This window comes from Cryobacterium sp. TMT1-19 (assembly GCF_004403055.1).
GTDB classification, from domain to species: Bacteria; Actinomycetota; Actinomycetes; order Actinomycetales; family Microbacteriaceae; genus Cryobacterium; species Cryobacterium sandaracinum.
Genome location: NZ_SOHB01000048.1, coordinates 1 through 47,483, shown reverse-complemented (window position 1 = coordinate 47,483; position 47,483 = coordinate 1). Strand labels below are relative to the sequence as shown.

Here is a 47,483-nt window from a genome sequence, read left to right as displayed (position 1 = left end):
GGCCTGCGCGCCGGGGCGGTCATCGTCGACCACGCCCTGCAGGCCGGCTCGGCCGGCGTCGCGGCGGCCGCGGCCGGGCAGGCGCGGGAACTCGGCCTCGACCCGGTTCTCGTTCTTCGGGTCACGGTCGACCACGGCACGGATGCCGGCGGTCCGGAGGCCTCCGCCCGCACCGCTCGGTACGCGGCCTTCGACCAGGCGCGGCGGGAGACCGGCGCGAGCCACATCCTCCTCGGGCACACACTCGACGATCAGGCCGAGACCGTGCTACTCGGCCTTGCCCGGGGATCGGGCCCCACAAGCCTGCAGGGAATGAAGCCGGTCGGCGGGCCGATTCTGCGGCCGCTGCTGGGCATCCGTCGCGCCCGGACCCGGCAATTCTGCGTGGATGCCGGCCTGCACCCCTGGCAGGACCCGCACAACGACGACCCCCGCTTCCAGCGGGTGCGGGTACGCCAGACCGTGCTGCCCGTACTCGAGCGGGAGCTGGGGCCCGGCGTGGCCGAAGCACTCGTGCGCACGGCCGGGCAGCTGCGCGAGGACTCGAGCGCGCTCGACGACCTGGCCCGTGGTCTTAGCGAGCAGCTGAGTGAACCGCTCAGCGACTCTGCCGACGGCGCCGGAATCCGGCTGGACGCGAGCCGGCTCGAGACGAATCCGCCCGCGGTGCGCCAGCGGATCATCCGATTCTCGGTCGAACGGGAGTTCGGGGTGTCCCTGGAACGCGTGCACACGCTGGCCGTGCTGCGCCTGGTCACCGACTGGCACGGGCAGAAGCCGCTTGACCTGCCAGGCGTTAGGGTTATACGGCAGGACGGCTGGCTGATATTCACCGCGCCTGGACACGCCCCGAGCAAAGGACCCTCCCGCTCCCATGGAACCCCGCGACATTGAAGGCGACCTCACCGAGATTCTGATCGAGGAGGAGCAGATCCGCACCCGGCTCGCAGAGCTGTGCCGCCTGATCGAGGCGGACTATGCCGGCAAGGACCTGTTGCTGGTCGGCGTGCTCAAAGGAGCGGTCATGGTCATGGCCGATCTGGCGCGCGAACTCGTGCACCCGATCACGATGGACTGGATGGCGGTCAGCTCCTACGGGTCCGGCACGCAGTCCAGCGGCGTCGTGCGCATCCTGAAGGACCTCGACACCGACCTGCACGGCCGCAACGTGCTCATCGTCGAGGACATCATCGACTCCGGTCTGACGCTCTCGTGGCTGCTGTCCAACCTGAAGTCTCGCGGACCGGAATCCGTTGAAATCTGCGCCCTGCTGCGCAAGCCGGATGCCGCTCGCGTCGACATCGACGTGAAATACCTCGGTTTCGACATCCCGAACCAGTTTGTCGTGGGCTACGGTCTCGACTTCGACGAACGCTACCGCAATCTGCGCTCGGTGGGTGTTCTCGCCCCGCACATCTACAGCTGAGCCTGGTAGCGCTTTGGGCGAACACACGGTCTTCGTCCAGCGCGGTCACGGTAGCCTGACACCACGATGAACGTCAAGAAGCTACTGCGCGGGCCGCTCCTCTACATTCTCCTGGCGATTGTTGCTGTGTGGGTAGGGTCGAGTCTCATTACCATGTCGGGATTCAAAGAGATTCCGACCCAACAGGGACTGGAGTTCCTGAAAGACGGGAAGGTCTCCGAGGCCACGATCGTCGACGGCGAGCAGCGCGTCGACCTCACCCTGACCAAGGCGGATAAAGACCTCGGTAGCGAGGTCCAGTTCTACTACGTCGCCCCGCGCGGCGAAGAGGTCATCACGGCCGTCACCACTGCCAATCCGGCCGACGGCTTCACCGACGAGGTGCCGAAGTCCAGCTGGATCCTGTCGCTGCTCGGCATCATGCTGCCCCTGCTCCTGATCGGCGCGTTCTTCTGGTTCATGCTCGCCGGCATGCAGGGCGGCGGCAACAAGGTGATGCAGTTTGGCAAGTCGAAGGCCAAGCTGGTATCCAAGGAGAGCCCCCAGGTGACATTCGCGGATGTCGCGGGCGCCGACGAGGCCATCGAGGAGCTCGAGGAGATCAAGGATTTCCTCAAGGAGCCGGCGAAGTTCCAGGCCGTCGGGGCACGCATCCCCAAGGGCGTTCTGCTCTACGGCCCTCCCGGAACCGGAAAGACCCTCCTCGCCCGGGCCGTCGCCGGCGAGGCCAACGTGCCGTTCTACGCGATCTCGGGCTCCGACTTCGTGGAAATGTTCGTCGGCGTCGGCGCGAGCCGCGTGCGCGACCTGTTCCAGCAGGCCAAGGAAAACGCCCCGGCCATCATCTTCATCGATGAGATCGACGCCGTTGGCCGTCACCGCGGCGCCGGCATGGGCGGCGGGCACGACGAGCGCGAGCAGACCCTCAACCAGCTGCTGGTCGAGATGGACGGCTTCGACGTCAAGGCGAACGTCATTCTCATCGCGGCCACCAACCGGCCCGACATCCTCGACCCGGCGCTGCTGCGCCCCGGTCGCTTCGACCGTCAGATCGGCGTGGACGCGCCCGACATGCTCGGTCGCAAGCGCATCTTGGAGGTGCACTCCAAGGGCAAGCCGATGGCTCCCGGCGTCGACCTCGAGGTGCTGGCGCGCAAGACGCCCGGCTTCACCGGCGCCGATTTGGCCAACGTTCTCAACGAGGCCGCGCTGCTCACCGCGCGTTCCAACGCGCAGCTGATCGACAACCGCGCCCTCGACGAGGCAGTCGACCGCGTGATGGCCGGTCCGCAGCGCCGCAGCCGTGTTATGCGCGACAAAGAGAAGCTGATCACCGCGTACCACGAGGGCGGCCACGCGCTCGTGGCGACCGCGATGCGCAACACCGACCCGGTCACCAAGATCACGATCCTGCCCCGCGGCCGCGCCCTCGGCTACACGATGGTTATGCCGGTCGAAGACCGCTACTCCGTCACCCGCAACGAACTACTCGACCAGCTCGCCTACGCAATGGGCGGTCGGGTGGCCGAGGAGATCATCTTCCACGACCCGACCACCGGCGCCTCGAACGACATCGAGAAGGCCACCTCCACCGCGCGCAAGATGGTCACCGAGTTCGGCATGAGCTCGGCCGTCGGCCCGCTCAAGCTCGGGCAGGGTTCCGGTGAGGTCTTCCTCGGCCGCGACATGGGCCACCAGCGGGACTACTCCGAGCGGGTCGCCGAAAGCGTCGACGCCGAAGTGCGCCAGCTGCTTGAAGACGCGCACGACGAGGCATACCAGGTGCTGATCACGAACCGGGCCATCCTCGACGACCTGGCCGCCGAGCTGCTCGAGCACGAGACGCTCGACCAGCACGCGCTGGCCGGGCTCTTCACGGGCGTCGTCAAGCTGCCCCCGCGGCCGCAGTGGCTGTCCAGTGACAAGCGTCCGGTCTCCGACCTGCCGCCCATCGCGATGCCGACCTCCAAGGCCCTCATCGAGAGCGGAGTCGCCGATGGCAGTACCGCTGGCGAGACCGCCGCGCGCACTCCGGCCCGCACGCCGGCCCGTACCCCTCGCCCCGCCACCGCGTAGGCCCCCGGGTGGCAGTGGACAGGGTGCGGATCGAAGCCGCGGTCGCCGAGATCCTCGCCGCAATCGGCGAAGATCCCGCCCGTCCGGGCCTCAGGGCGACCCCTCGCCGGGTGGCCGAATCATACGGTGAGTTCTTCGCCGGGCTTGCGGTGGACCCGGTCGACCACCTGCGCGACACGATCCCGGTGGGCCCGCACACGGGTGAACTGGTGCTCCTGCGCGACATCGCCTTCCGCTCCGTCTGCGAACATCACCTGCTGCCCTTCCTCGGCATCGCCCACCTTGCCTACGTGCCGAACGAACGGGTCGTGGGTCTGGGCAAGCTGCCGGCCGTCGTCGACACGATCGCCGCCCGGCCCCAGATGCAGGAACGCCTGACCGAGGAGATCGCCGAGGCGCTCCAAATCGGGCTCGCACCGCTCGGCGTACTGGTCGTGCTCGACGCCGTGCACGGCTGCGTGACCGCCCGCGGTTCGCGCCAGACCGGCAGCTCGACCGTCACGATGGCCAGCCGCGGGTCCCTCGCCGATCCCGTGAAGCGCGCCGAGATCATGGCCCTGATCGGCTCCGGCCGGTGACCCGGCCGCGCACCCTGATCATGGGGGTGCTCAACGTCACACCGGATTCCTTCAGCGACGGCGGCCGGTGGGCGTCGACGGATGCCGCGATCATTCACGCCCTCGACCTGCAGTCCCAGGGAGCCGACCTGATCGACGTGGGCGGCGAGTCCACGCGCCCCGGCGCCGGCCGGGTCGCGCCCGCCGAGGAGCAGTCCCGGGTGATCCCGGTGATCAGCGAACTCGCCCGGCAGGGGCTTTCGATCAGTGTCGACACCCTCAATTCGAGCACCGCGGCCGCCGCGGCCGCCGCCGGGGCGCAGATCATCAACGACGTCTCCGGCGGCCTGGCGGACCCGCAGATGGCATCCATCGCCGCACGCAGCGGGCTGACCTACGTCGCCATGCACTGGCGGGCGCACGCCCCGAAGATGGACGACCTCGCTGTCTATGGCGACGTCGTCGCCGAGGTGCGGGCCGAGCTGGTTGCGCGGGTCGACATGCTCACCGCGGCTGGCCTGCCGCCGGAGAAGATCGTGCTTGACCCGGGGCTCGGCTTCTCAAAGCTGCCCGAGCACAACTGGCGTTTGCTGTCCCACCTGGACGCCTTCGCCGACCTGGGGTTCCCGGTCATGGTCGGTGCCTCTCGCAAGCGGTTCCTCGCCGGGGTGCTCCCGGCCGACGCGGGCGTGCTGGAACGCGATCTGCCGACCGCCGTGGTCAGCGTGCTGGCCGCGCAGGCCGGCGCCTGGGCGGTGCGCGTGCACGACGTCGCGGCGACGCGAACGGCGCTGAATGTGCTGGCACTGGCGGATTCCGCCAGAATGGGACCATGAGAAGCGACTCCATCACGCTCACCGGCCTGCGGGTCAACGCGCACCACGGCGTCTACGACTTCGAGCGGGAAAACGGACAGGACTTCGTCATCGACGTGACGGTTTGGCTCGACCTGCGGCATGCCGCCGCGAGCGACGATGTGACGCAGACCATCCACTACGGCGAGCTCGCCGTGGAGGTGACGGATGCTGCCCGGCACAACCCGGTCGACCTGATCGAAACCGTCGCCGAGCGCATCGCCGCCGCGGTGCTGGCGCACGACGCCGCCGACACGGTTCAGGTGACGGTGCACAAACCACAGGCACCGATCTCCGTACCGTTCACGGATGTCGCGGTGCAGATCGTGCGGACGCGCGCATGACCGACGCGACCCCGGCGCTGCTCGCCCTGGGCAGCAATCTCGGCGACCGCATGGCCACCCTCACCGCGGCGATCGACGCCCTGAAGCAGGTGCCCGGGCTCGAGCTGACCGGCGTCTCCCCGGTCTACGAGTCCGCCGCGGTGAAGGTCGGCGGCGTCGACGACGAGGCACCGCGCTATCTGAACCTGGTGGTCGGCATCCGTTACACCGGGCACCCGCACACCCTGCTCGACGCGGTGAACGCCATCGAGAACGACCACGGTCGGGTGCGGGTCGAACGCTGGGGCGACCGCACCCTCGACATCGACATCATCGTCTTCGGAACGGCCTCGCTGCACGACGAGCGCCTGACTATCCCGCACCAGCGGGCCGCCGAGCGCGACTTCGTGCTGGCCCCGTGGTTGGACCTCGACCCGGCCGCCGTGCTGCCGGGCCGCGGCCCGGTGCGCGCGCTGCTCGGCGCGATCAACACCACCGTGCAGCGGCACCCCGCCCTGCCGTCCGCGGGCGGCAGCCGGTGAAACGTACGCAGCCGTCGGCGCTGATCGCCCTGGGTCTGGCCGGCCTGGTCGTCGTGTTCCTGCTCGAGCTGGCCGCCGCGGCCGGCGGCTCGGCGATGTTCCTGCCCCCGGCCACCCTGCCGATCGCGCTGATCGCGATCGGGATCGGCGTCCTGGCGCTGGCCTGGCCGATCCGTCAGGCCATTCGCGGCACGGTGCGGAAACACGTCAACCCGTTCCTGGCCATCCGGGTGGCACTACTGGCGAAGGCGTCGGCGCTGAGCGGGGCGCTGCTTCTCGGCGGCGGACTGGGAATCGTGCTCTACATCCTGACCCGCTCGGTCATGCCGGCGGTAACATCGTTATGGCCTGCAATCGGGACGGCGGTAGGCGCCGGGATCCTCCTGACGCTGGGGCTGGTGGCCGAGCACTTTTGCACGCTTCCCCCCGATGACGACGATCAAGAGCAGGGAGAAGTGCGTGCCTGAGGCGGCTGTACGACTGGACCTCCCCGACGTGGAGGAGTGGAAGCGCGTCTCCCCGCGTTATGTGGTGGTGGAGACGGTCGGCACGATCGTCTTCGGACTGGTGTTCACGGCCATGGCCGCGGCGGTGTGGCTGCTCCTCGACGTGCAGTGGGCGCTCTACGTGATCGGCGCGATCGTGTTGATCACCGGGGCCAGTGTCGCCTTCGAACCGCGCCGGGTGCGGGCCATCGGCTATCAGCTGCGACGCGACGACCTGCTCTTCCGCCGGGGCATCATGTTCACCCGGTTCGTGTCCGTCCCTTACGGGCGGATGCAGCTGGTCGATATCACGCGCGGCCCGATCGCGCGCTGGCTGGGTCTGGCCGACCTCAAATTCGTGACCGCGGCGGCCTCGTCGGGGGTGCTCATCCCGGGGCTCGCCGAGGCCGACGCGGAGAGCCTGCGCGACCGGCTCGTGGAGCTGGCCGAGAGTCGCCGGGCCGGGCTGTGACCACGCTCGCCGACGGGGAATGGCACCGGCTGCATCCGGCCAGCCCACTGCTGCGCGGCGGCATCTTCATCGTCGCCGTGCTCGGCTTCATCATCGCCAACCTTCGCGAGCGGCTGATCGACGTCTTCTTCGGGGTGCCGAGATACGGCGGGGACCCGATCGACGCGATCCTCGAGCGCGGCGTCTTCGGCTGGGCGCTGCTCGCGGTCGCGGTCGTGCTTGTGCTGATCCTGGCGGTCTTCTACCTGTCCTGGCGCATGCACACCTTCCGGGTCACCGGGGAGGTCGTCGAGGTGCGTAGCGGAATGCTCTTCCGCAGCAACCGCCGGGCCCGCCTCGACCGCATCCAGGGCGTCAACATCGTGCGCCCGTTCATCCCTCGCCTGATCGGCGCCGCGAAGCTCGAAGTCAGCGTGGCCGGTCAGGACGCCAATGTGCAACTGGCCTACCTGGGTTCGACCCTGGCCGACCAGCTGCGACGGGACATCCTTCGCCTCGCGTCCGGACTGCGGCAGCAGGCCGTTCCCGCCCCGGATGCCGCGCTGGCCCCGACCTCCCGTCTCGGTCTCGCTCCCGCGTCACCCCACTCTCCCGCGACCGCCGCCGCCGACCGGGCCCGGGATCTCTTCGCGCCCGAGCTGGACCCCGACGCCGCCCCGCCGGAATCGGTGGTGCGGATTCCACCCGGGAGGCTGATCGGATCCGTCGTGTTCAGCGGCTTCACGGTCTTCGTCGTGCTCGCCGGAATCGCCCTGATCGTCAGCGTGACCGCCGGCGGCAGCGACTGGCTGCTCGTAGCCTTCATCCCCACCCTGATCGCCAGCGTCAGCTTCTATTTCACCCGGGTCACCAAGTCGCTGCGCTACAGCATCGCCGGCACCCCCGACGGCGTGCGGGTCGGCTTCGGGCTGCTCACCACGAGCAACGAGACCCTGCCGCCGGGCCGGATCCACGCGATCGGCGTCTCGCAGCCGTTGCTCTGGCGCCCGTTCGGCTGGTGGCAGGTGCGCATCAACACGGCCGGCCACTCCAGCGCCCAGGGTGCCGCCGGCGAGGCCAACACCACAACCCTCCCGGTGGGCACGCTCGCCGACGTCGCCCGGGTGCTCGAATTGATCCTGCCCGGGTTCGACTCGGCGGAGCAGCAGGCCCTGATCGAACGGGGCCTCCGCTCGAAGGGCGGCGACGACGGCTTCACGAACGCGCCGCGCCGGGCGGCCTGGCTGCATCCGTTCTCGTGGCGCCGCACCGGCTACACCGTCGTGGGCGGCATCGCTCTGCTCCGGCGCGGCGTGATCTCGCGGGAGCTGGTGCTGGTGCCGCTGGCCCGGTTGCAGAGCGTCGCCATCTCGCAGGGCCCCGTGACCCGGATGCTGCGCCTCGCCTCCGCCCGGCTGCACACCGTCGCCGGGCCGGTGTCCGCCTACCTCGGGGTGGTGGCCGCCGCAGAGGCCCTGGTTTTCTTCGACCGGATCGCCTCCGGGGCCATCTCGTCGGCCCAGTCCGACACCAGCCACCACTGGAACCAGCCGATCCAGGACCAGCCGACCGCGGCCCAACCCACCTGGAAGCAACCGAACGGAGTCATCGAATGACGCCGCGTCCCGGACGCCTCGGGATCGGCATCATCGGTGCCGGCCGGGTCGGCCCCATCCTCGGCGCCGCCCTCGCCGGCGCGGGCCACGCGATCGTCGGGATCTCCGCCATCTCGCAGTCCAGCCGCGACCGGGCCGAGGCGATTCTTCCGGGCGCGCCCATCCTCACCGTTCCCGAGATCGTCGAGCGCAGCGAACTGGTCATCATCGCCGTGCCCGACGCCCAGCTCGAGAGCCTCGTCAGCGGGCTCGCGGCCGCCGGAACCTGGCAGGCCGGCCAGCTTGTGTTGCACACCTCGGCCCGGTACGGCACCGCGGTGCTGGCCCCGGCGCTGGCCGGTGGCGCGATCCCGCTGGCCATCCACCCGGCCATGAGCTTCACCGGAACCAGCATCGACCTGGCCCGCCTCGCCGACAGCTACTTCGCGGTGACGGCGCCCACGCCAGTGCTGCCGATCGGGCAGGCGCTGGTCGTGGAGATGGGCGGCGAGCCCGTGATCGTCGCGGAGGCCGACCGGGCTGCCTATGCCGAGGCCGTTGACACCGCCACGGCGTTCTCCACCTCGATCGTGGAGCAGGCCACCGGGCTGCTGGCCGGCATCGGCATCGAGCACCCCGGGGCGGTGATCGCGCCGCTGATGCGCTCCGCCATGGAGAACGCGCTGGCCCGCACCGGCCCCGACCGTCTCGACCTCTCCCAGCTCGACGCGCTGGACGCGCTCGACACCCGCGACCAGGACGGTTTCGACGAATGACACAACCGCAACACACCGGAGGACGAGTGAACGTGCTCACCAAACCAGCAGTCATCGGCAGCATCGAGGAACTGCGGAGCCGCCTGACCGACGCGCAGAGCCGCATCGAGAACGCGCGCGCCGAGCGCGGCGAGGCCGGCGGCACCCCCCGCGTCGTGTTGGTCCCGACCATGGGGGCCCTGCACGCCGGGCACCTGGCCCTGGTGCGCCGGGCCCGCAGCCTCGGCGACATCGTCGTGGTGTCGATCTTCGTCAACCCGCTGCAATTCGGGGTCGGGGAAGATCTCGGCAGCTACCCGCGCATGCTCGAGGCCGATGTCGCGGCTCTGGCCGCGGAGGGCGTGCCGTTCGTATTCGCGCCAACCAGCCAGCTGATGTACCCGGACGGCGCCGCTTCCACCCGGGTTGTCGCCGGCGCGGTCGGCAGCCTCTTCGAGGGCGCTGCGCGCCCCGGGCATTTCGACGGCATGCTGACGGTGGTCGCGAAGCTGTTCAACATCGTCGGCCCCGACGTGGCCGTATTCGGCCAGAAAGACGCGCAGCAGGTCTTCCTGGTCGAACGGATGCTGGCCGACCTCAACTTCCGCACCCGCATCGAGGTCGTCCCGATCGTGCGCGAAGACGGCGGCCTCGCCCTCTCCAGCCGCAACCGCGCGCTCGAACCGGCGCAGCGCGCCGCCGCCCGGGCGCTGTCCGCGGGGCTCGAGGCCGCAGCATCCGTCGCCGCCCAGGGGGTCGGCGCCGCACTGCAGGCCGCCCAGGCGCGGATCGACGTGCAGCCGCTGGTTAAACTGGACTATCTCGTTGTCGTCGACCCGCGGACCTTCCTTCCGGTCGGGGGCGAGCATCACGGCCCGGCCCGCATGCTGGTCGCCGCGCTGGTCGGTCACACCCGGCTGATCGACAACGTGGCCCTGGACCTTTCCTAGGCCGCACCACCCGCACGACCGTCACCAGCCAGACCCTCACCAGCCCGACCTTTCATCAACACGTCGTCACATTTATGAGCACGCGCGGGAGCGCCGGGCATCGCCCGGCCGCCACCTGCCACGGAGAACCGCATGAGCGAGCAGAACCCAGCACCGACCGAGGCCGAGATCGTGGCCGCCGCAGCGGCGGAGGCCGAGACCAACGAGCAGAAGGTCGTGCGCCTGGCCAAACGTGACCGGTTGAACGCCGCCGCGACCAGTCCCGCCGGCGGCGCCTATCCGGTGTCCGTGCCCGTCACCGACACGATTCCCGCCGTGCGCGCGCAGTTCGGCGACCTCGAAGCGGATGCCGTCACCGGCGTCATCGTCGGCCTCGCCGGCCGCGTCGTGCACCTGCGCAATACCGGCAAGCTCTGTTTCGCGAGCCTGCAGTCCGGGGACGGCAGCCGCATCCAGGCAATGATCTCCCTGGGGGCGGTGGGGGAGGAATCCCTCGCCGATTGGAAAGACCTCGTCGACCTCGGCGACCACCTCTTCGTCTCCGGCGAGGTCATCTCCTCCCGCCGCGGCGAGCTCTCGATCATGGCGTCGGAGTGGCAGGTCGCCGCCAAGGCGCTGCTGCCGCTGCCGAACCTGCACACCGCGCTCAGCGAGGAGACCCGCGTGCGCAGTCGGTACCTCGACCTGATCATTCGCGAGCAGGCCCGCCGCAGCGTGATCCAGCGCTCGCAGACCGTCGCTAGCATGCGCCGCACCTTCACGGAGCTGGGCTTCATCGAGATTGAGACGCCGATGCTGCAGGTCATGCACGGTGGCGCATCCGCTCGCCCGTTCACGACCCACAGCAACGCGTTCGACACCGACCTCTTCCTGCGGATCGCGCCGGAGCTGTTCCTCAAGCGCGCCGTCGTCGGCGGCATCGACCGGGTTTACGAGATCAACCGCAACTTCCGCAACGAGGGCGCCGACTCCACCCACTCGCCGGAGTTCGCGATGCTGGAGGCCTACGAGGCTTACGGCGACTACAACTCGATCGCCGACCTCACCCAGAAACTGATTCAGGATGCCGCGTTCGCCATCGCCGGTTCGCACGTGGTTACCTGGGCCGACGGCACCGAATTCGACCTGGGCGGCGACTGGGACCGCATCGGCATGTACGACAGCCTGTCCGCGGCCGTCGGCTACGCGATCTCGCCGGCCACCCCGCTCGCCGACTTGAAGGTGCTCGCCGACACGGAGGGGCTCGATATCGACCACCCCATCCACGGCAAGTACGTCGAGGAGCTGTGGGAGCACTTCGTGAAGGGCGGCCTGACCCGCCCCACGTTCGTGCTGGACTTCCCGATCGACACCAGCCCGCTCGTGCGCGGCCACCGCAGTGTGGCCGGGGTGGTCGAGAAGTGGGACCTGTACGTGCGCGGCTTCGAGCTGGCCACCGGCTACTCCGAGCTCGTCGACCCGGTCGTGCAGCGTGAGCGCTTCGTCGAACAGGCGCGCCTCGCCGCCGGCGGCGACCCCGAGGCCATGCGCCTCGACGAGGAATTCCTGCGGGCCCTCGAGCACGGGATGCCGCCCACCGGCGGCATGGGCATGGGCATCGACCGTTTGCTGATGGCGCTGTCCGGGCTGGGAATCCGGGAGACCATTCTATTCCCGCTGGTGAAATGATCATCCGATGAGGTCGAAGCCGCCTCGCGAGCCTGTGCCCGGCGAGCCTGTGCCCGGCGAGCCTGTGCCCGGCCAACCGATCCCGCGCGTCCGTCGTCGTCCGTCCCTGCTCGAAATCTCGATCTGGGTCGGCGTCGCGGGAACCGGGATCTACGCAATCGGCACCGGTATCGCAGGGCTGCTGAACACGTAAACGTCGCGCGCCTGCCCGCCGTTTTCCCGTATCGTTGGAGACATCATGGATAACTTCTGGGTCAGCGCTTTCTGGGCGCTCCTGCCCACCGTCGCCGTCGGGCTGATCTTTTGGATCGTGATGCGTTCCATCGTGCGGGCAGACCGCACGGAGCGTAAGGTCTACGCCCGGATCGAGGCGGAAGAGCGCGCCAAGCTCGGGCTCGATAAACCGGTTACGTAGCACCGAATGTTCGGCATCGACATCTCGACCATCATCCTCGTGATCGCCCTGGTGGTCGATTTCTCCATTCGCGTGGTGGCAATCGTCGTCGTTCCTCGCAACCGTCGGCCGACATCGGGCATGGCGTGGCTGCTAACGATCTTCTTCCTGCCCTTCATCGGCGCCTTACTCTTCCTACTCATCGGCTACCGAACCCTGCCGAAAAAGCGGCTGGAAATGCAGGAGGAGATCAACCAGTTCATCCTCGACAGCACCGAGGGCATCGATCAGGTGCGTCGCGATCATCCGTGGCCGCTCTGGCTCGACTCGGTCGTTGAACTCAACCGCAATCTGGGGGCGATGCCGCTGGTCGGCGGCAACGAGGCCCGCCTGCTCGGCGACTATGAGGGCACGTTCGCCGAGATGGTCACGGACATCGATCGGGCCCTCAATTTCGTGCACGTCGAGTTCTACATTCTTTCCCTGGATCCGACCACGGCGTCATTCTTCGACGCCCTCGAAAACGCCGTCAAGCGCGGCGTGACCGTGCGCGTGTTGATGGATCATATCCAGTCGATGCGCAAGCTCGGCTACCGCGAGACGCTGCGCCGGCTCACCGACTCCGGCGTGAAGTGGGAGCTCCTGCTGCCGTTGCAGCCGCTCAAGGGAAAGTGGCAGCGGCCGGATCTGCGCAACCACCGTAAGGTGCTGATCATCGACGGCACGGTCGGTTACATGGGGTCGCAGAACGTCATCGACCGCACGTACAACATGCCGGGGAACATCCGTCGCGGCCTGAAGTGGAAAGACCTGATGACGAGGGTCGAGGGACCGATCGTGTCGGGTCTCAACGCGATTTTCATCACCGACTGGTATAGCGAGACCAACGACCTTCTGACCCGGGACATCCAGCCGGTGTCAACCGAGGTTGTGCCGCACTCCCTGGACTGCCAGGTCGTGCCCAGCGGACCCGGCTTCGAGGGCGAGAACAACCTGCGCCTGTTCCTCGCTCTGCTCTACTATGCACAGGAGCGCATCATCATCACGAGCCCGTACTTCGTGCCAGACGAGTCGATCATGTACGCCATCACGACGGCCACTCAGCGCGGGCTGCGGGTGGAGCTGTTCGTTTCCGAGGTCGGCGACCAGGCCCTCGTCTACCACGCGCAGCGCTCCTACTATGAGGAGCTGCTTCGGGCGGGCGTGAAGATCTACCTGTACAAGGCTCCCTACGTGCTGCACGCCAAGCATTTCACGATCGACGACGAGGTGGCCGTGATCGGGTCGAGCAACATGGACATGCGCTCGTTCAGCCTCAACTTCGAGGTATCGATGATGGTGCGCGGACGCTCCTTCGTGCAGCAGTTGCGGGCGGTGGAAGACGGCTACCGGGAGGACAGCCGTGAACTCACCCTGGCGGAATGGATGAAGCAGCCGCTGCGCTCCACGGTGCTCGACAATCTTGCCCGGCTGACTTCCGCGGTGCAGTAGCGGCGTCCGGCTCGGCTCCGAGCCCCGGTACCTTGACCCACCCAGGTCGGCGGTGGTCGAGGAGGCACTCCCTCGACGATGCGCGCCGTGCCCAACAGGCGTTCACGAGCCGGAGTCCGCACGACTATGAGCCCGGTTCGGTGGTGAACCAATTCGACGGAGATTTTGGGAAAGAGGAAGGTTTTTCGAGCTAATCTGGCTGTTTTTGCCAAAATCTCCGTCGAATTCGTTCGGGGGCGCGGGTGAAACGTGTTTTTGGCCGGTGCCCGTGCAGAGGCATGTGTGCATAGTGCGCTTGGGCTCTTTCTCGCCACGTTCATGTTCTTGCTCACGGTGCTGCGGAGCATCCGTTCTGGCGAGCGTGATCGCTCTGGTTTTCTTCCTGGCTCACCTGGCGACGCAGATCCGGGTCGAGGTGATCGCACAAATCTTTCTCCCGCACAGGGGCTACATGCCGGTCGACTTGGCTGGTTCCGAACCCGGGGCGCGCGGTTCGAAAGCGCCGTCTCCGGGTTCCTGCTGGACATCGTCGCCACGGCTGCCTGTGCGGCCGTCGTCGGACTCGCTGAAGCTCGAGCAGAGGCACAACTCCACGCCCGATCTCAATACCTGCGTGCACTCACTGAGACCGAGTGCGTGGAGCCGGTCGTAGTCGTCCTCAGCCGGTGGCTGAGTGCAGGCTCGACGCAGCGACCCCCGCCACCCGGGGAAGGGGCGCGTTCTCCCCGGATACGATGCTGCGAATGACGGCGATCGGCAGTTTGGGCTTCCGGTTCGCGTCGGTCAGCCCGTTGGTCTCCTGCATTGTGTCCGTCAGCTGGGTGTAACAAAAGCCCGAGAGGATCGGGTTGTCCCGAAGGCTTCCCACGAGACCTGATACACGATTTTCGAAGTCCTCATAGCTTGTCGCTGTCGTGTAGCCCCACGAGTCATCGGCAGCATCGGGCGCGAAGCTGACCCCGCCGAATTCAGTGACCATGATCGACTGGCCATCGACCTCGCGGGGGATGAGCTGCAGGCGACGGCCTGCCGGACCCATACCCGCAACGAGGGATCGGATGGCGTCGATGTCCTTGTAATTGGCGTCGAGCTGCTCGGCCGTGCCGGCATAGTCGTGGATTGTGAGGATGTCAGATATGGCGTGTTCCCAGCCGTCATTGGAGATGACGGGGCGGCTCGGATCGAGCGCTCGAGTCAGGTGGTAGAGCGACTGGGCGAAGCTCAACTGGGCGTCGTCGTGTGCGATCTGTTGAACACCCCAACTCTCGTTGAGGGGAACCCAGGTGACGATTGACGGATGCGATCGGTCGCGGCGCACTACTTCGGTCCATTCGCGGGTGACTCGCGATACTGCCTCCGAAGAGAACTCGTAGGTGCTGCCCATTTCACCCCAAATGAGCAAGCCGAGCCGGTCCGCCCAATAGAGGAATCGAGGGTCCTCGACCTTTTCATGGATTCTCGCGGCGTTGAACCCGAGGGCCTTGATGAGTTCCACTTCGGCTCGCAGAGCTTCGGCCGAGGGCGCAGCGAGGTGCGACTGCGGCCAGTAGCCCTGCTCCAGCACCGATCGTACGAAGTACGGCCGGTCATTGAGCAGGAACCTGCCGCCCGCGACGCCGACGCTGCGAAGCCCGAAATAGGAGAAAGACTCGTCGAGAATGCTTCCGTCGTCAGCAATGATCGAGACATGCGCGTCAATCAGTCGTGGGTTTTCCGGTGACCAGAGGAGAGCTTCACAGGCCTGACCGTTCGCCTGCCGAGAAATCTGAATGGTTGCCTGTGATCGCGGCTCAACGGCCAAGAAAGACTGCCGGGCGAGAATTTCGCCCGCGATGGACAGTTCCACCTGAACAGTAACGCTCGGCGCCGGTCGCCGCGTCAGCTCCACCTCGATCGCGACGTCCCCAGCCGGCACGTTTGGAATCCAACGCAGTGCCGTGATGCGCTGATCCGGCACAGACTCGAGCCAGACCGGTTGCCAAATCCCCGTAGTGCGGTGGTACCAAATGACGTGCGCATCCTCAAGCCAATCCTGTTTGCCCCGCGGCTGAGCTACGTCGTGGGGGTCATCCTCGGCACGAACCACGAGCACGCAGTCCTCTTGAAGCGACAGAGCTTCGGTGATGTCAAAGGAGAATGGCGTCTGGCCGCCCTCGTGAGACCCGATGAACTGGCCATCGATCCACACAGATGCGCGGTAGTCGACCGCCCCAAAATGCAACACCACTCGGTCACGCCCGCGGGACAGTCCGCTCGCGGCCACGTCTTTGGGGCTGATGATGCGGGAATACCAGACAACGGGATGGAAGCCCGGCTCGGCGATTCCTGACATCTCCGACTCAGGCGGAAACGGAACAGTGATGACCCGGCCAAGGTGTGCAGGGTTTGCGAACCACTTCTCGCTTCTGCCGATGTCGTGATCGTCGTGTTCGAATGCCCACTCGCCGGCGAGATCGTGCCAATTCGGGCGGACAAGTTGCGGACGGGGATACACGCCACCCTGGGCACTGGCAGAAATCGGGAGAGAACGCGACATACCGCAATCATGCCGCCAAATTACAGCGCTGTAAAGTCTGAGTGTCGGTCGAGGCGTCAAGGAGCAAATGGAGCGCTCTCGCGCACCTCGAGTGAATGCCCCACGATCCTGTGGCGGCCAACCCCCCGGTATCCAGCGATTCGTTCCTCGAGGAGATCGAAAGCAGCCGCGGCGATAGCGGTCTTCCTCGGCGCCACGGAGGTGAGTGTCGGGGACGTGTACGCGGCCAGGAAGGTGTTGTCCCAACCGACCACGGCCACATCTGCGGGTACCGATCGCGCGGAATCATGGAGGGCTTTCAATGCTCCGATCGCAAACCGGTCGTCGCGGCAGACCACGCCGTCAAAACACACCCCGCGCTCAATCGCCTCGGCAACCGAACGAAGGCCTGCTTCAGCCGTGAATTCCAAGGCCGTGAATACCAGCTCAGGATCCAGCTGGACCCCGGCCTCCAGGAGACCCTGTTGGTAGCCGAGAAGGCGCTGATTCGTCGAACCAGTGATGTCCGCCGCTATGACACCGAGAAAAGCGATGCGTCGACATCCTCTCGCTAAGAGGTGCCGCGTGGCGTCGAGAGCGGCCGAGATGTTGTCGATCATCACATGGTCTGTCATGACAGGCATGGCCGCCTCGCCGAGCAAGACCAGCGGAGTGCCAGGATCGAGCTTCGCAATGTCGAGCGATTCCATGCGAACGGGGTGAAAGATCACGCCGTCGACCAGCCCAGCCTCCCGATCGCTGAGTACCGCCCGTTCCGCGACGGGATCGCTCAAGGTCTGCTCGATGATGACTCGGTATCCTCGTCGAGTTGCTTCTTCGGCAATGTGACGGGAGAGTTCCGAAAAGTACGGGTGGTCGATTTCGGGGATTGCCAGGGCGATCATTCCGGTTCTTCCGGTAGCCAGACGCCGCGCCGTGAGGTTGGGTCGGTAGCCGAGCTGGTCAATTGCCGCTTGCACCTTCTCGCGGAGCGCCGGGGCCACGTGAGGATAGTTGTGAACGACGTTTGAGACGGTCTTCATGGATACGCCCGCGAGCTCCGCGACGTCTATTAGTCGAACCCTTGCCATGTTTGTCCCGTCCCGTCCGGTCCATCCTAAGGCGACTGTGGCCAGGCGCTGGAAACGGCGTTTGTCGCGGATCCTCGCAGACTAGACAAACATCTTTCCAGCGCTGTACATTGACGGAAGGCGCTCGTCTGCCGCTCCGATTGGTGCGGGAAATGGGCGGTCCGCTTCGCGCATGGGTCGCGGAGCGATGTTTTCGATGAGGAGGACGAACGATCATGAAGCAGAAAGACTTCCTGGGGCGGCGAGTGATTGGGGCCACAGCTCTCGGTGCCGCACTCATGCTGGTACTGGCCGGATGCTCTGCGGGCGGAACCGGGCAGGCGGAGAGTGAGCCCTTCACCGGTGAATACACCGGACCTGAAGTGGAGCTGTCCTTCTGGAACGGCTTCACCGGCGGGGACGGTCCGTTCATGGAGAAGATGGTGTCCGACTTCAATGCTGAGCATGACAACATCACGGTTGTCTCGAACACGATGCAGTGGACCGACTTCTACCAGCGACTGCCCGCAGCGGTGACCGCCGGCGAGGGTCCCGACGTCGGCGTGATGCACCTGGACCAGCTCGCGTCGAATGCCGCGCGAAACGTCATCGTACCGATCGACGATCTCGCCGAGGACTTGGGTCTCACGTCAGATGACTTCACCGACGAAGTCTGGAATGCCGGCGTCTATAAGGACGCCCGATACGGCATTCCGCTCGATGTGCATTCACTGGCCATGTACTACAACACCGAACATTTCGCCGCCGCTGGGATCGAAGAGGCCCCGACCGACGCGGCTTCCTTTCAGGATGCGCTCGACAAGCTCAAAGCAGCTGGGTACGAAACTCCATTTTGGATGCCGACGCGGTGGCCGAGCCACCTGATGAACCTCTCCGTGCTGTGGCAGAACGACGGTGAACCATATGGTGACGACGGGGCAACGTTTGATTCAGCAGCCGGGGTAGAGGCACTTGAGTGGCAGCGCTCCATCGTGGACGACGGTTACAGCCCGAGTGACGTCGCCATCGACTCTCAGTACGTCGCCTTCAAGAATGGTGAGACCTCGATCACCTGGGACGGCATCTGGCAGATCAACGATCTCGCCGAGTCCGGTCTGCCTTACGCGGTCGCCCCGGTCCCCACAATTGGTGACACGGATGCCGTATGGGCCAACTCCCATAACTTCTTCCTCCCCCGCCAGGCAAACGCGGACCAGAACAAGGTCAACGCGTCGAAGGTGTTCATTGCCTGGATGAGCGAGCAGTCCGCCGAGTGGGCAGGCTCGGGCATGATCCCCGCTCGCCAGTCGGTGCGCGATGCGGGTGCCCTCGACGGCCTGCCGCAAGAAGCAATCGCGGCGACGATCGATTCGATGCGTTTCTTGCCGCCCATTCCCGGGATCGGTGGGGTTCAGGCCGAGACCCTCGAAATCGCAGTCGCCGATGGGGTTCAGGGAACGACGACGCCGAGTGACGCGCTCAAAAAAGCCGCCGGCACGGCGACGAAACTCATGGCCGACAACAAAGCCTCGTTCGGGGACTGACCAGTGTCGACGAAGGTCGGTGAGCGCGTCCTCCCGATGGGGAGGACGCGCCGCCCCTCGGCTTCCGACCCGGAGTCGCAGAAGAATCGTGGAGTGCGAGCGGGCACTCGGCGGCAGGGGATAGCCACACCCTGGATATTTCTTGCCCCCTACCTGCTTCTGTTTGGCAGCTTCGTCATCCTCCCGGCAGTTTTAGGGGTGTGGATCAGTCTTCATTCCTGGGACTACACGTTGCCGAACAAACCCTTTGTCGGCCTCGACAACTACGTCGCCTTGTTCTCACCCGGATCGACGGTTTTTGGCCCGTTCTGGGGGTCCATGCGGGCCACCGGCATCTTCACGGTACTCAGCGTGCCATTGCTCCTGATCGTCCCGCTCGCCGTCGCCCTACTCATGAGCAGGAAGTTTCCCGGACGGGACTTTCTCCGAGCAATCTACTTCGCCCCCTACGTACTCGGCGTCGCCGTCATCTCGGTGCTGTGGCGATACCTGCTCGACAACAACATCGGGCTGGTGAACCACTATCTGGGACTCCTAGGACTTCCGGATGACACCGCTTGGACAACAACGACGCCCGCGGCCTGGGTCGCGCTCGTGGGAGTGACCGTCTGGTGGACGCTCGGATTCAACGCCGTCATCTACCTTGCCGGCCTTCAGGACATCCCGATCGAACTCTACGAAGCCGCACGTGTGGATGGGGCCGGACCGTGGATGCAGTTCCTGCACGTGACGATCCCCGGGCTCAAGCCCATCCTCTCGTTCATCACGATCATCACCCTTCTTGCATCCGCCAACATGTTTGGCCAGTCCTATCTCATGACCCAGGGCGGCCCCGGACGTGAAACGCGCACGGCCATATATCAGATCGCCGACGCGGGTCTGCGCAACTTTCAGATGGGCAGCGCCGCAGCGATGAGTTATGTACTGACCGTATTCCTCATGGCGATCAGTGCTTTTGTCTTCTACATCTTTCGCGAGAAACAGCCCAAGAAGCTCAAGAAGGAGGTGCGCTCGTGAACGCTCTCACGACCAGGATCAGTGCCGGTTCCCGTGCACGCAGTGCACGTCGACGAAGTGGCACAATCACTCGGGTCGTCGTTCTCGGCGCGATCGCAATCGCGTTCATCAGCCCGATCATCTTCATGATCGTGACCAGCTTCAAGACCCGGGCTGACGCAACGGCTATTCCACCGGCGTGGATTCCCAATCCGATTTCCGTGCAAGCTTTCGCGTCTATCCTCGCTCCCGGGACTGCGACTCCGGTGCTGCAATGGTTCGCAAACAGCATGGTCGCAGCCGCCCTCAATGCCACGCTCGTCGTCGTCACGGCGTCACTGGCGGCGTATCCGCTCGCACGAATGCAGTTTCGCGGCAAGAATTTCGTCTTCGTCATCATCGTCGCGACATTGCTGGTGCCGCCGGTAATCCTGGTGATTCCCAACTACCTCATCGTGAGCGAACTGGGGTGGCTCAACTCGCTCGTCGCGATCATCATTCCCACGGCGGCGTCCGCATTCGGAGTGTTCTTCATGCGACAGTTCTTCGTCGGCCTGCCGATCGAGTTAGAGGAGGCCGCCCGGCTCGATGGGGCGAACCGATTCGTCATCTTCATGCAAGTGGTTCTGCCGCTCGCCAAACCCGCACTTGCAACACTCGCGCTGCTCGCCTTCCTCGGCAACTGGAATGACTTCCTCTGGCCCGTCTACGTCTTGTTCAGCCCGGAGATACAAACACTGCCAGCTGGACTGTCCACGCTTCAGTCCGCAAATGCGGTGCGCTACGACCTTTTGATGGCCGGCGCGGTTGTCGCGAGCGTGCCCGTGCTGGCGCTGTTCATCTTCCTCCAGCGCTTTATCATCGAGGGCGTTTCTCGCTCCGGAGTGAAGGGATAGCACGTGTTGACCTCTGCTCGCCGCGCAGCGGTAGCGTGTGTGGCTGGAGCCATCATGACCGCCTTCGCGGTGAGTGGCTGCACGGCGGCTCCGGAGCACTCGGCACCTCCGGCGTCTGCCGCAGCAGGCGCTGCGGTACTCAACACGAATTTCGCAGACCCCGACGTGGTGGAGGTCGACGGCACGTACTTCGCGTATGCCACCAACGACAACAACCGCAACGTGCAGGTCGCCTCCTCCACCGATCTCCTCGATTGGGAGGTGTTACCGGACGCGTTGCCGGATCTCCCAAGCTGGATTATTCCGGGAAAGACCTGGGCGCCTGAGGTGACGAGACTCACCGATGATTCATTCGTCATGTACTTCACGGCGACGAATTTTGCGCCAACGCTGCAGTGCATTGGTGTAGCCACTGCCAGCGACCCGGCCGGACCGTTCATCGTTCAGAGCGACGCCATGATCATCTGTCCAGAAGACGAAGGCGGCGCGATCGATGCAAGCACCGTGCCCATCGACGACGCCTTGTACCTCGTCTGGAAAAATGACGGTAACTGTTGCGACCTCGACACCTGGATTCAGGCGGCCACGCTCTCTCCCGACGGGCTCAGCATCACGGGCGATCCCATCAGGATCCTGAAGCAAACCGAGGATTGGGAGGGCAACCTTATCGAGGCTCCCACCATTGTGGTCCGAGGTACAGGACTCCTGATGCTCTACTCCGCTAACTCTTACGGAGACGACCGATATGCGGTCGGTGCTGCAACGGCTGCCTCAATCGATGGCCCGTGGACGAAGGAAACGGGTCCGATCCTCTCGACCGAAGGGTCGGGGGGCTTATATCGCGGCCCTGGTGGCCAAGACCTGGTCTTTGGTCTGAATGGCAAGGACTATCTCGTCTTCCACGGGTGGGACACGGACTACACGTACCGCGCACTTCACGTTGCCGAGACCGAATGGGACGCCGACATTCCTCGGGTCCTGACCCCCGAGTAACCCAATTGGGCGTGAAATTCCCTGTATCTCCACTGAATGGTGTCCCCATGTCACTCACTCCGCTGTCGGGAACCCAATTCGTTCTCGAGGCTCACGGCTACACCGCCGCGATCGCGAGTATCGGCGCAAGCGTTCGATCGCTCCGATATCACGGACGGAACCTCATCGTGCCGTTCGATGCCAACCAGGTGCGACCTTTCTTTCGCGGCGCCATCCTGGCGCCGTGGCCGAACCGAGTCGTGGATGGAAAGTACACATTCGGTGGTGTCGAGCAACAGCTCAGCATCACCGAGCCGTCGAGGGGCCACGCTCTCCATGGACTCGTGTCCTGGTTGAACTTTGCAGTGGTCAGGCAGGCGGCCGATCGGCTCGTCCTCGCGGCAACCGTCGAAGCGCAGCCTGGATACCCCCACCGGGTGACGCTGGAGGTGGATTTTGCGCTTGACGCCGGTGGCCTTCGAACGGCAGTTACGGCAGTGAATGCCGGTCTAAATGCCGCCCCTTTTGGCGTCGCTCCGCACCCGTACCTTGTTGCCGGCGATGGCCGCGTCAACGACTGGACGCTGGAGCTCGCAGCCCAGCGAATCCTGACCGTGACTCATGACCGCCTCATTCCCCTTCACCTCTGTGATCTCGATGCTGGTGATCTTGCCGTGTTTGACTTCCGCACGCCGCGGACTATCGATGACACCTTCATCGACCATGCATTCACTGGCTTCGACCGGGACGATGAAGGCATGGCGACACTTCGATTGATGACGACCGCGGGCAGTGGAGTGGAAATGATCTGGGGTCCCGAATGCCCGTGGGTTCAGGTGCATACGGCTGATCAATTAGTACCCTCGATCGACAGAATTGGACTCGCCGTCGAACCAATGACCTGTCCGCCGGATGCGTTCAACTCTGGAATGAACCTGAACGTCCTTGAGCCATCCGGCTCAACGCGCGCCTCCTGGACGGTTCGTGCAATCGACCAGCTATGCAGACCGCTCCGGAATTGACGCGACTCGCGTCGCCGAATGACCAAACCGGCACACTAGCGCTTGACCGACGATTTCACATACGTTCTGACGCCGGGGTCGCTGAACGCCCGATAGCCGAACGGCTAGCGGCCGTTCCGTCGTAAGAGAGAATGCCTCGGTGCCCACCTCGGTGCCCACCTCGGTGCCCACCTCGGTGCCCACCTCGTGGTGTCGACGAGGCACCCCTGGCGCTGGCAGGGGGCAACGCGCAACCCGAATTCGGTCGCATCCTCGCAGTGGCGGGTCATGCGCGATCGTGATAGATCTGGGATATGCACATTTTCCGCGCAGCCTGAGACTCTGCCCGGACATTCACCGTAAATGCACCTCCGAAAGTGAGGGCGGAACTTCCGTCTTTCATGGTCAAAATTTAGGGAGTGGAAGAAATGAAAGCAGTCGTCTATAAAGGCCCCAACGCGGTCAACGTTGAAGACGTTCCGGATGCCAAGATCGAACGCCCCACTGACGTTCTTGTTCGCATCACAGCGACAAATATTTGCGGTTCCGATTTGCACATGTACGAGGGACGCACCGATTTCGAGGTCGGGCGCACCTTTGGTCACGAGAACATGGGTGAGGTCATCGAGATCGGAAACGGCGTCGACGCCGTCAAGGTCGGCGATCGGGTCGTGCTGCCATTCAATATTTCCTGCGGGTTTTGCAAGAATTGCGAACGCGGTTTCACGAACTACTGCATGACCACTCAACCAAACCCGGTCGGCGCGGGCGCCGCCTACGGCTTCGCTGGCATGGGTCCGTATCCCGGCGGGCAGGCCCAAATGCTGCGTGTGCCCTACGGCGATAACAACTGCTTGCGCCTGGGTGAAGACGCGGTAGAAAAGCAAAACGATTACGTGATGCTGTCGGACATTTTCCCTACCGGTTACCACGCTACCGAGATGGCCGGAGTGATCCCCGGTGACACGGTCGTGATTTACGGTGCGGGTCCAGTCGGACTGATGGCCGCCCTGTCCGCCACGATCAAGGGCGCGAGTAAAGTTTGGGTTGTGGATCGACGCCCTGACCGGCTGGCCCTCGCCGAGCAGATCGGTGCGATCGCCATTGATGACTCGAAGACGGACCCGGTTGAGTTCGTTTTGGACCAGACCAAGGGTATCGGCGCGGACCGGGGATGTGAATGCGTGGGTTATCAGGCCCACGACCCCCAGGGCACCGAAGATCCCGCCATGACTCTGAATCGGCTTATCCAGTCCGTGCGCATCACCGGGGGAATCGGCGTTGTCGGAGTCTTCCTTCCGGCAGATCCCGGCGGCTTCGACGATAACGCCAAGCAGGGCAAACTTGCCATTGACTATGGCCTGCAGTGGCTTAAGGGTCAAAGCATGGGCAGCGGACAATGCCCGGTGAAGAAGTACAATCGGCAGTTGCGCGAGCTGATCGCCGCGGGCAAGGCCAAGCCATCCTGGATCGTTTCCCACGAGATCCCCCTCAGCAAAGCCGCGGATGCCTACAAGAACTTTGGCGAACGCACCAACGGTTGGACCAAAGTCATCCTCAAGCCCGAGTAGGCCAACCGATCCTTCGTTGGGTATCCGCGCGTGCGCCGTCGCACGGATACCCGGGGTGAGGCAGCAGCGCGTTCCGCGATGGCGACGACGGCGGCATCCGTGTTGCCGGACATTGCCGCGGGCATAATCGAGGCGTCTGCGACACGCAGTCCGACGATTCCGTGCACCCGCAATTCCGGGGGGCAGCGGCCCGACCGTCATCGGACCGTCGGTGCCCCGGATCACGGCCCTCCGTCGTCTCACCGCGCCGACAGTGCTTCCATGCTCAGCAACATGGTGCCGATTTGCCCGGCGGTGGACCGGCCGCGGTCATCGACCACGCGACCATCGGCCAGGAGGATGATGCGCTCGGCATAGCTGGCGGCCTGCAGCGCGGCGATGACCTGCGTCTGGCTGAGCCGCAGCGCCTCTTCCCAGACGGTGGCGAACGCATCCGAGGTCACCACCTGTTCGGCCGACGAGGTCGCCACGTGCGGTCGAGATCGCCCGCCACACCTTCCGAAATCGGCCGAAGGTGACGAGGTCGGAGCCGGTGCGCGACGACATCCGTCACGCCTGCGGCGAACAGAGGCACTCATTTCAGGGTTCGCTCGTTACTCTCGATGTATCGGCGCCACAACTGCCCTGGCGCCAAGGGAGCGATCACATGTTTGAGAGATTTACCGACCGAGCTCGTCGCGTCGTTGTTTTGGCCCAGGAAGAGGCCAAAATGCTCAACCACAACTACATCGGTACTGAGCACATCCTGCTCGGCCTGATCCACGAAGGCGAGGGAGTTGCGGCCAAGGCCCTCGAGAGCCTGGGTATTTCCCTCGACGCCGTGCGTGAGCAGGTGCAGGACATCATCGGTCAGGGCCAGCAGCAGCCGACGGGGCACATCCCGTTCACGCCGCGCGCCAAGAAGGTTCTCGAACTGAGCCTGCGCGAAGCACTGCAGCTCGGCCACAACTACATCGGCACCGAGCACATTCTGCTCGGCCTCATCCGCGAGGGTGAAGGCGTTGCCGCCCAGGTGCTCGTCAAGCTCGGCGCCGACCTCAACCGGGTGCGCCAGCAGGTCATCCAGCTCCTCTCTGGTTACCAGGGCAAGGAGCAGGTGCAGGTCGGCGCGAACGAGCAGGCGAGCGGTCCGGCGGGCAGCCAGATTCTCGACCAGTTCGGGCGCAACCTCACGCAGGCCGCCCGCGACAACAAGCTCGACCCGGTCATCGGGCGCGAGAAGGAGATCGAGCGGGTCATGCAGATCCTGTCCCGCCGGTCCAAGAACAACCCGGTTCTGATCGGTGAGCCCGGAGTCGGCAAGACCGCCGTCGTCGAGGGTCTCGCCCAGGCCATCGTCAAGGGCGATGTACCCGAGACGCTGAAAGACAAACAGCTCTACTCGCTCGACCTCGGCTCGCTCATCGCCGGAAGCCGCTACCGCGGTGACTTCGAGGAGCGGCTGAAGAAGGTCACCAAGGAGATCCGCACCCGCGGCGACATCATCATCTTCATCGACGAGATCCACACCCTCGTCGGTGCCGGTGCCGCTGAGGGCGCCATCGACGCGGCCAGCATCCTGAAGCCTCTCCTTGCCCGAGGCGAGCTGCAGACCATCGGCGCCACCACGATCGATGAGTACCGCAAGCACTTCGAGAAGGATGCCGCGCTCGAGCGCCGCTTCCAGCCGATCCAGGTGGCCGAGCCGTCTCTGCCCCACACCATCAATATCCTCAAGGGGCTGCGCGACCGGTACGAGGCGCACCACAAGGTCTCGATCACCGACGGCGCTCTCGTGGCCGCGGCGAACCTGGCCGACCGCTACGTCTCCGACCGGTTCCTGCCGGACAAGGCCATCGACCTGATCGACGAGGCCGGCGCCCGCCTGCGCCTGTCGATCCTGTCCAGCCCGCCCGAGCTGCGCGAATTCGATGAGAAGATCGCCGTGGTGCGCGCCGCCAAGGAGACCGCCATCGAGGAGCAGGACTTCGAGAAGGCCGCCGGCCTGCGCGACGAGGAGAAGAACCTCCTCGGCGAGCGTCTGCGCCTCGAGAAGAAATGGAAGTCCGGCGACGTCAAGACGACCGCCGTCGTCGACGAGGGCCTGATCGCCGAGGTTCTGGCCCAGGCCACCGGCATCCCCGTCTTCAAACTCACCGAGGAGGAGTCCTCGCGGCTCGTCTTCATGGAGAAGGCGCTGCACCAGCGCGTCATCGGTCAGGAAGAGGCCATCTCGGCGCTCGCCAAGACCATCCGTCGCACCCGTGCCGGACTGAAGGACCCGAAGCGCCCGAGCGGTTCGTTCATCTTCGCGGGCCCCACCGGCGTCGGAAAGACCGAGTTGGCCAAGGCGCTCGCCGAGTTCCTCTTCGACGACGAGGCCGCCATGATCTCCCTCGACATGAGTGAGTACGGCGAGAAGCACACCGTGTCCCGACTGTTCGGCGCCCCTCCCGGGTTCGTCGGCTTCGAAGAGGGCGGCCAGCTCACCGAGAAGGTGCGCCGCAAGCCGTTCTCCGTGGTGCTGTTCGACGAGATCGAGAAGGCCCACCCTGACATCTTCAACTCGCTCCTGCAGATTCTTGAAGAGGGCCGGTTGACGGATGGCCAGGGTCGCGTCGTCGACTTCAAGAACACCGTGATCATCATGACCACGAACCTCGGCACCAAGGACATCAGCGGCGCGCCCGTCGGTTTCCAACTCGAGGGTGACACGTCCACCGGGTACGACCGGATGAGCGGCAAGGTGAAGGAGGAGCTGAAGAAGCACTTCAAGCCCGAGTTCCTCAACCGCGTGGACGAGATCATCGTCTTCCCGCAGCTGACCAAGCCGGAACTGCTCCAGATCGTGGACCTGTTCATCAAGCGCTTGAGCGAGCGCCTGCTCGACCGCGACATGACGGTGGACCTGACCCTCGCCGTGAAGGAGCACTTGATCGAGGTCGGCTTCGACCCCGCACTCGGTGCCCGTCCGTTGCGCCGTGCGATCCAGCGCGAGGTGGAGGACCGCCTGTCGGAAAAGATCCTGCAGGGCGAGCTCAACGCCGGCGACCACGTGCACGTGGATTACGTGGGTGGGGAGTACATCTTCACCACGACGGTGCGCGCCTCCGCCGTAGCCGTCGGCGTCAACACCACGGCCGCAATCGGCACGGGGCCGGGCTCACCCGACCTCGCGGTGACCAGCGAGTAGCGGTAACCCGTTGGACAGGGCCCGGCGGAAAAATCCGCCGGGCCCTGTCTCGTGCTCGTCCGGCCCCGACTCCCTGACGAATTCGACGGAGATTTTGCTCCTGCGGGCCTGTTTCGGGCTCAAAACGGGCAGATTCGGCAAAATCTCCGTCGAATTCGCTCCCCCCACAGCTGCCTAAACTGGATTGGTTGGTTCGCGTGAGTGAACCGAGAGAGATCGGTGGGCAGCGAATGCAGGAGTTTTTGGTGCGCCGGGCACGCACCACCGATGTGCCTCGAATCCAGGCGCTCGTGGCGCCGCTGGTGCAGGAGCGCATTCTGCTCGGCAAGGAAAGCGTCGTCTTCTATGAGGCGGTGCAGGAATTCCGGGTGGTCGAGGATGCCGACGGCACTCTGATCGGCTGCGGCGCCCTGCACGTGATGTGGGAGGACCTGGGCGAGGTGCGCACCCTCGCCGTGACCGCCGACCGGCTCGGCCATGGCGTCGGCCACGCGCTGATGGACCGGCTCGAAGCGGATGCTCGCGAGCTCGGCCTCAGCCGCCTTTTCTGCCTGACCTTCGAGGTGCCATTTTTCGCCCGGCACGGCTTCACCGACATGGGCTCCGAAACGGTCGACCCGCAGGTGTACACCGAGCTCGTGCGCTCGCACGATGAGGGTGTCGCCGAGTTCCTCGACCTGGCCCGGGTCAAGCCGAACACGCTCGGCAACACCCGGATGGTCAAGCGGCTCGACTGACCGTCTGGAAGCTGGCCGCAGTGGGCAGAAGACAGCGAGAGACTACCCGTTCAGGTGCCGCTCAGGTGAGGGACGTTCTGGAGATTTCTGCTCATCCGAGCGAAACGCCCAAATTCACTGATTGTTACTTCGCAGGTAGCGCACTGGCAACACCGCCTCCGTAGCATGGCGATCACTGTCGATCGTTAATAGCTGAGGAAAACTATGTCGCCTGCACCGAACAGCCGTCTGAAACTGGCTTTTTCTGCTCTACTCGGAGTGGGGCTGGTCGCCAGCCCCCTGGTGGCCCTGCCCGCCTTCGCCGACGTCGGCGGCACCGGGGTCGTGATCAACGAGGCCTACCTGAACGGCGGCAGCACGGGAGCGACCTACCTCAACAAGTTCGTCGAGCTCTACAACCCCACGGACGCTGCCGTCTCCCTCGATGGCACCTCGCTGCAGTATCGGTCGGCCACAGGCGCGGCGAACCCGTCCGGCACGCTTGCACTGAGCGGCTCGATCCCCGCCAAGGGGTACTACCTGGTGCAGGGAACGGCCAACTCGACCAGCGGCGCGGCGCTGCCCACCACCAACGCCACCCTCGGCTTCTCTTTCGGCGGCGGAGGCGGAACCCTCTTCCTCGCCAGCCAGGCCACGCAGCTGACGGCCCCGGCCACGGGATCCCTCCTCAACGCCCCGGGCGTCATCGACCTACTCGGCTACGGCACGTCGCTCACGTTCGAGACCACGGTGGCGTCCGCCGCATCCGTCACCACCGCGCTCACCCGCGCCACGGGCCTCGACACCGACGTCAACTCGGCCGACTTCATCGTCGCGGCTCCCACCCCGACGAACGCCGCAGGCGAGACCGCGGCGACCCCGGTCGACCCGACCGCGACGCCCACCCCGACGCCCACCGCGACGACTCCGCCCGTGCCTGCCGCCGCCCTTGCGATCAACGAGATCCAGGGCTCCACGGATGCCGGCGCCCAGACCGGCAAGGTCGTCACGACGACCGGCGTCGTCACCGCCACATATCCCACGGGCGGTTTCAAAGGCTTTTACCTGCAGACCCCCGGCACCGGCGGCGCGGTCGACCTGACCACGCACACCGCGTCCGACGGCCTCTTCGTCTACACGAACGCACTGGCCGCCCCGGTCACGGCCGGCGACTACGTCTCCGTCACCGGCACCGCGAGCGAGTTCTTCGGCCTCACCCAGATCACGATCACCGCGCTTAGCGATGTGACCGCGTTGGACAAGGCCGGGATCGTCGGCCCGGTGCCGGCCACGGTCGGCCTCCCGTCAACGGATGCCGCACGTGAGTCTCTCGAGGGCATGCTCGTCTCCCCGCAGGGCGACTTCACCGTCACCAACAACTACGCGACCAACCAGTACGGCGAGATCGGCCTCGCGGCCGGAACCACCCCGCTCGTCGGCCCGACCGTCACCGCCCGCCCGGGAACGGACGCGTACACCGCGGCCGTCGCCGGCAATAAGGCGCGCGCGGTCACCCTCGACGACGGCGCCACCACCAACTTCTTGTCCAGCATCAACAAGGACAAGCCCGTCCCCTACCTTTCGACGACCAGCCCGGTGCGCATCGGTGCGGCCGTCACGTTCGCGACGCCGGTCATCTTCGACTTCCGCAACAGTGCCTGGAAGTTCCAGCCGACCACCGAACTGGTGCCTGCGACCGCCGCAGCCGTGCAGCCCGCAACCTTCGCCGACACCCGCACCGCGGCACCTCGATCGGTGGGCGGCGACATCCGTCTGGCCACCTTCAACGTGCTCAACTACTTCGCCACCACCGGGGACTCGATCACCGGCTGCAGCTACTACACCGACCGGGCCGGCACGCCGATCTCGGTCAACAGCGGATGCGACGCCCGCGGCGCGGCCACCCAGGTCAGTTTCGAGCGCCAGCAGGCAAAGATCGTCTCGGCGATCAACGCCCTCGACGCCCACGTCATCACGCTGGAAGAGATCGAGAACTCGGCCCGCTTCGGCAAGGACCGCGACTTCGCCCTCGCCAACCTCGTCACCGCCCTGAACACCTCCGCGGGCAACCCGGTTTGGGCGTTCGTACCCTCACCGGCCGCCCTCCCGGCCAGCGAAGATGTCATCCGCACCGCATTCATCTACAAGACCGCCGCGGTCGAAACCGTCGGCGGATCGACCATCTTCGACGACGCCGCGTTCGTGAACGCCCGCCAGCCGCTCGCCCAGGCGTTCCAGTTGGTCGGCGACGCCGGCAGCAGCTTCCTCGCGATCGTCAACCACTTCAAGTCGAAGGGTTCCGGAACCGGCGCCGACTCCAACACCGGCGACGGCCAGGGAGCCTCGAACCTGTCCCGCGTGAACCAGGCGACCGCGCTCGTCAAGTTCGCCGACACGCTGAAGACCAGTACCGGCATCGCGCGCGTCTTCCTCACCGGCGACTTCAACGCCTACGACCAGGAAGACCCGATCAAGGTCATCACCGACGCGGGCTACCTCAGCCAGGAGGCCAAGACCGGCGAGTACACCTACGCGTTCGGTGGCACCGTCGGCTCGCTCGACCACGTGTTCGCGTCGCCCGAGGCGAATGCCGCGGTCACCGATGTGGACGTCTGGAACATCAACTCGGTCGAGTCCGTTGCGCTCGAGTACAGCCGCTACAACAACAACGTGACCGACTTCTACGTGGCCGACGCGTTCCGCTCGTCGGACCACGACCCGGCGATCGTCGGGTTGGACCTCGCCAGCCCCACCGACGTCGACATCAACCTGCTCAACATCAACGACTTCCACGGGCGCATCGACGGCAACACGGTGAAGTTCGCCGGAACGATCGAGCAGCTCCGCGCGGAATACGGAGACGCGTCCACTTTGTTCCTCTCCGACGGTGACAACATCGGCGCCTCCCTGTTCGCCTCGGCGTCGCAGGGCGACAAGCCCACCGTAGACGTGCTGAACGCGCTCGGCCTCAAGGCCTCGGCCGTGGGCAACCACGAGTTCGACCAGGGCTTCGCCGACCTCACCGGGCGCGTCGCCGACGCCGCCGACTTCGAGTACCTCGGCGCGAACGTCTACCTGCTCGGAACGACGACCCCGGCGATGCAGGAATATGCGATCTTCGACGTCGACGGCGTCTCGGTCGGTGTGATCGGCGCCGTCACCAAGGAGACCCCGGCGCTGGTGTCGCCGAACGGGATCGCCAGCCTGAGCTTCGGTGACCCGGTAGCCGCGGTCAACCGGGTCTCAGCCCAGCTCACCGACGGTGACCCGGCCAACGGCGAAGCCGACGTGCTGATCGCCGAGTACCACGAGGGTGCCAGCGCCGGAACGCCGGACAACGCGACCCTCGAGCAGGAACTCGCCCTCACCGACAGTGCGTTCGCAGTGATCGTCACGCAGACCTCAGCCGAAGTCGACGCGATCTTCACCGGCCACACGCACAAGCAATACGCGTGGAACGCACAGCTGCCCGGTGCGCCCGCCGGCGTCACCCGCCCGGTGCTTCAGACCGGTAACTACGGTGAGAACATCGGCCAGGTCGTGCTGAACTACGACATTGCCTCCGGTGACACCACGACCGTGAAGAACCAGAACGTCAAGCGCTCGGTCACCGCCGACGCCACCCTGGTCGCCGCCTACCCGCGGGTCGCCTTGGTGAAGACAATCACGGATGCCGCGCTCGCCCAGGCGGCCGTCATCGGCAACCAGCCGATCGGCTCCATCACCGCCGACATCACCCGCGCCTGCCTCGGTGGCACCGCACCGTGCGCGGAGAACCGGGCCGCACCATCGGCGATGGGCACCCTGGTGGCCAACTCGCTGCGCGAATCGCTGGCTGACCCGCTCAAGGGCGGCGCCGAAATCGGCGTGGTCAACCCCGGCGGCATGCGCGCCGAGCTGCTACTCGCACCGGACGGCGTCGTCACCTACGCCGAGGCCAACGCGGTGCTGCCGTTCCTGAACAACCTGTGGACGACCAGCCTCACCGGGGCCCAGTTCAAGACGGTTCTGGAGCAGCAGTGGCAACGTGACGCGGCCGGCAACATTCCGAGCCGTCCGTACCTGCAGCTGGGCCTCTCCGACAACGTCAACTACACGTTCGACGCGAGCCGGACCGAGGGTGACCGCATTACGGGCATCTGGATCGACGGCTCGGCAATCGACCCGGCGCGCTCCTACCGGGTCGGTTCGTTCAACTTCTTGCTCACCGGAGGCGACAACTTTCGGGAGTTCAAGAACGGAACGGGCACGCGCGACTCCGGTCTCGTCGACCGGGACGCGTGGATCTCCTACATCACGGCCAAGAGCCCGCTGACACCGTCGTTCGCCACCCGCCAGGCCAGTGTCACCGGTGTCCCGACCGTGGCGGTCGAACGCGGCGCTTCGGTCACGTTCACCGTGGGCAACCTGAACTTGAGCTCGCTTGGCGCCCCGAAGAACACGGCGCTGTCGTTGGTCTGGGCCGGCAGCAATGCCGGCCTGGGCACGGCATCCGTTGACGCAACGGGTGCGGCGACGGTCACCGTCACGGTTCCGCAGGATGCCGCGGCGAACAGCGTGGTCGAACTCACCACCACGGAGTCCGGCACGATCGTGCGGGTGCCGATCACGGTCGTTGTGCCGGTTCCGCCGACGACTGAACCGGTCGCCGCCAGTCCGAAGGCGCTGACCAAGGCGCTCAAGAACGCGATCGTCACGGACGCGGCCACGTATGCCGTGGGTGCTCCGGTCACGGTCGACGTCGGAGCGGCGCGTGCCGGTGAGTTCGTCTCCGTGTCGCTGCAGTCCAAGCCGGTGGAGAACCTGGGCGGTTGGCTGCTGGTGAACGCGCAGGGTGAGGTCAGCACGACTCTGCCGGCCGACACCCGTGCGGGCAAGTACAAGCTGGTCGTGCAGGACGAGACCGGTATCGTGCTCGGCTGGACCGAGATCAGGGTCGACAAGGCGCCGCGCGGCCGGTAGGACCGCCCGGAGCAAACCGGACCGGCGCGGAACCGAGCCTCTCGAGGCCGGCCGCGCCGGTTCGGCGTTTCCTGCCCGACACGCGCTCGACACGCACAGCATTGCCGGGGGCGCCGGTATACCTCGTTAGCCTTGGGTAATGTCGACGATCAAACATCCGGTCGGCCCCCAGTCCAGCAAGGTGTACTGGCGCCGTCGTCTCGTGGTGGGCCTCGGCCTGCTCATCGTGCTCGCCCTCCTCATCCTGGTCATCTCGTCCATCGTGCGCCCGGCCGCCGGCCCCGGTGTGCCCGGCAGCACTCCGACGCCCGCGGCCGAGGCTGCCGGGGCGGGGGTCTCCGCCTCCGACCCGGCGGCCGACCCGGCCGCGTGCGACCCCGCATCCGTGCAGATCGAAGCGACCACCGACGCGGTCAGCTACGAACCGGGGGCGCAGCCGATGCTCTCGCTCAGCGTCACCAACATCGGCGACGGGCCGTGCGTGCTGAACGCGGGCACGGCGACGCAGGTGTTCACGGTGTCGAGCGGCACGGATGTCTACTGGACGTCGACCGATTGCCAGCAGGAGGCAGGCGACGCCGACGTCACCCTGCAGCCGGACGAACCCGTGAGTTCCGGCGAAGCGATCGCCTGGGACCGCACCCGTTCGAACCCGGAGACCTGCGGCGAAGCCAGCCGCGATGCCGCGCCGGCCGGGGGAGCGGCCTACAACCTGACCGTGAGCGTCGACGGCATCGAGTCGGCGAATCCGAAGCAGTTCTTCCTCTCCTGAACCGGCCCGGCCGCCGTTCGCTCGTGGCGTGCCCGCCAAGGATCGGATTCGTCGTGACACCACCGCGCCAACTGGTTAAATGGAATCCGTGACTGACGTTTCTCCACCGACGAATTCCCCTGCCCTCGCTGCCGCTCTGGCCGCTCAGGATGTGGTCGCCGTGGCCTATGCCCTGCGCAACGACGTGATGATCGTGCCGCAGCTGGTCGTCAATGGGCAGGCGGAACAGGTGCGGGTCTTCGGCCGTGAAGGCACCGACCGACGGATGCTGCTGCTCTTCTCCTCCGCCGAGAACTACGCCCGCATGGTTCCCGACGAGATCGATCCGCAGATCATGGTCGGCGACGCGCAGTGGCTTCGCGAATTCCTCACCGTGCACCAGCAGGTGCTCGAGATGGTGTTCTTCGACGTCGCCGGTCCCCATGTCATGCAGGCCGCACCGGCGGACCTGATGCGCGCCCTCGGCCCACTGCCCGGCGAGGAAGAACTCGGCGCGAGCAAAACCGGCCGGTAGCGCCCGACTGACCCCCTCAGGCTGGGGGTCCCCAGACACCCGGCCACGTAGTCGGCCCGCGCTAGGCTGGCGCTAGACAGTGTTCGGCCCGCTCCCGAAGCGGAATCCGACGGACTTTTCACGGTCAGCATTCGGCCTGTCAGGGAGCAGGTCAGAGTGGTGGGGACCGAACAGGATCCGACCGACGCCCGCCTCGCGGGCATCGAGCGACAGTACTGGATCGATCGCAATGTCGCCCTCCAGGACGCCGAGGTCTGGCTCGCCGATCTCGGCGACGGGGAGCACGGAGCGACCGCACGACGGCTGCAGGTTGTCGTCGCGGCCGTGCGCATCCGTCGCGGCGACCCGAGTCAAAGCGCCGTTGACGTGCAACAGATCTTGAGCTGGGCGGAGCAGCACGGCGAGCTCGCCCTGCAGTCGCGCTGTCACGACGTGCTCGGTTCCGTGTTCGAGATGGTGGGCGACCGCGCCCTGGCCCTGGAACACGCCGTCGCCGCGAACGACCTGCTCGAGGAGTCGGAGGTTCCACTCATGCGTGCAGCCGCCCGCAAGTGCCTGGCGGACGCGCTGGGCTCGGCCGGGTCCCTCGACGAGGCGCGCCGCCGCTACGACGATGCCCTCCGCCTCGTGATCGATGACCCCGAGACCATCATCCGCTACAACATCCTGAACAATCTCGCCTACACCGAGTACCTGGCCCATAACCAGGTCGAGGCCCTCGCGGCCGTGGAACAGCTGATCGGCCTGTCCGAGGTGGGCGACCGGCAGATCGGCATGTACGCCCTCGACACGGTCGCGCGCGTCTATCTGACGGCGGGGCGGCTGGACGAGGCGGAAGCGAAGCTGCTGCCGGCTATGGACCCGGCCGTGGGCAACTTGCATCCCGACGGGTCCGCGGTGGCCCTGGTCACGCTGGCCGAGATCTATCGCACGCAGGGCAAGCTGGTCCGAGCGCAGACCGTCATCGACCGGTGCCGCGAGCTGTCCCAGCGGTTCGGGCTCACCCGCTGGTCGACGGAAGCGGCCAGGGAGCAGGCCGAGATCCATGCGGCCAACGGCGATTTTCGCGCCGCGTTCGAGGCGTACCGGCACTTCCACGAACAGTCCGAGGCGCTCGGTGCGAGCGAGAACGAGTCGCGCGGGCGCATCCTCGAGGCCATGTTCCAGACCGCGGAGTCCCGCCGAGAGAGCGAGCGGTACCGAGAGCTGGCTGAGCGCGATCCGCTCACCGGGCTGCACAACCGCCGGTTCGTCGACGAGCACCTCAGCGCCGCGTTGACGCGCCTGCGCGAGGGTGGGCCGAGCGTGGCCATCGCCATGGTCGACCTCGATCACTTCAAGCGCATCAACGACACCCTGTCGCACGAGGTCGGCGACACTGTGCTCCGTGAGGTGGGCAGCATCCTGATCGCGGCTGCGGCATCCGCGGCCGACGGCATCGCCGCACGCCTGGGCGGCGAGGAATTTTTACTGATCATGCCGGGGATTGACGCCATCGAGGCGCACCGGCGTTTCGAGGCGGTCTGCCGCTCGATCGCTGATCACGACTGGTCGCCGATCACCGGCGCCCTGCCGGTGACCGCGAGTCTCGGGATTGCCCTGGCGCCTGCCGACGGCCAGCAGAGCTCTGACCTGCTGCGCGCCGCTGATGTGCGCCTGTACGTGGCCAAACGCGACGGTCGCAACCGGGTCGTTCACGCCGCCATCGTCTCCACCTCGACCCCGGAGGCGGAACTGCTCGAGGCCCGATGACCGCGGTGGGTCGGGCTTCCCTGGGGTCGAGCGCCCGGTGGTTGAGCTCGGCGAGACCCCGGTGACCCGAACCTGCCGCTCGCCCGGGACATCCGTGGCGGCCCGCGCCGGATGCTCCCTGCTAGAACGCGCGGTCGAGCTCGGCGTCCCGTGCGGACTGGCCGGTCGCGATCGCCGCGGCGACCGCGGTGCCGATCGCGCCGGCCTCGGCATCGAGTCGGATGGTGAAGCCGAGCCGGGCGGCCTCGGCTGCGCGCAGCTTGGCCGCTGACACCGGTCGCACCTCGCCGGCGAGGCTGATCTCGCCGAACGCCACGGCCCCTTGAGCGATCGGCTTGTCCTTGAACGCGGACGCGATGGCGAGGGCGATGGCGAGGTCGGCGGCCGGTTCGGTAAGACGGATGCCGCCTACGGTCGACACGTAGACATCCATGCTGCCCAGCCCCGACAGGCTCGCCCGGCGCTCGAGCACCGCGAGGAGCATCGCCACCCGTGAGGAGTCCACCCCGTTGGTGACGCGGCGGGGGTTCGGGGCCTGGGTCTTGATCACCAGAGCCTGCACTTCGACCGGCATCGCCCGGCGGCCCTCGAGCGCCACCGTAACGCAGGTGCCGGACACGGGGGTGGAGCCGCGGCTGAGGAACAGCGCGCTCGGGTCGGGCACCTCGGCGATGCCGTCGCCGGTCATCTCGAAGCAGCCCACCTCGTCGGTCGAGCCGAACCGATTCTTGAGCGCCCGCACGAAGCGCAGCGCGCTCTGTTGGTCACCCTCGAACTGGCACACTACGTCGACAAGGTGTTCGAGCAGGCGGGGGCCGGCGATCGAGCCGTCTTTGGTGACGTGCCCGACGAGCAGGATGGGCAGGTTGCGGTCTTTGGCCACCCGGATCAGCGTGGAGGCCACCTCCCTCACCTGGCTGGGCATGCCCGCAAGGCCGTCGGAGAGCGAGCTGGCCACCGTCTGCACCGAGTCGACGATGACGAGGTTGGGTTGAATGGCGTCGATCTGGCCGAGGATGGTGGCCAGGTCGGTCTCGGCGGCGATGTACAGCTCGGGTTGCAGCGCCCCGGTGCGCTCGGCGCGCAACCGCACCTGGCTGACCGATTCCTCGGCGCTGACGTAGAGCACGCGGGACTTGGCAGCCGCTGCCTTGGAGGCCACCTCGAGCAGCAGTGTCGACTTGCCGACGCCGGGCTCGCCGCTGAGTAGGATGACCGAGCCCGGCACGATGCCGCCACCCAGCACCCGGTCGAACTCGGCGATGCCGGTGGGCCAGTGCGAGACGGCCGTGGTGTCGACGTGGGTGATCGGGCGGGCGACGCCCGCGCCGGTGACGCTGGCCGGCTTGAGCGCGCGGGCCAGGCTCGCCTTCTCGGTGGTGTCCACCACGGTGCCCCACTGCTGGCATTCGCCGCAGCGGCCTGCCCACTTCAGGGTGGTCCAGCCACACTCGGTGCAACGGAAGGAGGAAACGGGTCTGGCCATTCTGCGAGCCTAGCTCGGGCCGCTGACACCACCCGATTCCGAAGTGTTCGCCACCGGAGTCGACGCGGGTTCCGGCGTGGGGGAGGGCCGGGCGGCCGGCACGGCCGAGGGCAGGCCGGCAGCCGCGTGTGCCGATGAGGGCAGGCCGGCAGGCGCGTTGGGGGCATCCGGCCCGGCCAGGTCGGCAGGCCGGATGCCCCGCACCAGATGAGCGCTCAGCGCCGGAACGAACGCCTCGGCCCAGGCCCGGTAGCCGCGGTTATTGGGGTGGAACAGGTCGCCCGCGACGTGCGTGGCGACGCTGCGCAGCCCGAGCCGCTTCGTCGTGGCGTGGAGCGGTACCACGCGTAGCTGGTGCTCCGCGGCCACCTGGCGGATGATGCGGTTGGCGACGGCGACCATCCGTTCGTTGCGGGGCAGGTGGAAGCAGGGCAGGTCGGCGACCAGGGCGTGCGGGGGCAGCGCCGCGCAGACCTGCCGGATGCCGGCCTCGAAGACGGCGGCGTCCCAGAGGGCGATGTCGTTGGCGCCGATCGCGACCGTGACGATGTCAGGGGTGAGCTTCACGAACGTGGGCAGCTGGTCGCGCACAGCCATTTCGACGGTGGCGCCCGACACGCTCAGGTTCACCACGCGCACCGAGCGGCCGGTGGAGAGACGGATGTGGTCGGTCAGGATTCCGACATAGCCGCGGTGCGGGGAACTCGCCCCGATCCCCTGCGCGGCACTGTCTCCGATGACGGCGTAGATCAGCTCGCCCTTGTCTTTCGCGCGGGCGCGCCACCAGAGAGAGTGCACCGGCAGGGTCTCATTGAGAATCACCGAGCTCTCGGCGATGCGACGCTGGAAGCCCCGGTAGTTGACCACGGCGGCGGCGCCGAGGCCGGCCGCTGTGGCCAGGGTTCCGGCAGTGAGGGCAAGGGAACGGAGCCTGTGGTTCGCGGTGATCACCCGGTGAGAATACCGCTTCGTGCTGGGTTCTCGTCGTTCAGGGCCGTTCGGGGCCGTTCAGACACGGATGTTCGCCGCCGCGATTCGCGCAAGGCCCCCGATTTCAACTAAACTCTTCCTCGGTACCGTGTCCGAGCGGCCGAAGGTGCAACTCTCGAAAAGTTGTGTGGGGGAGACTCCACCGTGGGTTCAAATCCCACCGGTACCGCCACAGAAAACCCCCTGCAGCCCAGTGTTTCATTGGGAAGCAGGGGGTTTTTTCTTGCCTGGATTTGCCCAGCGGTAACGCAGCGGTAACGGAACATCTGTGCGCGGGTGTGAGCAAGTGCGAGTTGAGGCATGTGGTGAGTGGTGAACCACATAACTGCGTAGCCCGTACCCTTCCTGGCGACGACCTCCATGGTGGACTGCGGCGGCTCGAGAGCGGCCGATTCAAGGTCCTCGCATCGGTCACGGCGAGGGGTGCGCTGCCGGTGAGCGCATGGAGAGACGCGGTCTCGACGCGCCCAATGTGTCGGGGCATGTGTTGTTCGGCCGATGTCTCCCAAATACACACCCCTACACATTTACCCTTGTCGGAATGTGTAGGTGTCCAGAAGTTGTGCGACCCATACGAGACAAGGGAAGCGGGCATACCCAGCTTCAAGGGTCGTACACATTCTCTCGACGACAACTCAAGTTCAGGAACCCCCCGGGCGCGCACAAATTCAAGGGTGTTGGGAGGAGTGTGCACATCTGTACACATACTTATCGTGGATGCGAGCAGAGTCGGAAAGGTTGAGAAGGAGAATCCAGCGGTATAAACGGTACACGCGGTCCATCCATCCAAAGCGGCACATCGCCGGTGCTTTTCCGGAGTGCTCGTGCCTGTCACGCGACGTCCGCCACGTCTGGACGCTTGAGTTTGCTATCGAACTGCCGAATGAGGCCGGGAGCCGTAGCCACCGGTGAAGCGGGGCGGCGCTTCTAGGGCCGGCTAATCGTGGTGTCGCGGGTTCAATTCCCGCTCCCGCTACACATAAAAGCCTTTTGACCAAGAACTCTATCGGTCACGGGGCCTTTCTTTTTGCCCGGATGCTGACCGACTCCGCTTTAGACTCCGCTCTAGATTTTTGTTCCGAGCACCGCTTCGTAGCACGCCTCATCGCCTCCGGCGGATTGCTTGTGCCCTAGTGCTCGCGCGACGCGGAGAGGTGTGCGTTGGGGGCCAGATTGGCAAGGCGGGGCCTCCCTCAGGCAAGCAGCGAATGTGCAATAGGGTTTGGGCATGCTGAAACTCGTTGCCGACACTTGGTTTGGGTTGTCATCAACCGCGTGGGACGGTATCGCCGCAATGGCTACCGCGGCCGCGTTCGCTGCCGCCGTTGTCGGTGCCCTCCTGGTGCTCCGCCAGCTCAAGCAAGCGCGCGATCTCGCTGAAGAACAGGCCCGACCGTATCTCGTGGCGATGATCGAAGAGTCAGCGGCGGACTGGACCCTCGCTGACTTCCGCCCGTGACATAACGATTGCATTAGATCCGCCGTACGTCCGGGTGCATGACCTCGGCGAGGGGAATCAGTTCATGGGCGCCGCGTTCATTTCTGGGCGGACGAGCGTCTTGCCACCCGGAGGTGAGATTCGCACATACTTCGATTCAGCACGCGAATTGAGCGCGGCTATGAAGAGTGAAATCGAGACTACCCAGCCGTTCACGACGACCCTGCGCTATCGAGATCGGCTCGGTAAGGAGATCACCGAATCGTTTGAGATCGACCCCTATGCACGACTGGGGACTATGCGAACAGATGTCCACGGCTTGCACCACATTGCCAAGACCTTGCGAGCTTGGACCAAAAGTCTGGACGTCAACAACTACTAAGTGCACCCGTAGGGTGAGCGTATGAATATTGAACACACGCCTCGCTACGTCACGTCTGTGCTCATGGAAGAAACAGAAGACAGCGTGGTGGTGACTTGGGGTCTCGGTGATGTGGTGCCAGGCAGCGTGGACTACTTCGGGTTTGAGGTGTACTACTACGGCGTTGATGGCAACGGCGGGAAGAGGTTTGGCGTCCGGTTTCACGAAAAGACGACGGCGCACGTGTGGGACAACGCGAGTAGCACCCAAGCAAACTACGAGGGAGACAACGTCATTGTGTCCCAGGATTCGATCGTCGTTCGCTACCGCGACGCTGACCTCGGGCTGCAAGAGGTGGGTACCATCGCAGCATTCAGCCACATCAACGGGAATGACCTTGAGGTCAGGATCCCGGTGACTCTGCTTCGGTGATCATCACCAGTCGGGGCTTTTCCGATGTACCGACAAGTCCTCCCATTGGGAATTCAGGTACGTACTTTGGGGACTAGCAACGAGCGCGTCTGCTGTTGCGCCAGGCCGCGACCGGATTTCACCGAATGGCCCTCGCCGCTGACGGTCAGGTTAGAACGAGTGCAGCAATTGTCGCTGTCCAGGGGTACGCCTCGATTGATTCCTCAAAAGTAGGAGACACGAGCCGCTCGGCAAGGAGCTCCTTTGTGCGGAGATCAAACAGGAGCACCGCACGCAAATTGCTCGCAGGATTGACCGCGAAATCCAGCCGAACCGGATAGCCCTTGATCGACCCGAACACCGACGTGCCGAAAGGGCCCAAAGCTGTTTCCTTGGCCGGCACAAACTCAGTGCCGTTGTTGGTCAGCTGGACGTTGACCAACTTGATTAGTGCCCCTGTGTTCAGTGTTCCCGTTGCCATTTGACCACCGTAGGTCAGGCGCTGCCGTGACAGGCCGCCAACGACTCACCCAGTAAGGGGAAGCCCTAGGGGAGATGCCCCACCGAACGAGATCGCGGCAGTGCGGACGCGCTGCCGATGGCAGTTGCCCAAAGAGCTTTGTAAAGGGGCTGCGTGTGGGATTGGGGTCGCGGTCCACTTCCGTGTGGAGTGTGGCGCCTGTGCTTCTGCGCTGGTGCGTTATTCGCGTTCACCTGTTCGCAATTCCTCCAGATCGGCTCGCAGTAGGGCGATCTGCTGCTCGTAGGCGGCGCGCACGTCGGTGACGCGCTGCTCGACATAGGCACGCTCCCTCGCGGTCTCGGCCGTGGCGCTGTCGCGTTCGCTGGTTACCGTTGCCAGCTGCCCGGCGAGCACGAGTGCTTCGGCCCGTACGCTTTCGCGCTCGGTCCGGACCTGGTCCAGGTGGCCGCGAGTGCTCGCAGCCTCTGCCGCGGCTCGCTCGGCGCGCGCCGTGGCGGCGTCCGCCCGCACGGTAGCGTCGCGCGCTGCCGCCGTAGCCTCGTCCTTGGCCGCTGCGGTCGTTGTGAGCGCCTCACGTGCGTCGACGAGCTGTGCCGTCGTGGCGGTGTTCTCGGCGCAATTGCACCCGGGAGCTTCTCGGTCTTTCGGGTGGCTGTCGTCGTGACCGTCACGTTCGTCGGCGCGATGTAGATCACTGTCTCGTCGGGGGTTAGCCTCTCTTCAAGCTTATTGATGATGCCGCCCCTCCCGAAGGTGCTGACGTCGAACTGCTTCAGCGCTGCCTCGGTGTCTTGACGCATCTTGTCTCCCGTCGTGATTCTGACCTAAAACTAGGCTACGGGTGACCCGCGCGCCAATGGCAGTCTCGTAGAACTGGCCCACCGGGCGGCCTCTCCGCTCCAGTCAGAGCTTAACCACGCCAATGGACATCCAGCCTGCGCGGTGCTCAGCAGGTCGCCAATCGCCTCAACGCTATGTGGCCCGCCGGGGAGCCTGTGGTTTACATCGGGTGGTCGACGTGGATTGGCGCGCTTATCGAAGGAACATGCCTCGAGTGTTGCAGTCATTGAGCGTGGCGTCCAACCTATGGTGGAGTTATGCCTGTGAAAGACGACTTCTCCGTTGTCACCGACCTGAGCCGCATCGATCTGCTCACGGTTCACCGTTGGCTTTCTACGGATGCGTTCTGGGCGGTCGGGCGGTCCTTGGAAACCGTTCAGCGCGCGGCCGAGGGCTCGTTGAATTTTGGCCTCTTCAGCGGCACGGGTGTCCTGTGCGGGTACGCCCGGGTTGTCACCGACCATGCGACGTTTGCTTGGCTATGCGACGTGTACGTTGACCGTGAGTTCCGAGGCCGCGGTCTCGGCCGGTTGCTCGCTCAAGCGGTGGTGGACAGGTTGACGCCGATGCAACTCAAACGAGTGCTTCTTTCGACGCTCGACGCTCACAGCCTCTACGAACAAGTGGGATTCATGCCGGCCCCAGACCCGCACAAGCTGATGGTCTTGAATAGCGCAGGATAAGCGGTGGGCTGTCGCGGGGAGCAAATCAATGTCGGGTGAACCCTCGGTGGAACAAGTTGGTGATGTCTGGTCCAGCATTTCCGGCTCGTTCTATCGCGCCGTAGATCCCTCACACCAGGACACGGCGCTGCTGGGTTCGCGCCTTGCAGGTAGGTACTCGGAACCGTCTCAACCGACTCTGTACCTGAGCTCATCTCCTCAGGGAGTCGACGCGGCGATGATCGCTCATACCCAGGGTCGTGTCGCCGAGCTCGTCTTGCTGGAATTCCACGTGGAGGCCCAGAACATCGTCGATCTGCGCGACCCGGCTGTCCTCCTTGCAGCCGGTATCGACCTTGCGGACGCAGTCGCGCCCTGGCAGGACATCGTGAAGACCGGAGGCGAGCCCTCTTCGTGGCATGTCCGCCGGCGGTTGGAAGCCCTTGGAGCGAATGGCCTCGTCGATCCTTCGCGCAAACGCCCCGGGCTGTGGCATCTGACCCTGTTCAGGTGGAATTCTCCGAGTGCGCCACGTGTCACTCTCCAATGACCTGCCGAGGTCGCTCATTACCGCCGAGCGGTAGCCGAACGTCGACAGGCAATCACTGCCCGGCGGCATGAGCCTGTGCGAGGCTGTCACTCATCCACCTTGCCAGCACGATTCGGGAGCTAGCTCATGCGTGAAACAGTGGTCGTCCAGGGAGTTCTGGCGGTCACCCCTCCTCACTAACCCTAACAAGCAGGGGACGACGTAACTCGTCCCGCGTCCGTCAGGACACCCCGACCCGGCAGAGAATCCACCCGACGGGGCGACCAATCCAGAGGCCAACTGAGCAGACAAGACCTCGTCAGGCAATCACCGAACCGGTTGTGCAGGCGTGTACTGATATCTGTGCAATCGTGAATGGAAAATGACAGCCCGAAGCCGCGCTACGCGTTGCGCATCGCCCGGGGCAGGTTCTGAATTGCGGCGGCCTCCGCGGCCACTTGCGCTTCAATCATTCCTCGCACAAATTTCATCACGCCTTGTGGCTCAAGCTCGATCTTAAATAGGACCCGGCATGAGGCAGATGAGACAGTGGTGATCGTGAACGACCCTCGAGGCCGGGCCGGTCCGGCGGTGACCTCGAACTCAAGCAGGGTCGGTTCCTTCGACGTGACCACGCGGTAGTTCGCACGCATTGTTCTTCCACCCGGACCGGTGAGAAGCTGCTCGAACTCAGCGCCCACTCCCTTTCCACTAACGTGACGGATCGCGTGCACGCCGCTTCGCCACTTGACGTTATTGGTGCCGTCTGCCAGAAAAGCGAAGACATCCTCTGCCGAACGCGGCACCTCAACGCTGGACTCTGATCGAATCATCGAGTTCCTTCCTCAAGCTGATCGCACGAGCCGCGGCCATAGTGACGCGAGTCGCGGAAACGGACTGGGCACTCTCGAGCCGGGCATCCTCAGCTCCCGGCTGTTTTCTTCTTCGACCAAGCGGCCCTTACAAAATTACGCCTCTCGGGCAAGCCACTCGCTTTTTGAGACGCTCCCGGACCCGGCTGAACGGTACAGTACGCCGGCACCGTCGCGGAGGTCCGGCCGTGGCTATGGCCCACCGAAGCTCATTCCGGTTTACTCGCTTCCCGTGGAGATCCATAACAGAGATTTCTGATGAACCTCCGACTTCGTGAGGTCCCAGCTCACCCTGATCTTGGAGACGCTGGTCGCACGCAGCCAACCCACGTGTGATCGGGGCAAATGCTCAGCACCGCGAGCTAATGTCACCTAGGAAGTCACGGTCGGTATGGCTCCGTTGTATTTCCCCGGGAAGGCCTCCTCATGTCAGACGACACCCTCAAGGGTCGCCGAATTTCTGCCTCCGTGCTCGTCATCGGCACCGGCGGTTCGGGCCTGCGGGCCGCGATCGAGCTGTCAGAGCGCGGAGTTGACGTTCTCGCCGTCGGTAAACGCCCCAAAAACGACGCGCACACCTCGCTGGCGGCCGGCGGAATCAACGCGGCCCTGGCAACAATGGATTCCGAGGACAGCTGGCAGCAGCACGCAGCAGACACCATCCAGGAGAGCTACTTTCTAGCCAATCCGTACACGGCCGAGATAGTGACGAAGAACGCGGGCCGCGGCATCCAGGACCTCGAGCGATGGGGAATGCCCTTTGCGCGGGAGAGTGACGGGCGTATCAGTCAGCGTTACTTCGGCGCCCATAAATACCGTCGCACCGCCTTCGCAGGAGACTATACCGGGCTTGAAATCCAACGGACCCTGGTGGCCCGTGCCTCCCAGCTTGAGGTACCCATCCTGGATTCGGTGTACATCACCCGCATCCTCGTGCGTGACAACGTGGTGTTCGGCGCCTATGGCTTCGACCTGCGCGACGGCAGCCGGGTGACGGTCATCGCCGACGCAGTCATCATTGCTGCCGGCGGACACAACCGCATCTGGCGCCGCACATCCAGCCGCCGGGACGAGAACACGGGCGATTCCTTCAAATTGGCAGTGGATGCCGGCGGTCGGCTGCGTGACGCCGAGCTGGTTCAGTTCCACCCAAGTGGCATCCTCGAACCAGAGAATGCCGCCGGCACCCTGATCAGCGAGGCCGCCAGAGGCGAGGGCGGGGTTCTGCGGAACGCACTCGGCGAGCGGTTCATGGCCAACTACGACCCCGAGCGCATGGAACTGTCCACCCGCGACAGGGTCGCCCTCGCCGCGTACACCGAGATCAAGGAGGGACGCGGCACCGCGAAGGGCGGCGTGCTGCTCGACATTTCCCACCTGCCCCGCGAGACAATCATGACGCGCCTGCCCCGCGTCTACCAGACCATGCTCGAATTGCAGGTACTCGACGTCACTACCACCGCCATCGAGATCGCTCCGACCGCGCACTACTCCATGGGCGGAGTATGGGTGCGACCGGATGACCACTCCACCGATGTCGTCGGAATGTACGCTATCGGCGAGGCGTCCAGCGGGCTGCACGGAGCCAATCGGCTCGGCGGCAACTCGCTCATTGAGCTGCTCGTGTTCGGCAGGATTGTCGGCCAGGCTGCGGCCGAGTACAGCGCAGGTCTCACCTCCCAGAATCGATCACAGGACGCGGTCCAGGCAGCCGAGCGGGAGGTGACTGACACTCTTGCCTCGGACGGACAGGAGAATGTGCGCGCCTTGCAGCGCGACATCCGCAACACCATGACGGATTTCGGCGGAGTGGTGCGCCACGAAGCGGGGCTACTGGAAGGACTGCGCCAGTTGGACGACCTCGACGATCGCCAGAGCCGAATCGGAGTGCATCCGGATGTCGCGGGCTTCTCTGGCCTTGCACACGCATTCGACCTGCGTGCCTCCCTCATGGCCGCGCGCGCAACCCTCGCCTGTGCTCTGGAACGTCGGGAAAGTCGCGGCGCCCACAACCGAAGTGACTACCCGCACATGGATTCCGCCCTGCAGGTGAACCTGGTGTGGTCAGCCGACGGCTCGATCGCGCACGAGCAGATCCCGCCGGTGCGAGCCGAGATCGCGGCCCTCATGGGAGACGTCACCCAGGTCGGCAAGTTGCTCGAATAGAGGGAAGGTCACCGCACTGTGGTGGGGCATTGCCGTGAAGCTCACTCATGCCCAGACTGCTAACATTTCGAATATCTTCATCTCAACCGCGGCTTTGTCAATGCTGCCGCCGTCTTTTTTGTAGGTTTTGTGGCCTTCGGCATCCCAGATCAACTTGGATGAACCGCAGACATAGTCATGCTTTGCGCAGGACAGGCCCGTCGTCGAAGTGAAACTTTCCGGCAAGTATGGTTGACGCGCGCCGAGGGAACCACTCTTCACGAAACAGTCGGGGACATCGAAGCGCCACTCGGAATCGGAGTCATTGCCAAGGCAAGCCGGAGCGTAACCAGTTTGGCTTCCGCCTGGAGTTATAAGACCTTCCGGCAGACTCAATCTCGGGTCGCCGAACAGAGCCTGATATACGACTCTATTGCGGAGTGCCGGAGTGAGTTTCTCGACGTAGGTCTCACCGACAACCTGTGCGCCCTGGGAAAAACCGCCCAGCACAAATGCAGCTTCGGGACATGTCGCGGCACGGGAAGTCAGGTAGCTTCTGAGCTCTTCGACGCCGCTATCGACGCTTGCCCCGTAGGTCCACCCTCCTCCAGCGGAAAAGAAGGCCCCCGCAGTATTCCAGAATGAGTCCCACGTATCACCGCCGACGGGCACGGCCGGGTACTGGCTACCATCAATGCTCGCGTCACCGAGCTCATAAGGGTTGATCGTCAGTGTTGTGCCAATTCTTGCCTGCAACTGGGCAAAGAAACGCTCAGATTCAGGATCACCTACTGCCTGACCGGATCCCCGAGCAAAAACGGTTTCGACGTCCCCGCAAGGATTTGACAACGGGTCGACAGCCAAGGCGGCCGGCACGATGACGATAGATGCGATCAGCGTCGTTATGGCCGTTGCCACTGAAAGAAAGAGCGTTGTTCTTCGGCTCACAGAAATACCCCCAGATTGTGGCTGAAGCCGGTCGTCTAAGAAAGACGAATAGGCTGATCTGGCCTAATTTTTGCGCCAAATCCGTCTCAGGCTACAGGTCACTGCCCGCGCGAGTAACCCCACTTGTGGGATGCGGGAAACATTACGAAAGTGGGGAGATTCCGCACGAGATCGAGCAGCAGCGATCTCGGACCAGAGGGTCAAGTCCAAATGTGTGGTGTAACGCGTCTGCCGCGTGATTCTTGGATTTCTAGGCGCTGAGGGCGCCGAGTTCGGTTGCGGGTTCCTCCTTCTCGG

The 47,483-nt window shown here is 65.2% G+C and carries 42 protein-coding genes, 1 tRNA gene and 1 pseudogene; 34 read left to right on the top strand and 10 right to left on the bottom strand.

Annotation, left to right across the window (positions count from 1 at the left end; translation table 11 throughout):
- The 15 genes from tilS to cls all read left to right on the top strand — a co-directional run.
- Positions 1 to 894 (top strand): tRNA lysidine(34) synthetase TilS (tilS, locus tag E3T40_RS12570; protein WP_134543895.1); only part of this gene is annotated, 894 nt, incomplete at its 5' end.
- Positions 875 to 1,426, top strand: a complete 552-nt coding sequence (gene hpt, locus E3T40_RS12565; RefSeq protein ID WP_104169606.1) for a hypoxanthine phosphoribosyltransferase — start codon at positions 875 to 877, stop codon at positions 1,424 to 1,426. The genes tilS and hpt, both read left to right, overlap by 20 nt.
- 66 nt (positions 1,427 to 1,492) lie before the next feature.
- A complete protein-coding gene (gene ftsH, locus E3T40_RS12560; RefSeq protein ID WP_104169605.1) occupies positions 1,493 to 3,502 on the top strand; it encodes an ATP-dependent zinc metalloprotease FtsH in 2,010 nt (669 codons plus the stop codon).
- Between the two features lie 8 nt (positions 3,503 to 3,510).
- Positions 3,511 to 4,080: a GTP cyclohydrolase I FolE gene (folE, locus tag E3T40_RS12555; protein ID WP_104169604.1), complete on the top strand. Its 570-nt coding sequence runs from the start codon at positions 3,511 to 3,513 to the stop codon at positions 4,078 to 4,080.
- Positions 4,077 to 4,895, top strand: a complete 819-nt coding sequence (gene folP, locus E3T40_RS12550) for a dihydropteroate synthase (protein ID WP_370287922.1) — start codon at positions 4,077 to 4,079, stop codon at positions 4,893 to 4,895. The genes folE and folP overlap by 4 nt, the downstream gene beginning before the upstream one ends.
- A complete protein-coding gene (folB, locus tag E3T40_RS12545) occupies positions 4,892 to 5,257 on the top strand; it encodes a dihydroneopterin aldolase (protein WP_104169603.1) in 366 nt (121 codons plus the stop codon). The genes folP and folB overlap by 4 nt, the downstream gene beginning before the upstream one ends.
- A complete protein-coding gene (folK, locus tag E3T40_RS12540) occupies positions 5,254 to 5,778 on the top strand; it encodes a 2-amino-4-hydroxy-6-hydroxymethyldihydropteridine diphosphokinase (protein WP_104169602.1) in 525 nt (174 codons plus the stop codon). Before folB ends, folK begins: the two co-directional genes overlap by 4 nt.
- Positions 5,775 to 6,245, top strand: coding sequence for a DUF3180 domain-containing protein (locus E3T40_RS12535; RefSeq protein ID WP_104169601.1), 471 nt, complete (start codon positions 5,775 to 5,777; stop codon positions 6,243 to 6,245). The genes folK and E3T40_RS12535 overlap by 4 nt, the downstream gene beginning before the upstream one ends.
- On the top strand, positions 6,238 to 6,735 hold the full coding sequence (locus E3T40_RS12530; protein ID WP_241981776.1) for a PH domain-containing protein: 498 nt from the start codon (positions 6,238 to 6,240) through the stop codon (positions 6,733 to 6,735). The genes E3T40_RS12535 and E3T40_RS12530 overlap by 8 nt, the downstream gene beginning before the upstream one ends.
- Positions 6,732 to 8,330 (top strand): PH domain-containing protein, encoded by a 1,599-nt coding sequence (locus E3T40_RS12525; RefSeq protein ID WP_134543889.1) that lies wholly within the window; start codon positions 6,732 to 6,734, stop codon positions 8,328 to 8,330. Before E3T40_RS12530 ends, E3T40_RS12525 begins: the two co-directional genes overlap by 4 nt.
- The gene (locus E3T40_RS12520; protein ID WP_104169598.1) at positions 8,327 to 9,085 is read left to right on the top strand and encodes a Rossmann-like and DUF2520 domain-containing protein; all 759 of its coding nucleotides are present in this window, start codon (positions 8,327 to 8,329) and stop codon (positions 9,083 to 9,085) included. Before E3T40_RS12525 ends, E3T40_RS12520 begins: the two co-directional genes overlap by 4 nt.
- Positions 9,082 to 10,014, top strand: a complete 933-nt coding sequence (panC, locus tag E3T40_RS12515) for a pantoate--beta-alanine ligase (protein WP_134543886.1) — start codon at positions 9,082 to 9,084, stop codon at positions 10,012 to 10,014. Before E3T40_RS12520 ends, panC begins: the two co-directional genes overlap by 4 nt.
- A gap of 132 nt (positions 10,015 to 10,146) precedes the next feature.
- The gene (lysS, locus tag E3T40_RS12510; RefSeq protein ID WP_104195079.1) at positions 10,147 to 11,682 is read left to right on the top strand and encodes a lysine--tRNA ligase; all 1,536 of its coding nucleotides are present in this window, start codon (positions 10,147 to 10,149) and stop codon (positions 11,680 to 11,682) included.
- Positions 11,683 to 11,920: 238 nt separating this feature from the next.
- Positions 11,921 to 12,097 carry a hypothetical protein gene (locus tag E3T40_RS16385; RefSeq protein ID WP_166784554.1) on the top strand — a complete coding sequence of 59 codons (177 nt, stop codon included), beginning with the start codon at positions 11,921 to 11,923 and terminating at the stop codon, positions 12,095 to 12,097.
- Between the two features lie 6 nt (positions 12,098 to 12,103).
- A complete protein-coding gene (gene cls / locus E3T40_RS12500; protein WP_104169595.1) occupies positions 12,104 to 13,567 on the top strand; it encodes a cardiolipin synthase in 1,464 nt (487 codons plus the stop codon).
- A 658-nt stretch (positions 13,568 to 14,225) separates the two neighbouring features.
- On the opposite strand, the gene E3T40_RS12495 is transcribed toward cls, so the two are convergent.
- Both E3T40_RS12495 and E3T40_RS12490 read right to left on the bottom strand, forming a co-directional pair.
- Positions 14,226 to 16,103, bottom strand: a complete 1,878-nt coding sequence (locus tag E3T40_RS12495; protein ID WP_134543881.1) for a glycoside hydrolase family 2 protein — start codon at positions 16,101 to 16,103, stop codon at positions 14,226 to 14,228.
- Between the two features lie 56 nt (positions 16,104 to 16,159).
- Complete coding sequence (locus E3T40_RS12490) at positions 16,160 to 17,173, bottom strand: LacI family DNA-binding transcriptional regulator (protein WP_134543878.1); 1,014 nt, start codon at positions 17,171 to 17,173, stop codon at positions 16,160 to 16,162.
- A 215-nt stretch (positions 17,174 to 17,388) separates the two neighbouring features.
- Here E3T40_RS12490 and E3T40_RS12485 point away from each other — a divergent pair, with 215 nt between their 5' ends.
- The 6 genes from E3T40_RS12485 to E3T40_RS12460 all read left to right on the top strand — a co-directional run bounded on the left by E3T40_RS12485 (position 17,389) and on the right by E3T40_RS12460 (position 24,132).
- The gene (locus E3T40_RS12485) at positions 17,389 to 18,696 is read left to right on the top strand and encodes an ABC transporter substrate-binding protein (protein WP_134543876.1); all 1,308 of its coding nucleotides are present in this window, start codon (positions 17,389 to 17,391) and stop codon (positions 18,694 to 18,696) included.
- 93 nt (positions 18,697 to 18,789) lie between these two features.
- A complete protein-coding gene (locus tag E3T40_RS12480; RefSeq protein WP_241981773.1) occupies positions 18,790 to 19,713 on the top strand; it encodes a carbohydrate ABC transporter permease in 924 nt (307 codons plus the stop codon).
- Positions 19,710 to 20,588, top strand: a complete 879-nt coding sequence (locus E3T40_RS12475; RefSeq protein WP_233191484.1) for a carbohydrate ABC transporter permease — start codon at positions 19,710 to 19,712, stop codon at positions 20,586 to 20,588. Before E3T40_RS12480 ends, E3T40_RS12475 begins: the two co-directional genes overlap by 4 nt.
- Before the next feature lie 54 nt (positions 20,589 to 20,642).
- A complete protein-coding gene (locus E3T40_RS12470; RefSeq protein WP_104195074.1) occupies positions 20,643 to 21,581 on the top strand; it encodes a glycoside hydrolase family 43 protein in 939 nt (312 codons plus the stop codon).
- Positions 21,582 to 21,628: 47 nt separating this feature from the next.
- Positions 21,629 to 22,582: an aldose 1-epimerase family protein gene (locus E3T40_RS12465; protein WP_134543873.1), complete on the top strand. Its 954-nt coding sequence runs from the start codon at positions 21,629 to 21,631 to the stop codon at positions 22,580 to 22,582.
- A gap of 407 nt (positions 22,583 to 22,989) precedes the next feature.
- A complete protein-coding gene (locus E3T40_RS12460) occupies positions 22,990 to 24,132 on the top strand; it encodes a glutathione-independent formaldehyde dehydrogenase (RefSeq protein ID WP_104169590.1) in 1,143 nt (380 codons plus the stop codon).
- On the opposite strand, the pseudogene E3T40_RS12455 reads toward E3T40_RS12460, so the two are convergent.
- Positions 24,072 to 24,311: pseudogene (locus tag E3T40_RS12455) on the bottom strand (GMC oxidoreductase); the annotation flags it as partial. The gene E3T40_RS12460 and the pseudogene E3T40_RS12455 sit on opposite strands and share 61 nt — an antisense overlap.
- Before the next feature lie 60 nt (positions 24,312 to 24,371).
- Positions 24,372 to 24,602, bottom strand: a complete 231-nt coding sequence (locus E3T40_RS12450) for a hypothetical protein (protein WP_104195071.1) — start codon at positions 24,600 to 24,602, stop codon at positions 24,372 to 24,374.
- 176 nt (positions 24,603 to 24,778) lie between these two features.
- On the opposite strand from E3T40_RS12450, the gene E3T40_RS12445 reads away from it, so the two are divergent.
- The 6 genes from E3T40_RS12445 to E3T40_RS12420 all read left to right on the top strand — a co-directional run bounded on the left by E3T40_RS12445 (position 24,779) and on the right by E3T40_RS12420 (position 36,020).
- Positions 24,779 to 27,304: an ATP-dependent Clp protease ATP-binding subunit gene (locus E3T40_RS12445; RefSeq protein ID WP_104102410.1), complete on the top strand. Its 2,526-nt coding sequence runs from the start codon at positions 24,779 to 24,781 to the stop codon at positions 27,302 to 27,304.
- A gap of 230 nt (positions 27,305 to 27,534) precedes the next feature.
- A complete protein-coding gene (locus E3T40_RS12440) occupies positions 27,535 to 28,041 on the top strand; it encodes an amino-acid N-acetyltransferase (RefSeq protein WP_134543900.1) in 507 nt (168 codons plus the stop codon).
- A gap of 204 nt (positions 28,042 to 28,245) precedes the next feature.
- Positions 28,246 to 32,982: an ExeM/NucH family extracellular endonuclease gene (locus E3T40_RS12435; protein ID WP_134543867.1), complete on the top strand. Its 4,737-nt coding sequence runs from the start codon at positions 28,246 to 28,248 to the stop codon at positions 32,980 to 32,982.
- Between the two features lie 139 nt (positions 32,983 to 33,121).
- Positions 33,122 to 33,754: a hypothetical protein gene (locus E3T40_RS12430; RefSeq protein ID WP_134543864.1), complete on the top strand. Its 633-nt coding sequence runs from the start codon at positions 33,122 to 33,124 to the stop codon at positions 33,752 to 33,754.
- A gap of 88 nt (positions 33,755 to 33,842) precedes the next feature.
- Positions 33,843 to 34,268, top strand: a complete 426-nt coding sequence (locus E3T40_RS12425; RefSeq protein WP_233194158.1) for a dehydrogenase — start codon at positions 33,843 to 33,845, stop codon at positions 34,266 to 34,268.
- A gap of 156 nt (positions 34,269 to 34,424) precedes the next feature.
- Complete coding sequence (locus E3T40_RS12420; protein WP_134543862.1) at positions 34,425 to 36,020, top strand: GGDEF domain-containing protein; 1,596 nt, start codon at positions 34,425 to 34,427, stop codon at positions 36,018 to 36,020.
- A gap of 121 nt (positions 36,021 to 36,141) precedes the next feature.
- Here the strand turns inward: E3T40_RS12420 and radA are convergent, their stop codons facing one another.
- Complete coding sequence (gene radA, locus E3T40_RS12415) at positions 36,142 to 37,506, bottom strand: DNA repair protein RadA (protein ID WP_134543859.1); 1,365 nt, start codon at positions 37,504 to 37,506, stop codon at positions 36,142 to 36,144.
- A gap of 9 nt (positions 37,507 to 37,515) precedes the next feature.
- Positions 37,516 to 38,457: an SGNH/GDSL hydrolase family protein gene (locus E3T40_RS12410; RefSeq protein ID WP_241981772.1), complete on the bottom strand. Its 942-nt coding sequence runs from the start codon at positions 38,455 to 38,457 to the stop codon at positions 37,516 to 37,518.
- Between the two features lie 121 nt (positions 38,458 to 38,578).
- Between E3T40_RS12410 and E3T40_RS12405 the strand changes: the two genes are divergently transcribed.
- From E3T40_RS12405 to E3T40_RS12390, 4 genes are all read left to right on the top strand, one after another.
- A tRNA-Ser gene (locus tag E3T40_RS12405) sits at positions 38,579 to 38,668 on the top strand.
- A 1,056-nt stretch (positions 38,669 to 39,724) separates the two neighbouring features.
- Positions 39,725 to 39,955: a hypothetical protein gene (locus E3T40_RS12400; protein ID WP_134543856.1), complete on the top strand. Its 231-nt coding sequence runs from the start codon at positions 39,725 to 39,727 to the stop codon at positions 39,953 to 39,955.
- Between the two features lie 64 nt (positions 39,956 to 40,019).
- Positions 40,020 to 40,316 (top strand): hypothetical protein, encoded by a 297-nt coding sequence (locus E3T40_RS12395; RefSeq protein ID WP_134543853.1) that lies wholly within the window; start codon positions 40,020 to 40,022, stop codon positions 40,314 to 40,316.
- 21 nt (positions 40,317 to 40,337) lie between these two features.
- Positions 40,338 to 40,727, top strand: coding sequence for a hypothetical protein (locus E3T40_RS12390; protein ID WP_134543850.1), 390 nt, complete (start codon positions 40,338 to 40,340; stop codon positions 40,725 to 40,727).
- 145 nt (positions 40,728 to 40,872) lie between these two features.
- Here the strand turns inward: E3T40_RS12390 and E3T40_RS12385 are convergent, their stop codons facing one another.
- Both E3T40_RS12385 and E3T40_RS12380 read right to left on the bottom strand, forming a co-directional pair.
- Positions 40,873 to 41,187, bottom strand: coding sequence for a hypothetical protein (locus E3T40_RS12385; protein ID WP_134543847.1), 315 nt, complete (start codon positions 41,185 to 41,187; stop codon positions 40,873 to 40,875).
- Positions 41,188 to 41,406: 219 nt separating this feature from the next.
- The gene (locus E3T40_RS12380) at positions 41,407 to 41,700 is read right to left on the bottom strand and encodes a hypothetical protein (protein WP_104195064.1); all 294 of its coding nucleotides are present in this window, start codon (positions 41,698 to 41,700) and stop codon (positions 41,407 to 41,409) included.
- A 587-nt stretch (positions 41,701 to 42,287) separates the two neighbouring features.
- Here E3T40_RS12380 and E3T40_RS12375 point away from each other — a divergent pair.
- A complete protein-coding gene (locus tag E3T40_RS12375; RefSeq protein WP_134543844.1) occupies positions 42,288 to 42,713 on the top strand; it encodes a GNAT family N-acetyltransferase in 426 nt (141 codons plus the stop codon).
- A 28-nt stretch (positions 42,714 to 42,741) separates the two neighbouring features.
- The gene (locus tag E3T40_RS12370) at positions 42,742 to 43,242 is read left to right on the top strand and encodes an RES family NAD+ phosphorylase (RefSeq protein WP_104195062.1); all 501 of its coding nucleotides are present in this window, start codon (positions 42,742 to 42,744) and stop codon (positions 43,240 to 43,242) included.
- Positions 43,243 to 43,622: 380 nt separating this feature from the next.
- Here the strand turns inward: E3T40_RS12370 and E3T40_RS12365 are convergent, their stop codons facing one another.
- Positions 43,623 to 44,054 (bottom strand): SRPBCC family protein, encoded by a 432-nt coding sequence (locus tag E3T40_RS12365; RefSeq protein WP_104195061.1) that lies wholly within the window; start codon positions 44,052 to 44,054, stop codon positions 43,623 to 43,625.
- Between the two features lie 465 nt (positions 44,055 to 44,519).
- Here E3T40_RS12365 and E3T40_RS12360 point away from each other — a divergent pair, with 465 nt between their 5' ends.
- Positions 44,520 to 46,259: an FAD-binding protein gene (locus E3T40_RS12360; protein ID WP_134543841.1), complete on the top strand. Its 1,740-nt coding sequence runs from the start codon at positions 44,520 to 44,522 to the stop codon at positions 46,257 to 46,259.
- 45 nt (positions 46,260 to 46,304) lie between these two features.
- Here E3T40_RS12360 and E3T40_RS12355 read toward each other — a convergent pair whose 3' ends face one another.
- Positions 46,305 to 47,186, bottom strand: coding sequence for a cutinase family protein (locus E3T40_RS12355; RefSeq protein ID WP_166786632.1), 882 nt, complete (start codon positions 47,184 to 47,186; stop codon positions 46,305 to 46,307).
- Between the last annotated feature and the right edge of the window lie 297 nt (positions 47,187 to 47,483).

Coding starts and splice junctions, on each gene's coding strand:
- E3T40_RS12430 (WP_134543864.1), top strand. CDS start 33,122: ATGTCGACGATCAAACATCCGGTCGGCCCCCAGTCCAGCAAGGTGTAC.
- lysS (WP_104195079.1), top strand. CDS start 10,147: ATGAGCGAGCAGAACCCAGCACCGACCGAGGCCGAGATCGTGGCCGCC.
- E3T40_RS12490 (WP_134543878.1), bottom strand. CDS start 17,173: ATGGCAAGGGTTCGACTAATAGACGTCGCGGAGCTCGCGGGCGTATCC.
- E3T40_RS12375 (WP_134543844.1), top strand. CDS start 42,288: ATGCCTGTGAAAGACGACTTCTCCGTTGTCACCGACCTGAGCCGCATC.
- E3T40_RS12460 (WP_104169590.1), top strand. CDS start 22,990: ATGAAAGCAGTCGTCTATAAAGGCCCCAACGCGGTCAACGTTGAAGAC.
- E3T40_RS12440 (WP_134543900.1), top strand. CDS start 27,535: ATGCAGGAGTTTTTGGTGCGCCGGGCACGCACCACCGATGTGCCTCGA.
- hpt (WP_104169606.1), top strand. CDS start 875: ATGGAACCCCGCGACATTGAAGGCGACCTCACCGAGATTCTGATCGAG.
- E3T40_RS12395 (WP_134543853.1), top strand. CDS start 40,020: ATGGGCGCCGCGTTCATTTCTGGGCGGACGAGCGTCTTGCCACCCGGA.
- E3T40_RS12435 (WP_134543867.1), top strand. CDS start 28,246: ATGTCGCCTGCACCGAACAGCCGTCTGAAACTGGCTTTTTCTGCTCTA.
- ftsH (WP_104169605.1), top strand. CDS start 1,493: ATGAACGTCAAGAAGCTACTGCGCGGGCCGCTCCTCTACATTCTCCTG.
- panC (WP_134543886.1), top strand. CDS start 9,082: ATGACACAACCGCAACACACCGGAGGACGAGTGAACGTGCTCACCAAA.
- E3T40_RS12365 (WP_104195061.1), bottom strand. CDS start 44,054: ATGATTCGATCAGAGTCCAGCGTTGAGGTGCCGCGTTCGGCAGAGGAT.
- folK (WP_104169602.1), top strand. CDS start 5,254: ATGACCGACGCGACCCCGGCGCTGCTCGCCCTGGGCAGCAATCTCGGC.
- E3T40_RS12445 (WP_104102410.1), top strand. CDS start 24,779: ATGTTTGAGAGATTTACCGACCGAGCTCGTCGCGTCGTTGTTTTGGCC.
- E3T40_RS12495 (WP_134543881.1), bottom strand. CDS start 16,103: ATGTCGCGTTCTCTCCCGATTTCTGCCAGTGCCCAGGGTGGCGTGTAT.
- E3T40_RS12370 (WP_104195062.1), top strand. CDS start 42,742: ATGTCGGGTGAACCCTCGGTGGAACAAGTTGGTGATGTCTGGTCCAGC.
- radA (WP_134543859.1), bottom strand. CDS start 37,506: ATGGCCAGACCCGTTTCCTCCTTCCGTTGCACCGAGTGTGGCTGGACC.
- E3T40_RS12470 (WP_104195074.1), top strand. CDS start 20,643: ATGACCGCCTTCGCGGTGAGTGGCTGCACGGCGGCTCCGGAGCACTCG.
- cls (WP_104169595.1), top strand. CDS start 12,104: ATGTTCGGCATCGACATCTCGACCATCATCCTCGTGATCGCCCTGGTG.
- E3T40_RS12385 (WP_134543847.1), bottom strand. CDS start 41,187: ATGGCAACGGGAACACTGAACACAGGGGCACTAATCAAGTTGGTCAAC.
- E3T40_RS12390 (WP_134543850.1), top strand. CDS start 40,338: ATGAATATTGAACACACGCCTCGCTACGTCACGTCTGTGCTCATGGAA.
- E3T40_RS12465 (WP_134543873.1), top strand. CDS start 21,629: ATGTCACTCACTCCGCTGTCGGGAACCCAATTCGTTCTCGAGGCTCAC.
- folB (WP_104169603.1), top strand. CDS start 4,892: ATGAGAAGCGACTCCATCACGCTCACCGGCCTGCGGGTCAACGCGCAC.
- E3T40_RS12400 (WP_134543856.1), top strand. CDS start 39,725: ATGCTGAAACTCGTTGCCGACACTTGGTTTGGGTTGTCATCAACCGCG.
- E3T40_RS12520 (WP_104169598.1), top strand. CDS start 8,327: ATGACGCCGCGTCCCGGACGCCTCGGGATCGGCATCATCGGTGCCGGC.
- E3T40_RS12360 (WP_134543841.1), top strand. CDS start 44,520: ATGTCAGACGACACCCTCAAGGGTCGCCGAATTTCTGCCTCCGTGCTC.
- E3T40_RS16385 (WP_166784554.1), top strand. CDS start 11,921: ATGGATAACTTCTGGGTCAGCGCTTTCTGGGCGCTCCTGCCCACCGTC.
- E3T40_RS12485 (WP_134543876.1), top strand. CDS start 17,389: ATGAAGCAGAAAGACTTCCTGGGGCGGCGAGTGATTGGGGCCACAGCT.